This is a genomic window from Mesorhizobium sp. M0663 (assembly GCF_040320585.1).
In the GTDB taxonomy this organism is placed as follows: Bacteria; Pseudomonadota; Alphaproteobacteria; order Rhizobiales; family Rhizobiaceae; genus Mesorhizobium.
The window spans coordinates 1-55,572 of the sequence record NZ_JAMYPX010000025.1 but is presented as its reverse complement, the minus strand read 5'-3'; the positions used below and the strand labels follow the sequence as shown (position 1 = coordinate 55,572).

General features: G+C 62.8%; 55 protein-coding genes, 1 pseudogene and 1 riboswitch (1 of these 57 only partly in view). Of the genes and pseudogenes, 32 read left to right on the top strand and 24 right to left on the bottom strand.

Going from position 1 to position 55,572, the window contains the following annotated elements:
• On the top strand, positions 1–284 hold the 3' end of the coding sequence (locus NKI54_RS28740) for a trehalase family glycosidase (RefSeq protein ID WP_502898261.1). It extends 1,045 nt beyond the left edge of the window; only the last 284 of its 1,329 coding nucleotides appear in the window; the start codon falls outside the window, past its left edge; it ends in the stop codon at positions 282–284.
• A gap of 1,481 nt (positions 285–1,765) precedes the next feature.
• On the opposite strand, the gene NKI54_RS28735 is transcribed toward NKI54_RS28740, so the two are convergent.
• Positions 1,766–2,458 (bottom strand): CPBP family glutamic-type intramembrane protease, encoded by a 693-nt coding sequence (locus NKI54_RS28735; protein WP_352693006.1) that lies wholly within the window; start codon positions 2,456–2,458, stop codon positions 1,766–1,768.
• Between the two features lie 214 nt (positions 2,459–2,672).
• The gene (locus NKI54_RS28730) at positions 2,673–4,532 is read right to left on the bottom strand and encodes an ABC transporter ATP-binding protein (RefSeq protein ID WP_352634002.1); all 1,860 of its coding nucleotides are present in this window, start codon (positions 4,530–4,532) and stop codon (positions 2,673–2,675) included.
• A 373-nt stretch (positions 4,533–4,905) separates the two neighbouring features.
• On the opposite strand from NKI54_RS28730, the gene NKI54_RS28725 reads away from it, so the two are divergent.
• Both NKI54_RS28725 and NKI54_RS28720 read left to right on the top strand, forming a co-directional pair.
• A complete protein-coding gene (locus NKI54_RS28725; RefSeq protein WP_023677958.1) occupies positions 4,906–5,493 on the top strand; it encodes a YqaA family protein in 588 nt (195 codons plus the stop codon).
• Between the two features lie 29 nt (positions 5,494–5,522).
• A complete protein-coding gene (locus NKI54_RS28720; protein WP_023677957.1) occupies positions 5,523–6,041 on the top strand; it encodes a disulfide bond formation protein B in 519 nt (172 codons plus the stop codon).
• Positions 6,042–6,192: 151 nt separating this feature from the next.
• Here NKI54_RS28720 and NKI54_RS28715 read toward each other — a convergent pair whose 3' ends face one another.
• Positions 6,193–6,750: an HNH endonuclease gene (locus NKI54_RS28715; RefSeq protein ID WP_023677956.1), complete on the bottom strand. Its 558-nt coding sequence runs from the start codon at positions 6,748–6,750 to the stop codon at positions 6,193–6,195.
• Between the two features lie 129 nt (positions 6,751–6,879).
• The gene (locus NKI54_RS28710; protein WP_352634004.1) at positions 6,880–7,521 is read right to left on the bottom strand and encodes a DNA-3-methyladenine glycosylase family protein; all 642 of its coding nucleotides are present in this window, start codon (positions 7,519–7,521) and stop codon (positions 6,880–6,882) included.
• Positions 7,522–7,643: 122 nt separating this feature from the next.
• Between NKI54_RS28710 and gluQRS the strand changes: the two genes are divergently transcribed.
• Together gluQRS and NKI54_RS28700 are read left to right on the top strand one after the other, a co-directional pair.
• Entirely contained in the window at positions 7,644–8,519 is an 876-nt protein-coding gene (gene gluQRS / locus NKI54_RS28705) for a tRNA glutamyl-Q(34) synthetase GluQRS (protein ID WP_352634006.1), read from the top strand.
• Between the two features lie 149 nt (positions 8,520–8,668).
• Positions 8,669–9,559 (top strand): DMT family transporter, encoded by an 891-nt coding sequence (locus NKI54_RS28700; protein ID WP_352456675.1) that lies wholly within the window; start codon positions 8,669–8,671, stop codon positions 9,557–9,559.
• Here the strand turns inward: NKI54_RS28700 and NKI54_RS28695 are convergent.
• Complete coding sequence (locus NKI54_RS28695) at positions 9,526–10,380, bottom strand: YihY/virulence factor BrkB family protein (protein ID WP_031212039.1); 855 nt, start codon at positions 10,378–10,380, stop codon at positions 9,526–9,528. The genes NKI54_RS28700 and NKI54_RS28695 overlap by 34 nt on opposite strands.
• A 57-nt stretch (positions 10,381–10,437) precedes the next feature.
• Between NKI54_RS28695 and NKI54_RS28690 the strand changes: the two genes are divergently transcribed.
• The 7 genes from NKI54_RS28690 (at position 10,438) to NKI54_RS28660 (ending at position 15,858) form a co-directional block, all read left to right on the top strand.
• A complete protein-coding gene (locus tag NKI54_RS28690; protein WP_352634008.1) occupies positions 10,438–11,304 on the top strand; it encodes an SDR family oxidoreductase in 867 nt (288 codons plus the stop codon).
• A 23-nt stretch (positions 11,305–11,327) separates the two neighbouring features.
• Positions 11,328–11,519 carry a twin transmembrane helix small protein gene (locus tag NKI54_RS28685; protein WP_023677950.1) on the top strand — a complete coding sequence of 64 codons (192 nt, stop codon included), beginning with the start codon at positions 11,328–11,330 and terminating at the stop codon, positions 11,517–11,519.
• A 29-nt stretch (positions 11,520–11,548) separates the two neighbouring features.
• Complete coding sequence (locus tag NKI54_RS28680) at positions 11,549–12,130, top strand: cob(I)yrinic acid a,c-diamide adenosyltransferase (RefSeq protein ID WP_023677949.1); 582 nt, start codon at positions 11,549–11,551, stop codon at positions 12,128–12,130.
• 25 nt (positions 12,131–12,155) lie between these two features.
• Positions 12,156–12,959 (top strand): rhomboid family intramembrane serine protease, encoded by an 804-nt coding sequence (locus NKI54_RS28675; protein WP_352456677.1) that lies wholly within the window; start codon positions 12,156–12,158, stop codon positions 12,957–12,959.
• Positions 12,960–13,166: 207 nt separating this feature from the next.
• A complete protein-coding gene (locus NKI54_RS28670) occupies positions 13,167–13,916 on the top strand; it encodes an electron transfer flavoprotein subunit beta/FixA family protein (RefSeq protein WP_352456678.1) in 750 nt (249 codons plus the stop codon).
• Between the two features lie 19 nt (positions 13,917–13,935).
• Complete coding sequence (locus NKI54_RS28665) at positions 13,936–14,865, top strand: electron transfer flavoprotein subunit alpha/FixB family protein (protein ID WP_352634011.1); 930 nt, start codon at positions 13,936–13,938, stop codon at positions 14,863–14,865.
• Between the two features lie 114 nt (positions 14,866–14,979).
• Positions 14,980–15,858 (top strand): 3-hydroxybutyryl-CoA dehydrogenase, encoded by an 879-nt coding sequence (locus NKI54_RS28660; protein WP_352528900.1) that lies wholly within the window; start codon positions 14,980–14,982, stop codon positions 15,856–15,858.
• Between the two features lie 8 nt (positions 15,859–15,866).
• On the opposite strand, the gene NKI54_RS28655 is transcribed toward NKI54_RS28660, so the two are convergent.
• Positions 15,867–16,505: an NrsF family protein gene (locus tag NKI54_RS28655; RefSeq protein WP_352593919.1), complete on the bottom strand. Its 639-nt coding sequence runs from the start codon at positions 16,503–16,505 to the stop codon at positions 15,867–15,869.
• Position 16,506: 1 nt separating this feature from the next.
• Positions 16,507–17,049 carry a sigma-70 family RNA polymerase sigma factor gene (locus tag NKI54_RS28650; protein ID WP_352570551.1) on the bottom strand — a complete coding sequence of 181 codons (543 nt, stop codon included), beginning with the start codon at positions 17,047–17,049 and terminating at the stop codon, positions 16,507–16,509.
• 202 nt (positions 17,050–17,251) lie between these two features.
• On the opposite strand from NKI54_RS28650, the gene NKI54_RS28645 reads away from it, so the two are divergent.
• The 3 genes from NKI54_RS28645 (at position 17,252) to NKI54_RS28635 (ending at position 21,091) form a co-directional block, all read left to right on the top strand.
• Positions 17,252–18,259, top strand: a complete 1,008-nt coding sequence (locus tag NKI54_RS28645) for an iron ABC transporter substrate-binding protein (protein ID WP_352577252.1) — start codon at positions 17,252–17,254, stop codon at positions 18,257–18,259.
• A gap of 169 nt (positions 18,260–18,428) precedes the next feature.
• Positions 18,429–20,012 carry an ABC transporter permease gene (locus NKI54_RS28640; RefSeq protein WP_352577202.1) on the top strand — a complete coding sequence of 528 codons (1,584 nt, stop codon included), beginning with the start codon at positions 18,429–18,431 and terminating at the stop codon, positions 20,010–20,012.
• A complete protein-coding gene (locus NKI54_RS28635) occupies positions 20,009–21,091 on the top strand; it encodes an ABC transporter ATP-binding protein (RefSeq protein WP_023677939.1) in 1,083 nt (360 codons plus the stop codon). Before NKI54_RS28640 ends, NKI54_RS28635 begins: the two co-directional genes overlap by 4 nt.
• Before the next feature lie 22 nt (positions 21,092–21,113).
• Here NKI54_RS28635 and ugpC read toward each other — a convergent pair whose 3' ends face one another.
• From ugpC to ugpB, 4 genes are all read right to left on the bottom strand, one after another.
• A complete protein-coding gene (gene ugpC, locus NKI54_RS28630) occupies positions 21,114–22,181 on the bottom strand; it encodes a sn-glycerol-3-phosphate ABC transporter ATP-binding protein UgpC (RefSeq protein WP_352452447.1) in 1,068 nt (355 codons plus the stop codon).
• Positions 22,182–22,188: 7 nt separating this feature from the next.
• Positions 22,189–23,037, bottom strand: coding sequence for a sn-glycerol-3-phosphate ABC transporter permease UgpE (gene ugpE / locus NKI54_RS28625; RefSeq protein WP_023677937.1), 849 nt, complete (start codon positions 23,035–23,037; stop codon positions 22,189–22,191).
• An 8-nt stretch (positions 23,038–23,045) separates the two neighbouring features.
• Entirely contained in the window at positions 23,046–23,930 is an 885-nt protein-coding gene (gene ugpA / locus NKI54_RS28620) for a sn-glycerol-3-phosphate ABC transporter permease UgpA (protein WP_023677936.1), read from the bottom strand.
• An 81-nt stretch (positions 23,931–24,011) separates the two neighbouring features.
• On the bottom strand, positions 24,012–25,322 hold the full coding sequence (gene ugpB, locus NKI54_RS28615; protein ID WP_352634016.1) for a sn-glycerol-3-phosphate ABC transporter substrate-binding protein UgpB: 1,311 nt from the start codon (positions 25,320–25,322) through the stop codon (positions 24,012–24,014).
• 296 nt (positions 25,323–25,618) lie between these two features.
• Between ugpB and NKI54_RS28610 the strand changes: the two genes are divergently transcribed.
• Positions 25,619–28,051, top strand: coding sequence for a bifunctional diguanylate cyclase/phosphodiesterase (locus NKI54_RS28610; RefSeq protein WP_352634018.1), 2,433 nt, complete (start codon positions 25,619–25,621; stop codon positions 28,049–28,051).
• Between the two features lie 2 nt (positions 28,052–28,053).
• Here the strand turns inward: NKI54_RS28610 and tlpA are convergent, their stop codons facing one another.
• Positions 28,054–28,737 (bottom strand): thiol:disulfide interchange protein TlpA, encoded by a 684-nt coding sequence (gene tlpA / locus NKI54_RS28605; RefSeq protein WP_352634020.1) that lies wholly within the window; start codon positions 28,735–28,737, stop codon positions 28,054–28,056.
• Between the two features lie 35 nt (positions 28,738–28,772).
• Between tlpA and argH the strand changes: the two genes are divergently transcribed.
• From argH to lysA, 3 genes are all read left to right on the top strand, one after another.
• Positions 28,773–30,173, top strand: coding sequence for an argininosuccinate lyase (gene argH, locus NKI54_RS28600; protein ID WP_352634022.1), 1,401 nt, complete (start codon positions 28,773–28,775; stop codon positions 30,171–30,173).
• Positions 30,174–30,244: 71 nt separating this feature from the next.
• The gene (locus NKI54_RS28595; RefSeq protein ID WP_023677931.1) at positions 30,245–30,451 is read left to right on the top strand and encodes a hypothetical protein; all 207 of its coding nucleotides are present in this window, start codon (positions 30,245–30,247) and stop codon (positions 30,449–30,451) included.
• A gap of 15 nt (positions 30,452–30,466) precedes the next feature.
• Positions 30,467–31,735, top strand: a complete 1,269-nt coding sequence (lysA, locus tag NKI54_RS28590; protein ID WP_352634024.1) for a diaminopimelate decarboxylase — start codon at positions 30,467–30,469, stop codon at positions 31,733–31,735.
• A gap of 92 nt (positions 31,736–31,827) precedes the next feature.
• Here the strand turns inward: lysA and NKI54_RS28585 are convergent, their stop codons facing one another.
• A complete protein-coding gene (locus NKI54_RS28585) occupies positions 31,828–32,130 on the bottom strand; it encodes an ArsR/SmtB family transcription factor (RefSeq protein ID WP_352634027.1) in 303 nt (100 codons plus the stop codon).
• A gap of 63 nt (positions 32,131–32,193) precedes the next feature.
• Between NKI54_RS28585 and NKI54_RS28580 the strand changes: the two genes are divergently transcribed.
• Entirely contained in the window at positions 32,194–33,135 is a 942-nt protein-coding gene (locus NKI54_RS28580) for a threonine/serine dehydratase (protein ID WP_352618926.1), read from the top strand.
• A 212-nt stretch (positions 33,136–33,347) separates the two neighbouring features.
• Positions 33,348–35,963: a TIGR02302 family protein gene (locus NKI54_RS28575; protein ID WP_352634029.1), complete on the top strand. Its 2,616-nt coding sequence runs from the start codon at positions 33,348–33,350 to the stop codon at positions 35,961–35,963.
• A gap of 73 nt (positions 35,964–36,036) precedes the next feature.
• Here NKI54_RS28575 and NKI54_RS28570 read toward each other — a convergent pair whose 3' ends face one another.
• The gene (locus tag NKI54_RS28570) at positions 36,037–36,894 is read right to left on the bottom strand and encodes a LysR substrate-binding domain-containing protein (RefSeq protein ID WP_023677927.1); all 858 of its coding nucleotides are present in this window, start codon (positions 36,892–36,894) and stop codon (positions 36,037–36,039) included.
• 223 nt (positions 36,895–37,117) lie between these two features.
• Between NKI54_RS28570 and NKI54_RS28565 the strand changes: the two genes are divergently transcribed.
• Positions 37,118–38,068 carry a DMT family transporter gene (locus tag NKI54_RS28565; RefSeq protein ID WP_352634032.1) on the top strand — a complete coding sequence of 317 codons (951 nt, stop codon included), beginning with the start codon at positions 37,118–37,120 and terminating at the stop codon, positions 38,066–38,068.
• 19 nt (positions 38,069–38,087) lie between these two features.
• On the opposite strand, the gene NKI54_RS28560 is transcribed toward NKI54_RS28565, so the two are convergent.
• From NKI54_RS28560 to NKI54_RS28550, 3 genes are all read right to left on the bottom strand, one after another.
• Positions 38,088–38,459: a response regulator gene (locus NKI54_RS28560; RefSeq protein WP_023677925.1), complete on the bottom strand. Its 372-nt coding sequence runs from the start codon at positions 38,457–38,459 to the stop codon at positions 38,088–38,090.
• 179 nt (positions 38,460–38,638) lie between these two features.
• Positions 38,639–39,181: a hypoxanthine phosphoribosyltransferase gene (hpt, locus tag NKI54_RS28555; protein WP_254816654.1), complete on the bottom strand. Its 543-nt coding sequence runs from the start codon at positions 39,179–39,181 to the stop codon at positions 38,639–38,641.
• Between the two features lie 185 nt (positions 39,182–39,366).
• Positions 39,367–39,657 (bottom strand): hypothetical protein, encoded by a 291-nt coding sequence (locus tag NKI54_RS28550; RefSeq protein WP_352634034.1) that lies wholly within the window; start codon positions 39,655–39,657, stop codon positions 39,367–39,369.
• 236 nt (positions 39,658–39,893) lie between these two features.
• On the opposite strand from NKI54_RS28550, the gene ftsE reads away from it, so the two are divergent.
• The 3 genes from ftsE to NKI54_RS28535 all read left to right on the top strand — a co-directional run bounded on the left by ftsE (position 39,894) and on the right by NKI54_RS28535 (position 42,382).
• The gene (gene ftsE, locus NKI54_RS28545; protein WP_023677923.1) at positions 39,894–40,553 is read left to right on the top strand and encodes a cell division ATP-binding protein FtsE; all 660 of its coding nucleotides are present in this window, start codon (positions 39,894–39,896) and stop codon (positions 40,551–40,553) included.
• Entirely contained in the window at positions 40,546–41,529 is a 984-nt protein-coding gene (locus tag NKI54_RS28540) for a cell division protein FtsX (protein WP_352577220.1), read from the top strand. The genes ftsE and NKI54_RS28540 overlap by 8 nt, the downstream gene beginning before the upstream one ends.
• Positions 41,530–41,617: 88 nt before the next feature.
• Positions 41,618–42,382, top strand: a complete 765-nt coding sequence (locus NKI54_RS28535; RefSeq protein ID WP_352577222.1) for a YdcF family protein — start codon at positions 41,618–41,620, stop codon at positions 42,380–42,382.
• Positions 42,383–42,411: 29 nt separating this feature from the next.
• Here the strand turns inward: NKI54_RS28535 and NKI54_RS28530 are convergent, their stop codons facing one another.
• Positions 42,412–43,032 (bottom strand): pyridoxamine 5'-phosphate oxidase family protein, encoded by a 621-nt coding sequence (locus NKI54_RS28530; protein WP_352634036.1) that lies wholly within the window; start codon positions 43,030–43,032, stop codon positions 42,412–42,414.
• A gap of 131 nt (positions 43,033–43,163) precedes the next feature.
• Here NKI54_RS28530 and NKI54_RS28525 point away from each other — a divergent pair, with 131 nt between their 5' ends.
• Together NKI54_RS28525 and NKI54_RS28520 are read left to right on the top strand one after the other, a co-directional pair.
• A complete protein-coding gene (locus NKI54_RS28525; protein WP_352634038.1) occupies positions 43,164–44,072 on the top strand; it encodes a LysR family transcriptional regulator in 909 nt (302 codons plus the stop codon).
• A gap of 108 nt (positions 44,073–44,180) precedes the next feature.
• Positions 44,181–44,981 carry a lysophospholipid acyltransferase family protein gene (locus NKI54_RS28520; RefSeq protein WP_352456697.1) on the top strand — a complete coding sequence of 267 codons (801 nt, stop codon included), beginning with the start codon at positions 44,181–44,183 and terminating at the stop codon, positions 44,979–44,981.
• A gap of 27 nt (positions 44,982–45,008) precedes the next feature.
• Here the strand turns inward: NKI54_RS28520 and NKI54_RS28515 are convergent, their stop codons facing one another.
• Positions 45,009–45,629, bottom strand: a complete 621-nt coding sequence (locus NKI54_RS28515) for a LysE family transporter (RefSeq protein WP_352456698.1) — start codon at positions 45,627–45,629, stop codon at positions 45,009–45,011.
• Positions 45,630–45,707: 78 nt separating this feature from the next.
• Positions 45,708–46,654: pseudogene (locus NKI54_RS28510) on the bottom strand (aldo/keto reductase).
• A gap of 343 nt (positions 46,655–46,997) precedes the next feature.
• Here NKI54_RS28510 and NKI54_RS28505 point away from each other — a divergent pair.
• Positions 46,998–47,978 carry a quinone oxidoreductase family protein gene (locus tag NKI54_RS28505; RefSeq protein ID WP_352456700.1) on the top strand — a complete coding sequence of 327 codons (981 nt, stop codon included), beginning with the start codon at positions 46,998–47,000 and terminating at the stop codon, positions 47,976–47,978.
• Between the two features lie 19 nt (positions 47,979–47,997).
• On the opposite strand, the gene NKI54_RS28500 is transcribed toward NKI54_RS28505, so the two are convergent.
• Positions 47,998–48,531 carry a gamma-glutamylcyclotransferase gene (locus tag NKI54_RS28500; protein ID WP_023677914.1) on the bottom strand — a complete coding sequence of 178 codons (534 nt, stop codon included), beginning with the start codon at positions 48,529–48,531 and terminating at the stop codon, positions 47,998–48,000.
• Positions 48,532–48,644: 113 nt separating this feature from the next.
• Between NKI54_RS28500 and NKI54_RS28495 the strand changes: the two genes are divergently transcribed.
• Entirely contained in the window at positions 48,645–49,646 is a 1,002-nt protein-coding gene (locus NKI54_RS28495) for a DUF2125 domain-containing protein (RefSeq protein WP_023677913.1), read from the top strand.
• 134 nt (positions 49,647–49,780) lie between these two features.
• Here NKI54_RS28495 and NKI54_RS28490 read toward each other — a convergent pair whose 3' ends face one another.
• A complete protein-coding gene (locus NKI54_RS28490; RefSeq protein ID WP_352457603.1) occupies positions 49,781–50,716 on the bottom strand; it encodes a prephenate/arogenate dehydrogenase family protein in 936 nt (311 codons plus the stop codon).
• 6 nt (positions 50,717–50,722) lie between these two features.
• Positions 50,723–51,832, bottom strand: coding sequence for a histidinol-phosphate transaminase (gene hisC / locus NKI54_RS28485; protein WP_023677911.1), 1,110 nt, complete (start codon positions 51,830–51,832; stop codon positions 50,723–50,725).
• Positions 51,833–51,970: 138 nt separating this feature from the next.
• A riboswitch (SAM riboswitch) is annotated at positions 51,971–52,048 on the top strand.
• 92 nt (positions 52,049–52,140) lie between these two features.
• Here hisC and metX point away from each other — a divergent pair.
• On the top strand, positions 52,141–53,310 hold the full coding sequence (gene metX / locus NKI54_RS28480; RefSeq protein WP_023677910.1) for a homoserine O-acetyltransferase MetX: 1,170 nt from the start codon (positions 52,141–52,143) through the stop codon (positions 53,308–53,310).
• Positions 53,311–53,425: 115 nt separating this feature from the next.
• The gene (gene metW / locus NKI54_RS28475; RefSeq protein WP_023677909.1) at positions 53,426–54,040 is read left to right on the top strand and encodes a methionine biosynthesis protein MetW; all 615 of its coding nucleotides are present in this window, start codon (positions 53,426–53,428) and stop codon (positions 54,038–54,040) included.
• Between the two features lie 25 nt (positions 54,041–54,065).
• Here metW and NKI54_RS28470 read toward each other — a convergent pair whose 3' ends face one another.
• Positions 54,066–54,386 carry a DUF1330 domain-containing protein gene (locus tag NKI54_RS28470; protein WP_023677908.1) on the bottom strand — a complete coding sequence of 107 codons (321 nt, stop codon included), beginning with the start codon at positions 54,384–54,386 and terminating at the stop codon, positions 54,066–54,068.
• Between the two features lie 234 nt (positions 54,387–54,620).
• Here NKI54_RS28470 and NKI54_RS28465 point away from each other — a divergent pair, with 234 nt between their 5' ends.
• Complete coding sequence (locus NKI54_RS28465; RefSeq protein WP_352692998.1) at positions 54,621–55,367, top strand: SDR family NAD(P)-dependent oxidoreductase; 747 nt, start codon at positions 54,621–54,623, stop codon at positions 55,365–55,367.
• Positions 55,368–55,572: the final 205 nt, after the last annotated feature.

The window sequence follows — 55,572 nt, the reverse complement described above, 5'->3', positions numbered from 1 at the left end:
GGATCGTTGTAGCCGGCCTTGAACGCTACGGCTTTCGCGAGGAGGCGATGCTGATCATGCGCACCTGGTGGGACACCTGTGTCCTTAGCTTCGAGAAAACTGGGGCTATGTGGGAAAAGTACAACGTCGTTGAGGTTGGCGCCCCACCGGTCGATGATCGTTACGGTTCCGTCGGCGGATTCGGATGGACGAACGCAGTGTTCCTCGATTTTCATCGACGTCTTGGGGATGCTAAGAAGGATGTGCGCGCTCCGAAACCCCAACCGGCGATTTCTTCGGCATAAGCAACGCCCCCTCCCCGGCATTCGGACGAGGTGCACAGCACAGTTTATGTGATGATCCGTTGTCGAGATCACTGTGGCTTGATCCCGGCACTAGTGGATGCGTTTGTCTCTGCCTGTTCCAGACCGCATATTAAGCGACTTAAGAGGCCATGTTTCGTCAGCTAGCCGACAGCTGGACATGGCGGCGCCGTTCAGAGCACCCGGTGCTATGATGATATTCCAAGTGTATCTAGATAGGGTCATGAGCCCTCCCTGAAGTCTTCAAGTAAGACGGGAGGGCAGTTCGAATCCTTTCACGCCGGAGTTCGATCGGCAGTCATCGAGAGCCCACTGTAAATCAATGAAATCAACGCTATAGGCGGAGGTTTGCCAGTCATGACTTGGCTAACCAAGCCAAAAAAATACATCTAACTATAACTAGACGGCCGGCCTGAAGCTCAAATTGCAGCAGGCCGATGCTTCTAAGGCTAATGCCGTTCCCGCGAATAATGCTAATGCCGTTCCCGCGATTGGGCTCGCCTATAGCTTGGGAGTAGATGCTCATCAATTCGACCGCCAGTCTTTCTAGCTTCCGACGGGCGCTTCTCGAGCAGTTCAGGATCAGCGGCGCGTCCTTGGAGCGGAGCGACGAAAACGAAGCTGACGGGTTAGCGTTCGGCTTTCGCGCAAGTTTAGGCAGTGCTGTCGGCGCCATCTCCTCGCGCAGCAAACCGTCCCCGCTATGCTCAAACCATGCGTCACATCTCTCCACCGACTGCGGCTAGTCGGCACGTACATCATAGTCGAGACGGCGCCACTGATCGGGAGTTCAGGACGGTGTGTCTATCCGAGCAGAGCAGTGCGTCAGCTCTTGGGAAAGACAGACTGACCTCGCTGAGCGATATGCTGAATATTGCTGCCGTTCAAACACGGGCAGTGAAGGTCACTGATTGGGTCGGCATGAACGTGAAAACGAAAACTTCCAACGATCCCATCAGCGTAGCCGGGAACGTCGCAGTTGCGCCACAAATGCTCGAAGCCGTAGTCCGGGCCTTCTCCCACCGACGATCTAAAGAGCAGCGCGACAGGCTGGTGGGCGATGAAGGCCGTGTCGTGCCTTACAGCTTTGGTCGAGGACGCCATTCGTACGCCATTGGCGCCGCCAGCAGTTGTGGACGCGGCTCCTATTCTGCACCTAGACGACTTTGCGGGGCTTCAAGGGACTAAGAGCTGATTTAGTAAGGCCTTGATTTTTCTGCCGGTTCGGCATCTCGCGACACTCCGTCGCATGGTAGACAAACCACTTTTTGAGTCGAGCGCGTCTACCAATTCCGCCATAGGGGCTCAGGCCGGGCGGCCTGGATGGGCGCGGACTATACGGTTGGAGGCCTGTTCGTCAACTGGCCAATTCCCGAGATCCCATCTAGCTCGAGCCCAGCCTTTCGGTTTTCGTGATACGGCGCTTCGATCGATAGCGGGCATCTCGTCCCGTTTGAACCCTTCTACCGCAACAGCGGCCACAGAATGCCGATGAATACCGACGCCCCATCCATGAGCCAATGCGCCGTCGCCAGCGGCAGGATGCGGCGCACGCGCAGGTACACGAGGGTGATGAATGTCGAATGCGCGATGGGTGCCAAGAGCCGGTAGAGCATGAAATGCGGGTCGAACGTCAGCGGCATCACCGCATGCTGAAACGACCAGGAAAACGCTACGACGGCAACGGCAAATCCCGTGCTTCCCGACAAGACTTGGAAACGCGGCAGAAGATAGCCGTTATAGGTGGTCTGCTCCGTAATGCCCCAGACCAACGGAAAGATCAGCACCCCGTAGAGCGCAGGCAAGAGCGGCAAAGGTCCGTATATTTGCGGTGCGTCAGGGTTGCCATAGACCAACAGGCTGCTGGCGGTGATCCCAACGTAGATGAAAACGAGGCTCGGGAGGATGAGCGCAACGCCCAACAACAGATCGCGCCCCAAGCGGTTGCGATCGAAACCGACCAAATCGAGCAACGTGATGCCCTCGCGCCGCGCAAGGCACCAAAGGAGTCCAAGGCAGCCCGCGTCGATCAAGCTGCCGTATACCGGCAGCCAAGCCCCTGCGTCGCGCCAGGGCGTCGCCGAACCGTGCGCAGCGTACACGGCCGCAACCAGGCCCTGCGCGGCAACAGCGAAAGCCGACCGCGCGAACAACATCAGGGCGGGGCCGGACCATGTCAGCGCGCCGGCAGATCGCCGCTCGAGAATGGCGGCACGGGAGTTCGGGATTATGGCTTCGCTCATGATCGATGAAGTTGGGATCGGCTTCCGAACGTTATGGTGGAAACGAGTTCAGCCAAGTCCGGTTTCCGGAGTGAAAGCAGAATGTATCGAGCCGGCCATGAGCAAAAACATCATCACCGAGGGCGGCTCACATCTCCTCGAGGGCGTCGGCAATATAGCCGCCGGTCTGAAGCTTCCACAGTCGGGCATAGAGCCCGTCGCGCTCCAGCAGCGCCGATGGTTTTCCCTCCTCGACGATGCGGCCTTTGTCGAGGACGACGATCCGGTCCATCCTGGCAATCGTCGACAGGCGATGGGCGATGGCGATCACAGTTTTGCCTTCCATCAGAAGAGCGAGCTTGTCCTGGACCGCCGCCTCGGCCTCGCTGTCCAATGCGGACGTCGCCTCATCGAGAACCAGGATTGGCGCGTCCTTGAGCAACACCCGGGCGATCGCGACGCGCTGACGCTGGCCGCCGGAAAGTTTCACCCCGCGGTCGCCGACGAAAGCGTCGTAGCCGGTGCGGCCTTCGCCATCTCTGAGATCGGCGATGAAGCCGTCGGCCTCGGCCAGCATCGCGGCGCGCTCCAACGCCTCCGGCGGGGCATCGGGCCGGCCATAACGGATGTTGTCGCCGACGGAGCGATGCAGCAGTGAGACGTCCTGGGTGACGACGCCGATGCTCTCCCGAAGGCTGGCCTGGGTCACGCTGCGGAGATCCTGCCCATCGATCAGGATCGCGCCGCCCTTCAGCTCGAAGAACCTCAGGAGCAGGCTGACAAGGGTCGACTTGCCGGCCCCGGAGAGGCCGACGAGCCCGACCTTCTCGCCGGCGCGCACGGTGAGAGACAGGTCTTCGATCACCCGTTGCCCCTCGCGGTATTCGAACTGGATGTTCTTGAACTCGACTTCGCCGGCCGTGACGTCGAGCGGCTTGGCGTTCGGCGCGTCTTTTATGGTCGGCGGCGTCGTCACGACCGGCATTGCGTCGCGGATCGTGCCCACCGCCTGGAAAATCTGCTGGCCCATCTGCAGGAAGGCACGGGAGTTGGCATTGAGCCGCTGCACGATGGCGATCGAAGCGGCGAACTGACCAACCGTGACGAAGCCGGCGACAAATCCCCAGAGCCCTATGGCAACGTTGGTGAGAAAGAGGGCAACGTTGAGCAGGACGACGCCCATATCGGTCGTCAGATAGATGCGCCTTTCGCGCTGCTGGGTCTCGATGGCGTTTTCCATCACGGTCCGCATCGCGCCCGCCTCGCTGTCTTCCGCCGCAAACAGCTTGACCATCTGAATGTTGCTGTAGAGGTCGGTCATGGCGCCGACCACGAGGCTTCGCCCCCGCGCCGAGCGGCGCGACCGCTCGGAATATTGGGGTACCGCCACCACCGCAATGGCGATGTTGGCGGAGATCCAGAGGAAAACCGGAAGCGCCAGCGGCCAGGACAACGCGCCAAGCAGAACGAGCGACCCGACGAGTTGCACCAGAAACAGCGGTATTCTGTAGAAGGCCACGACGATCTGCTGCTGCACGGCGGATGCGACTTGCGAAATGCGCGACGCCACCTGACCTGCGAAGAGGTCGTGGAAGAAGGCAAGATCCTGACGTTCCACCGCCTTGTGGCCCTGCCACTGCATCGCCGCCGGCATGCATACGGCCACCGTCTGCGAGTTCAGCGCATTGCCCACGAAGATGAGCAACGGCAGCACGGGGAAAACCAGCACGCCGAGCACGACCAGCGTCGGCCAGTCCTCCTGCAGGAAAACCGCCGCGCCCTTCGCGCTCACCCCATCGACGACGAACGAGGCCCCCCAAATCGTCGCAAGGTTGATCCCCTCGACCGCCATCATCAGGACGGTAATGGCCGCAAGGGTGCCGCGGAACATCCGCGCAAAATGCAGGAGCAGTGCAAACGGCCCGCTCGCAGGCAGCGGCGCGGGTGGAATATCCAGCGGACGGATGAGCTTCTCAAAGGGGCGATAAATGAAATCAGACAACGACATGGCGGCGCAAAGGGCGAAGCAGGGAGAGAGGATGCGACAGGAATCGCCGGTATTTAAACACGGATCGTGTTCGACCGGAAAACCCACGATGTAATTGGAAACTGCCTTGACGCACTTCAGCGGGCAAGTGTTCGACGCCATGGCTTGCTCGTCAACTGGCCAAATCCCGACATCTGGGCTCGCTCAAGCCTCAGCCTTTCGATTTCGTGAAGCAGCTGCCATTGTGCAGCGCGGAAAATCTTTCTAGACAGGCGGCGCATGTCATTGAAGCGCACCTTGTCCGACGAGGTTGATGCGGGGCGCTTCCAAGTCTTGTTTGTACATGTCGTGATCCCAAGACCGCTTCTGGTTTGGGCGTGCATTAGGAGTGCCGATGCTTCGCGGACTTTACGACTGGACCTTGTCGCTGGCGGCGAGCAAATCCGCCGAATGGTGGCTGGCCTTCATCGCCTTCGTCGAGAGCTCGGTGTTCCTGGTGCCGGCCGACGTCCTCTATCTGCCGATGGCGCTGTCACGGCCGGATCGCGCCTATCGTTACGCGCTGGTCGCCACCGTCGCCTCGGTGCTGGGCGGCATCGCCGGCTGGTTCATCGGCCATTATGCCTATGATGCGGTGGCGCGGCCGATCCTCGAATTTTATGGCAAATATGACGAGTTCGAAGCGATGCGCGTCTCATCGGGTGTCGGCTTCATCATCCTGATGCTGGTCACCTCCGGCCTCGCCCATCTGCCGCCGATCAAGGTTGTGACGATCCTGTCGGGCGTCATCGGTGTTCCTTTGCTGCTGTTCATCGTGCTGGCAATCGTGGCGCGCGGTGCTCGCTTCCTGTTTCTCGCCTGGCTCTTGCGCCGCTATGGCGAGCCGATCCGCCACTTCATCGAAAAGCGCCTTGGCCAGATTGCAGGCGCCGCCGCCGCTGCCCTGATTTTGCTCTATATCGTCGTCAAATACGCCGTCTGAACGACATCGAACCGAATGGACTGAGTCCGATGACAGCGACCGTGAATGCCGATACCGGACGCCAGCGGCTGCGCACCGCCCTGTTTCTCGCTGTCGCCATGGCCGCCACGGTCGGCTCGGCGCTGGCCTTCCAGTATCTCGGCGGCTATATCCCCTGCAAGCTCTGCCTCGAGCAGCGCACGCCTTACTACGTCGGCGTGCCCTTGATGCTGCTGGCGGTGCTTGCGTCGGCTCTTCACGCGCCAGCCTGGGTAAGCCGTGGCCTGCTGGCTGTTGGCGGCCTGCTGATGCTCTACGGCGTCTATCTCGGCGTTTATCACTCCGGCGTCGAATGGGCGTGGTGGCCAGGCCCGACCGATTGCACCGCAGCCGCCGGGCCGGTGGACACCGGCGGCAAGGGCGTGCTCGATGCGCTCGACAAATTCGTCCCGCCCTCCTGCGACAAGGCGGCGCTCCGCATCCTCGGCCTGTCGCTGGCCGGCTGGAACGCCATCGCCAGCTTTGTCCTGGCAGTCGTCGCCTTCCGCGGCGCCTTTGCCCGCGACTGATTTAGCGCGACACGAGATCATCCAAGAATTCGGCAGGCTGAGTCGGGTGGAGTGATTGTCGAGAACCGAAGCGGAGCGGACATTGGTCCGTGAGCATCGGAAGCGCAGACAATCGCTTCAGACGGCCAGCCTCCCGAATTATCGGATGATCTCACGGCTCGAGTTCGACATCCCAGTACAGATAATCCATCCAGCTTTCGTGTAGATGGTTGGGCGGGAACAGCCGGCCGTTATTATGCAAATCATGCACCGTCGGCTGGTAGGGCTTCTGCAGCGGCCACATCTTGGCGTGGGCCGGCATCATGCCGCCCTTCCTCAGATTGCAGGGCGAGCAGGCAGCGACGACATTCTCCCAGGTCGTGGCGCCGCCGCGATGGCGAGGAATGACATGGTCGAACGTCAGATCGTCCGGCGTGCCGCAATATTGGCATTGGAAACGGTCACGCAGGAAGACGTTGAAACGGGTAAACGCCGGATGCCTCGACGGCTTCACGTAAGCCTTCAGGCTGACGACGCTCGGCAGCTTCATCGAAAAGGTCGGTGAAGAGACGGCGTGTTCGTATTCGGCGACGATGTTCACCCTCTCGAGGAACACCGCCTTGATGGCATCCTGCCAGGACCAGAGCGACAGGGGGTAATAGCTGAGCGGACGGTAATCCGCATTCAGCACCAGCGCTGGAAGCCCATCCGGAGATACGGCAACCGTCACGTCGTTGACCTCCTTCACCCTAGAACCGGTCGACGCGGATACTGTAAGCCCGACATGACAGGGATGTGAAGCGGATTGTCGATCATGCCGGGTCTCAAAAACGCATGATTTCAATGCTTTTTTGCGGATTCAGGCCGGAGGCGCGGCATCCCTGCCCTTCAATTCGCGATAATAAGCCCAGAAAAGCCGCGATGCGACACCGCGCCACGGGCTCCATGATTCGGCAAGCCGGATCAGCATTTTCTCCGGCGGACGCGGGTCGATGCCGAGCGCATGGCCGACCGCGCTCTGCAATGCTACGTCGCGCGCCGGAAAGATATCTGGATGTCCGGCGGCAAACAAAAGGTAGACTTCAGCCGTCCACGAGCCGATCCCCGGCACCTTGGTCATGGCCGCGATCGCCTCGCTTGCATCGAGCCGGCACAGGTGATCGAGGTCGAGTCCCTCGGCCAGCGCCCGGGCGACGGCAACCAGGCCCCGCTGCTTGGGCCGCGACAGCCCGGCCTCGCGAAAGATCGCCTCGTCGGCGGCAAGTATCGCCTGCGGCGTCAGCGGATCGAGCAGTCTCGTCAGCCGGCCGAAGATGGCATCGGCGCTCGCGCGGGACACTTGTTGTGAAACGACGATCGAGGCAAGGCTCCTGAATCCCGGCTCCGACAGCCGGAGCGGCACCTCGCCGGCCATGCCGCGCACTTTTTCCAGGCGTGGGTCGAGTAAGCATAGCCTATCCAGCCCTTGCGCAATGTCGTCGAGACTGGCGATGCGTTGCATGTCTGCTTGTTCCAAAATCAAAAGTGCCGCACGCTTCGTCACGTGTCCCTCTGGACGCACGACGCCACCGGCGCAAAGTAGCAATTGGCGAAAGCGCCGCACAACCCGATTGCCGCCGGACAATGACACTGCTGACATTCCGCTTCGCGCCGAGCCCGAACGGCGAACTGCATCTCGGCCATGCCTATTCGGCGCTGCTCAATCAGAAATTGGCAAAGGCGGCGGGCGGACGCCTGCTGCTGCGCGTCGAGGATATCGACACGACGCGCTGCACGCCGGAATTCGAGGCAGGCATTTTTCGCGACCTGAAATGGCTGGGGCTTGGCTGGGAGGAACCGGTGCGCCGCCAGTCCGAGCATTTTGCCGAATATCGGGCGATGCTCGAGCGGCTGATCAAGGAAGAACTTGTCTACCCGGCCTTCATGAGCAGAAGTGAGATCCGCGCCTTTATCGCCGACAGCGAGAAGGGTGGCCGCGACTGGCCGCGCGACCCGGACGGCGTGCCACTCTATCCCGCCGCCGACAAGGCGTTGACGGCGAGCGAACGCAAGCGGCGCGTCGCCGAAAATGTGCCATTTGCCTGGCGGCTGGACGTCGATGCGGCAATAGCGCGCGCCGGCAAGGACCTGTCATGGGCCGAACACACGGACGAGACGCTCTCCGCGACGCGTCGTATCGAAGCCCATCCGCAGGATTGGGGCGACGTGGTCGTGGCGCGCCGCGAAATCCCGACCAGTTATCACCTCGCCGTCACCATGGACGACGCGCTGCAGGGCGTCAGCCATGTCGTGCGCGGCCAGGACCTTTATTCCGCGACCAGCGTGCAGCGGCTGCTTCAGCAACTGCTTGGCCTGCCGCAGCCGGCCTATTTTCACCATCGCCTGATCCTCGGCCCGGACGGACGAAAACTGTCGAAGAGCCTTGGCGATACCGGCCTTGCCGCCCAGCGTAAGGCGGGCGCATCGCCCGCCGATCTCAAGCGGCTGGTCGGTCTCTAGACTAGACCGGTGAGCTCGCGGCCATCAACGGCGCTCCTTCAATTCAAATGACTCTATGGATCAACCGTTTGGTTTTGCTTGCCGGCCCGAACGGCATTAAGCAGTCGCCGCAGTCGATCCCTCACCCGAATTCATCGCGGCCTCCGGAAATGCACAGCCTCAAGCGGTTCATCCCCGCCTCTTTCGTCGTCCTGTGGGCGACCGGCTTCATCGGCGCGCGCTATGCCATGCCGTGGGCGGAGCCCTTTACGTTCCTGGCCGCGCGCTTTGTCCTGGCCGCAATCCTGCTTGTCGCTTTGATGGCCGCACTTGGTTCGAGCCGCGCCACCCGCGATGAGGCGCTGCACGCGACCGGTGCCGGCATCCTGATGCATGGCATCTATCTCGGCGGCGTGTTCTGGGCAATCCACCGGGGCATGCCCGCCGGACTTTCAGCCCTGATCGTCGGCCTGCAGCCGCTGATCACGGCAGTGCTCGCCGGCCGGCTTCTCGGCGAGGCCATCCTGCCGCGCCACTGGGCCGGTCTCGGCCTCGGGTTGATCGGCGTGGTGATCGTGCTTTGGCCGAAGCTCGGTGCGCTCGGCGGCGGCGTGACGGCCGAGACACTGGGCGCCTCGCTGGTCTCGGTACTCGGCATGAGCGCCGGCACCATCTGGCAGAAGCGCTTTGCTTCCGGCGGCGATCTGGTGGCTGCCACGTTCTGGCAATATGTCGGCGGCGCATCGGTGATGGCTCTGGCCTCGCTCGCCTTCGAGACCCGAACGGTCATCGTCAACGGCGAGCTGATCTTCGCCATGACCTGGCTCGTGCTGGTGCTGTCGATCGGCGCCATCTTCCTGTTGATGGTGATGATCCGCGACGGCGAAATGTCGAAGGTCGCCTCGCTGTTTTACCTCGTGCCGGCTGTCACCGCGGTCATCGCCTGGGCATTGTTCGGTGAGCACTTGAGCCCGCTCCAGATCGCCGGCATGGCGATCGCGACGCTCGGCGTCGGGCTGGCGACGGCTCAGCCGCCGACGCGGGCACGCGCCTCTAAATAGCGGCTGATCGCGGCGTTGAGCTCGCCACCGAGGATGAAGATCGCTGAGACGATATAGAGGAACACGACGGCGATCATGATCGAGGCGAGGCCGGCATAGGTCGTCACATAGGACGAGAAATGATCGAGATAGGCGGCGAAGATGGTCGACCCGATGAGCCAGCCGACCAGCGTGAAGATGATGCCAGGCACGATCGAAACGAGGCGGCGCTTGCCGGCCGGCAACCAGAAATGCACGGCGAACAGGCCGCCGATGATGACTACAGAGGCGATGACGTAACGCCACAGCGTGATCGTGCCCATATAGGGTTTTATCCATTCGAAATGCGACTCGGCCAGCCGTGCCAGCAATGGCGCGAAGACCAGCAGCACGCTGATGGCCAAAAACCCGGCCGTCGCGATCAGCACGAAGATGATGCTCTGCACCCGCCGATAGATGATGCCGCGCGTTTCCGAGACACGATAGGCCCGGTTGAGCGAGGTGCGCAGCGCCTCGATGCCGTTCGAGGCGAAATATCCGGCAAGCACGATACCGTAGGTCAACAGGTCACTGCGCCGGACGGTAAGCACGTTGAGCACCTCGCGCGCGATCGGTTTGGCGATCTGCTCGGGCCATGTGTCGAACACAAGGTGCACGGCGGTGTCGGCGAAAGCCTGCGCGCCGAAAAAACTCGCCAGCGTCGTGGCGAAGATCAGGAAAGGAAAAAGCGCCATCAGCGCGGTGATCGCCAGATGGCTGGCCATTGCCCAGCCGTCGTCGGTGTTGAAATGGCCGAGCGCGTCGTAGAGGACGCGTTTGAGGGCTACGATCTTCCGCAACAAGAACCGCGTTCCCTTCGATTGTCCCGACGCCGCGAATATGGGAAGGGTTTGCGGTAAATGACAACCCTAGGTCAAACCACCATTCCTCCCGGAGAAGAGTTGCGCACCATCATTGTCACAGGTGCCTCTTCCGGTATAGGCGACTATTGCGCCCATGCTCTTAAGAAGGAAGGCTGGCGGGTGTTCGCAACGGCCCGAAAGCCCGAAGATATCGCTGCGCTCGAGGCCGACGGCATCGAGGCCTTTTATCTGGACTACACCGAGTCCGGATCGATCGAGGCGCTGGTGGCGTCGGTGCTGGAACGGACCGACGGCCGGCTCGATGCGCTCTTCAACAATGGCGCCTACGGACAGCCCGGCGCCGTCGAGGACCTGCCGGTCGAGGCTTTACGGCAGCAGTTCGAGGCCAATGTCTTTGGCTGGCATGACCTCACTCGCCGTGTCGTACCGGTGATGCGCCGCCAAGGCCATGGTCGTCTCGTTCATTGCTCGTCGATCCTCGGCCTGGCGCCGGTGCCTTTCCGCGGCGCCTACTCGGCATCGAAGCACGCTATCGAAGGGCTGATGCTGTCCCTCTACCAAGAACTCCTCGGCAGCGGAATCCATGTTTCGCTGATCGAGCCGGGGCCGGTGAAATCGAAGATCGCCAGCAACAGCCTTGCGTGGTTCCTGGCAAATATCGATCACGAGAAGTCCGTTCATCGCCTCGCCTATGCGGCGCAACTCAAACGGCTGCGGGCCGGCGGCAGCACATCGCGGCTGAAGCCCGGGCCGGAGGTGGTTTATTCCGCCTTGCATCATGCGCTTCTGTCGCGGCGCCCGCGCCCGCATTATGTGGTAACTGTGCCGGCCAGGATCGGCGCGATCCTTAAACGCATCCTGCCGTCATCGGCACTCTACCGTCTGCTCGCCAAACGCGCCTGAACGCAATCCAACTGGAACACACCATGGCAACCGTCTTCAACATCCTCGCCGTTCTCGTTATGGTCGCCGTGGTGATCGTACTGATCCGCGGCCTCATCAACATGATGCGCGGCGGCTCCAGCATGACCTCCAACAAACTGATGCAGACGCGCGTGCTCTTGCAGTTCGTGGCCTTGGTGCTGATCATGCTGGCGGTGTATTTCACCCGTAAGTGACGCAGCAGCCACCAGCCGGGAGGTAACCCGTGGTCAAGCTCAACAAGATCTACACCCGCACTGGCGACGATGGCACCACAGGCCTCGGCTCTGGCGAGCGGCGGCTGAAATCCGACCTTCGCATCGACGCCTACGGCACCGTCGACGAGGCCAATGCCTGCATCGGCATGGCCCGCATTCATACCGCGGCAGTAAATCCGGCGATCGATGCGATGCTCGGCCGCATCCAGAACGACCTTTTCGACCTCGGCGCCGATCTGGCAGTCCCCGATAATGGCAAGCCGCTCGACTACGAGCCGTTGCGCATCATCGCCTCGCAGACCGACCGCATCGAACAGGATATCGATCTCCTCAACAAGGACCTTGAGCCGCTCAAATCCTTCGTGCTCAACGGCGGTACGCCGGCAGCGGCTGCCCTTCACCTCGCCCGCACGGTGGCCCGCCGCGCCGAGCGCATCATGGTGGCGCTGTCGCAAGACCCGGACGAGCACGTCAACCGCGAGGCGATAAGATACATCAACCGTGTCTCGGACTTTCTGTTCGTCGCCGCACGCGCGGTCAATGACAATGGAAATGCCGACGTGCTATGGGTTCCCGGCAAGAACCGCTGAATCCGCCGGAAGCGGGAGAGGCCCGATGTTCATCCCGCTTTACGACACCAACCGGCTGCGGCACATCAAGCTGCAATATGTGACGATCAGCCTGATCGCGCTCAACGTGCTGATCTACTTTGTCACCACACTGGGCGGCGAGGATTTCGCCAACGCCGCGGTGCTGGGCCTCGGTTTCATCCCGTCGGTTGTGCATGACAGCGTCGAGCTCGCTCCGCAATTTGTCGTCATTCCGGAGAGCCTGAGCTATCTGACCTATTCCTTCCTGCACGCGGATATCTTCCACCTCGGCGGCAACATGCTGTTCCTGTGGGTGTTCGGCGACAATGTCGAGGATGCACTCGGCCATGTCCGCTACCTCGTCTTCTACCTGCTTTGCGCCATCGCCGGCGCTTTCTTCCAGGGTCTGGTTGCCTGGGATTCGCAGGTGCCGCTGATTGGCGCGTCGGGCGCCATCGCCGGTGTGGTCGCCGCCTATCTGATCCTTTATCCGCGGGTGAAGGTATGGGTGCTGGTCTTCGCGCGCATCCCGTTGCGCATCCCGGCCTTCATCCCGCTGATCCTGTGGATCCTGTTCCAGATCTTCATGTTCGCCCAGGGGGGCGAGGATCAGGTTTCCTGGGCCTGCCATATTGGCGGCATCATCGCTGGAGCCGTGCTGGTGCTTGTCTTGCGCAGCCGCGGCGTACCGCTACTCGCCGGCGCAGACGAGGAGCCGGCCGTGGTTGCCGGTCCGGTGCCCGTAGCCGTGGAGCCGGCGCCAAGCGACCCACAACCTGCGCAGCCGGCGCCGCGCTGGGGCCGGGGGACCGTTTCCGGTCCGGACTGAACCGATTTGAGTGCTTCGCCGAGGATCCGAGTGCGCCCCGATATTGACGCGCGGGGTCGCCGCAACTACGGAAGCGCCACCCTACTGGCGTGGCGAAGACCAGAATTCCGTCCGGAATGTCGGCTTTCGACAACTCTGAAGAGGTGCACGCTGCTATAGCGCGCCCGACGAGCGTGAAGAGACTATCGTGAAAGAGGTGACAGGCAAATGAAGATCCTTGTGCCCGTGAAGCGGGTTGTGGATGCGAACGTCAAGGTCCGGGTTAAGGCGGACGGTTCGGCGGTGGAACTCGCCAACGTCAAGATGGCGATGAACCCGTTCGACGAGATCGCGGTCGAAGAGGCGATCCGGCTGAAGGAAGCTGGCAAGGCCGAAGAGATCATCGTCGTGTCGATCGGGCCGCAGCAGGCACAGGAGACCTTGCGCACGGCGCTCGCCATGGGCGCCGACCGCGCCATCCTGGTCAAGACCGACGAGCAGACTGAGCCGCTGGGCGTCGCCAAGGTGCTGAAGGGCGTCGTCGAGGCAGAACAGCCCGGCCTTGTCATTCTCGGCAAGCAGGCGATCGACGACGATTCCAACCAGACCGGCCAGATGCTGGCCGCACTTCTCGGCTGGGCGCAGGGCACCTTCGCCTCCAAGATCGTGCTCGACGGTGACAAAGCCACGGTGACGCGCGAGGTCGATGGCGGCCTGCAGACGCTGGAACTGAAGATGCCGGCGATCGTCACGGCCGATTTGCGGCTGAACCAGCCACGCTACGCGTCTCTGCCCAACATCATGAAGGCCAAGAAGAAGCCGCTCGACGAGAAGAGCCCTGCCGATTACGGCGCCGACGTCAAGCCGCGGCTTAAAGTGATCAAGACCGAGGAGCCGGGCGGCCGCAAGGCGGGCGTCAAGGTCAAGAGCGTCGCCGAACTGTTAGACAAGCTGAAAAACGAAGCCGGCGTGCTGTAAGGCCAGGAAGGGATAAAAAATGACAATTCTTCTGATTGCCGAACACGACAACGCTGCGCTTTCCGACCAGACCGCCAAGGCGCTTTCGGCGGCGCTGCAGATCGGTTCGGACGTGCATGTGCTGGTTGCCGGCAAAGGTGCCAAGCCGACAGCGGACGCCGCCGCCAAGCTCAAGGGCGTCACCAAGGTGCTGCTCGCCGACGCCGACGAACTGACCGAGCGTCTCGCCGAACCGCTGGCGGCACTCGTCGTTTCGCTTGCTGAGCCATACGAGACGATCATCGCGCCGGCGACCTCGTCGGGCAAGAACGTCGCGCCCCGCGTGGCAGCGCTGCTCGATGTCGCCCAAATATCTGAAATCATCGAAGTCGTGTCGCCCGACACCTTCAAGCGGCCGATCTATGCCGGCAACGCCATCCAGACGGTGCAGTCCAGTGACGCTAAGAAGGTCATCACGGTGCGTACCGCTTCCTTCCAGGCAGCACCCGAGGGCGGTTCCGCGCCGGTCGAGACGGTCCAGGCGGCGGCCAATCCCGGCCTGTCGAGCTTTGTCGAGAACAAGCTCTCCGAGACCGACCGTCCAGAGCTGACCTCGGCCAAGATCATCATCTCGGGCGGCCGTGCGCTGGGCTCCTCCGAGAAGTTCCAGGAGGTCATCCTGCCGGTCGCCGACAAGCTCGGTGCGGCGGTTGGCGCATCTCGCGCCGCCGTCGATGCCGGCTATGCGCCGAACGACTGGCAGGTCGGCCAGACCGGCAAGGTGGTAGCGCCCGACCTTTATATTGCCGTCGGCATCTCCGGTGCCATCCAGCACCTTGCCGGCATGAAGGATTCGAAGGTGATCGTTGCCATCAACAAGGACGAGGAAGCGCCGATCTTCCAGGTCGCCGACTACGGTCTCGTCGGCGATCTCTTCGTCATTCTGCCGGAACTGCAAAAGGCGCTTTGACGCCTTCTGCCAAAGCGTATTAAATTCTGAGGGGTGGGGTAGACGAAGTCGCCCCGCCCTTTTAGTTTGCACTGCACAAAAAACGGGCCGCAAAGGCCTCGACGGGATCGGGTAATGAGCAAGATCGAGACGATCGGCATCATCGGCGCGGGCCAGATGGGTGGCGGCATCGCCCATGTGTCGGCGCTGGCGGGCTACAAGGTGCTGGTTTACGATATTTCGCCCGACCGCATCGAAAAGGGCATCGCTACGATCAGCGGCAACATGGCCCGTCAGGTCGGCTCCGGCAAACTCGAGGAAAAGCTGCGCAATGAGGCGATGGCGCGCATTTCGTCGGCACCGGCCATGGCCGACCTTGCGGGCGCCGATCTGGTGATCGAAGCAGCGACCGAGGACGAGACGGTCAAGCGCAAGATCTATGCCCAGCTCTGCCCGCAGCTCAACCCCGAGGCCATCCTGGCGACGAACACGTCATCGATCTCGATCACACGGCTGGCTTCACAAACCGACCGGCCGGAACGCTTCATCGGCATACATTTCATGAATCCGGTTCCGGTGATGAAGCTGGTCGAACTGGTGCGCGGCATCGCCACCGAGGACCAGACCTTCGAGGCGGCAAAAACCTATGTGAAGCAGCTCGACAAGACGATAACCGTCTCGGAGGATTTCCCGGCCTTCATCGTCAACCGCATCCTGCTGCCGATGATCAACGAGGCGATCTACACGCTCTATGAAGGTGTCGGCTCGGTCGACGCCATCGATACCGCCATGAAGCTCGGCGCCAACCATCCGATGGGGCCGCTGCAGCTTGCCGATTTCATCGGGCTCGATACCTGCCTGTCGATCATGCAGGTGCTGCATGACGGGCTGTCGGATTCGAAATACCGCCCCTGCCCGCTGCTGGTCAAATATGTCGAGGCTGGCTGGCTCGGCCGCAAGACCGGCCGCGGCTTCTACGACTATCGCGGCGAGCATCCCGTTCCGACACGCTGATCGCCTCGCTACCAGCGCACAAAAAGTCGTCCGCCGAGCGCCCCGAGCACGGCAAGGATGGCGACCGCGATCGTATACCAGGTGCCGACGAAAAGCGGCGAATCGTCGAAGCAATGCGCCGCATAGAAGGTCGCCGCCAGCCCGCCGGCAAGCAGGCCCGCGGCCGCACCGGCAAGCACCGGCCTTGTCGGCGCGCCATGGCGCAGCACCGCGAGAAAGACGGCAAGCGGGCCGATCCCGATCAACGGAATGAAGGTCAGGCAGATGACCATGTTCGTGCCGACCAGGCGCGTGCCCCAGTCGGACGCAGGCACGGCGAAGAGTTCGAGAATCACAGCCACAATCACCAGCAGCGGCGCGGCGACCATCCAGCTCACCGCCCGGCCGGTCGATGCACCGGGCGTCGACAGCCCACGCACCAGGACAAAGGCGCTGGCGGCAAGAGCAATCGTGAAGACGAATTTGGACAGGAACCGCATCGTGTGCATGGCGATCGCGATGTCGGGGCGCGGGCCGATCGTCAGCCAGAAAACCGCGGCCGCGATCACGATGGCCGCGCCGGTGGCAAGCCACCAGGTGGTGCCTAGCGGCAGCGCCTTGCTGCGGGCATCGGCGTCGAGCGCCTTGATGAGATCTTCGGTCCTCATGTTATTCCCGCCCCGCCCTGAACCGTTTGGCAATGGCGGCAAGCCCGCGGTGCAGTGACACCCGCACAGCCGTCTCGCTGATGCCGAATTTGGCCGCGGTCTCACCGATTGACCGGCCTTCGACCGATACGGCCGAGACGACGGAACGCTGTGCCGGCGACAGGCTGTCGAGCGCCCGGTTGATGTCGCGCTCGCTCACCGTCTCCGATTCCGGCTCGGCAAAGGTCTCGGCGATTTCGTCGATCTCGATCTCGATCCGCCGACCGCGCCGCCGGAACGCATCGATCAGCTTGAAGCGGGCTATTGCATAGACCCAAGGCAGCACCGGCGCATCATGGCGCCAGGTGTGTCGTTTCACATGAATGGCCAGCAAGGTTTCCTGCACGACATCCTCGGGATCCACCCCGCCCTGCACGATCTTGCGCCGGGCAAAGCCACGAACGAGCGCGGCGATCCGGTGCAGAAAGTCGGCATAGGCCCTTTCGTCTCCGGCGATCGCGGCCCGCAGCAGGCGTGAAAGCTCGGCTTCGTCCTTGCCGCTCACAAGAGTTCACTCCCCGATATTCGCGTCTCGGCGCTGATTTGTTACGGGGCCGGCGAAATAATGTCCAAGGCAAATTAGCTGAGCATCACGAAAGTTTGCTCCTTTTGAGCGATTGAGTGGGCCAGCAATGTTGACTGCACCAGTCAGGTATTGGTAGGTGCAGCGTGCCAAGCCAAAGACCATCGAAATCGAGGACGACGCCATGAAATATGCTCTTTCCGCCCTTGCCGGTGCGACAGCACTTGCAATCAGCCTGATCGCCGGCCCGGCAATAGCAGAGGACGAGGGCATCGTCGTCTACAACGCCCAGCACGAAAACCTGACCAAGGCCTGGGCGGAGGGATTCACCAAGGAAACCGGCATCAAGGTTACCGTCCGCAATGGCGGCGACAGCGATTTCTCCAATCAGATCGTTGCGGAAGGCACCGCTTCGCCCGCCGATGTATTCCTGACGGAGAATTCGCCGGCCATGGCATTAGTCGAGGCGGCCGGCCTGTTCGCACCGGTCGGCACCGAGACGCTGGCCCAGGTTCCGCAGGAGTACCAGCCGGCGAGCGGCAAATGGGTCGGCGTCGCCGCGCGCAGCACCGTCTTTGCCTACAACAAGACCAAGCTGAGCGCCGACCAGCTGCCCAAATCGCTGCTCGATCTCGCCGATCCGAGCTGGAAGGGCCGCTGGGCCGCTTCGCCCTCCGGCGCCGATTTCCAGGCGATCGTCAGCGCGCTTCTGCAGCTCAAGGGTGAGGCGGCGACGGCCGAATGGCTGAAGGCGATGAAGGAGAATTTTACCGCCTATAAGGGCAACAGCACGGTGATGAAGGCGGTCAATGCCGGCGAGGTCGAAGGCGGCGTGATCTATCACTATTACTACTACGGCGATCAGGCCAAGACCGGCGAGAACAGCAAGAACGTCGAGTTGCACTATTTCAAGCATCAGGATCCCGGTGCTTTCGTCTCGATTTCCGGCGGCGGCGTGCTGGCCTCGAGCAAGCACCCGAAGGAAGCGCAGGCTTTCCTGAAATGGGTCACCGGCAATGGCGGCCAGGACGTGCTGAAAACAGGCGATTCGTTCGAATACGCAGTCGGCAAGGGCGCCGAGTCCAATCCGAAGCTGGTGCCGCTGGCCGATCTGCAGGCGCCGAAAGTCGACCCGACGACGCTGAACTCGAAAAAGGTGACCGACCTGATGACGGCGGCCGGCTTGCTTTAGCCGGCGTTCGTCCTAAAAGGGCAACCGACTGCGCTCCTGTGGGAATTCGCTTTCCACAGGAGCGCTCTGTTTTCAAGATGGCATTTGCCTATGACCACAAGCTACCCGCGAGATTATCCGCCGCCGATCGTTTCCGCCTCCGGGCGGAGCTGGCGCAACGTCTGATCTGATGCAATCCGCGATCGATCTCGCACGCCCAGGCTTGCCGGCCGACGCCACGGCCGTGCGGGCACGTCGTTGGTCGGTCTCATGGATTGCGTTGGCTGCCGTCTTTGTCTCGCTTTTCGCGCTGCTGCCGCTTGCCTTCATCGTCTGGGTGGCGGTGCAGACCGGCTGGGAAACGGTGGCGGCGCTGGTGTTCAGGCCGCGCGTCGGCGAACTTCTGGTCAACACCAGCCTGCTGGTGGTGTTGGCGGTGCCGATCTCGATCGTGCTGTCGGTCATGCTGGCCTGGCTGACCGAGCGCAGCGATCTGCCGGGTGCCCGCCTATGGGCCTGGCTGTCGGTGGCGCCGCTCGCCATTCCGGCCTTCGTCCACAGTTACGCCTGGGTCACCATGGTGCCCAGACTGCACGGCCTGTGGGCCGGCGTGCTTGTGTCGGTCATCGCCTATTTCCCCTTCCTTTATCTGCCGGTGGCGGCGGCATTGCGCCGGCTCGATCCCGCTCTCGAGGATGCAGCGGCAGCCCTTGGTCTCGGCCCGTGGCGTGTGTTCAGGCGTGTCGTGCTGCCGCAGCTCCGGCTCGCCATTTGCGGCGGCTCCCTGCTGGTCGGCCTGCATCTCCTGGCCGAATACGGGCTCTATGTCTTCATCCGCTTCGACACCTTCACCACCGCGATCGTCGACCAGTTCCAGTCGACCTTCAACGGTCCCGCCGCCAACATGCTGGCCGGCGTGCTGGTGACCTGCTGCCTTGTGCTGCTCGGGCTGGAGGTGCTGGTGCGCGGCGAGGAGCGCTATGCCCGCGTCGGTTCGGGTGCTGCGCGCCAGCAGCAGCGCACGGGCCTTGGGCGCGCCACCATTCCTTGCCTGCTGCTGCCTGCCATTACCACGCTGCTGGCGCTCGGCGTGCCGTTCGCCACTATCGGCCGCTGGCTCATGGCCGGCGGCGCCGATGTCTGGCGGCTCGACGAGATCGGCCTGGCGCTTGGCCAAACGCTGTTCCTAGCAATTGCCGGCGCGCTGCTCGCCACCGTCGCGGCAATGCCGATGGCGTGGATTTCGATCCGCGCGCCGGGGCGGCTGCAACGCGTCCTGGAGGGCTGCAACTATATCGTCGGCGCGTTGCCCGGCGTTGTCATCGCCCTGGCGCTGGTCACCATCGCCGTGCGTATCGCCATGCCGCTCTACCAGACCCTGTTCACCATCCTGGTCGCCTATGCGCTGATGTTCCTGCCGCGCGCTCTGATTAGCCTCAGGGCGTCGATCGCACAGGCGCCGGTCGAGCTCGAACGCGCCGCCTCCAGCCTCGGCCGGTCGCCGCTCAAGGCGCTGTGGTCGACGACCATCCGCCTGTCGGCGCCGGGTGCCGCAGCCGGCATGGCGTTGGTCGCGCTGGGTATCATGAACGAATTGACCGCAACCCAGATGCTGGCGCCCAACGGCACCCGCACGCTGGCCATGGCGTTCTGGTCCTATAGCGGCGAGATCGACTATGCGTCGGCGGCGCCTTATGCCCTGATCATGGTGGCGATGTCGCTGCCTTTGACCTGGTTGCTCTACGTCCAGTCGAAGCGGATGGCCGGGCGATGAGCTTTCTCGAGCTGAGCGGCATCCACAAGCACTACGGGCCCGTCGCAGCACTTGCCGGCGTCGACCTCAGCGTGGCCAGCGGCAGCCGTACGGCAATCGTCGGGCCGTCCGGTTGCGGCAAGACCACCTTGCTGCGGCTGATCGCCGGCTTCGAGGCGCCGGACCAGGGCCGCATCGTGCTTGATGGCGAGGTGCTGGCCGATGGCGACACGGCCGTGCCGGCGCATCGCCGCGGCATCGGGCTGGTGGCGCAGGACGGCGCTCTATTCCCGCATCTGAGCATCGCCGCCAATATCGGCTTCGGCATGGGGCGTCACGAGGAAAAGCGCAGTGAGCGCATCGCCGAGCTCGCCTATGTCGTCGGGCTGGACAAAGGTATCCTGAAGCGCCGTCCGCACGAACTCTCCGGTGGCCAGCAGCAGCGCGTCGCGCTCGCCCGCGCCATGGCCATGAAGCCGCGGCTGATGCTGCTCGACGAGCCGTTCTCGGCGCTCGACACCGGCCTGCGCGCCTCGATGCGCAAGGCCGTGGCCGAGCTCCTTGAAACCGCCGGCATCACCACCATCCTGGTCACCCACGACCAGGCCGAGGCGCTGTCATTCGCCAGCCAGGTCGCGGTGATGCGCGACGGCAAATTCTCGCAGGTCGGCACGCCGCGCGAGCTCTATTTCAAGCCGAAGGACAGGATGGTCGCCGAGTTCCTTGGCGACGCCATCGTCCTGCCGGCAAGGATCGCCGATGGCTTCGCCATCTCGCCGCTCGGCCGCATCGCTGTCGACAGCTCGGAGCGGCGCGACGTCGCCCGCATCATGCTGCGGCCGGAGCAGGTGTTGCTGAAACGCACATCGCGTGAAGGCATGTCCGGCACGCCGGACATGCTGTTCGGCGAGGTGACGGAATCGGAGTTCGCCGGCTCGATGTGCACCATCGCGGTGCGTCTGTTGAACAGCCCCGATCCGCCCGACGCCGCCGCCATCGGCAATACGCCGTTGATCCTGCGCAAGCCGGGCATGGACGCGCCGGCGATCGGCGAGATCGTCCGGCTGACCGTGTCGGGCAAGGCGCATGTGTTTGCCTGAACGGTTCTGCGCAAGGCCGACTTCAATCGACCCGTTTGCCTGCCTGATCGAACCAATGCAGCTTTTCGGACCTAGCCACGACGCGCAATTGGTCGCCTGGCTTGGCGCTGGCGCGGCCTGAGACGCGCACCACGATGCGGCTGCCGGCTGCCACGCAATGGAGAAAGCTTTCGGCACCGACCGGTTCGACCGCTTCCACTGTTGCCGGCAGCGCGAGCGCGCCGGCCGGCGCCTCTGCCGCGAAGGTGATGTCGGCGTCCTCCGGACGAAAGCCTAGTGTCACTGCCTTGCCCTGTCGAGGCGCCAAGCCAATCACAGTACCGTCCGCCAATACCGAGCTTGGGGAGGCCCCTGTGAGCGCCAGCAGATTCATCGGCGGTGCGCCTATGAACGAAGCGACGAAGGTCGAGGCCGGTTTCTCGTACACATCAAGCGGCGCGCCGGTCTGCTCGACCAGGCCGGCGTTCATGACGACGAGGATGTCGGCCAGCGTCATCGCCTCAAGCTGGTCGTGCGTGACATAAACCGAGGTGACGCCAAGCGAGCGCTGCAGATTCTTGATCTCGATGCGCATCTGCCCGCGCAATTTCGCATCGAGGTTGGACAGCGGTTCGTCGAACAGGAAGACCTTCGGGTTGCGCACGATGGCGCGACCCATGGCGACGCGCTGGCGCTGACCGCCGGAAAGCTCGCGCGGGCGCCGGTCGAGCAGCGCCGAAAGCTCCAGCACCTTGGCAGTCGAGCGTACCCTGCTGTCGATCTCGTCATTCGGCGTGCCGCGGTTGCGCAGGCCATAGGCCATGTTGTCATAGACCTTCATATGTGGGTAGAGCGCGTAGTTCTGGAACACCATGGCGATGTCGCGCTCGGTCGGGCCAATGGCGTTGACCACCTTGCCGTCGATGGCGACTGTACCGGCAGAAATCGTCTCCAGCCCGGCGATCATCCTCAGCAGCGTAGACTTGCCGCAGCCGGAGGGGCCGACCAGCACGCAAAGCTCCTTGTCGGGAATGGCGATGGAAACGCCCTTCACGGCCTCGACGCCGCTGGGATAGATTTTCCTGACATCCTTCAGATCCACGGTCGCCATCGGCTTCTCACTTTTCGGATTCGACCAGACCGCGCACGAACCAGCGTTGCATCAGCACGACCACCAGGATCGGCGGCACGATGGCCAGCATTGCCGTGACCATCACCAGGTGCCATTGGGTGTCGGCATCGGCGAAGGAAACCATCTTTCTCAGCGCGATGACGATGGTGTTCATGTCGTTGCTGTTGGTGACGAGCAGCGGCCAAAGATACTGCGTCCAGCCATAGATGAAGAGGATCACGAACAGCGCGGCGATGTTTGTCCGCGACAGCGGCACCAGAATATCGAAAAAGAAGCGCCATGGCCCGGCACCGTCGACACGCGCCGCCTCGACCAATTCGCCCGGTATGGTCATGAAGAACTGGCGAAACAGCAGCGTTGCGGTGGCCGAGGCGATCAGCGGGACGATCAGGCCGGCATAGGTGTCGATCATGCCGAGATCGACCATCACCTTGTAGGTCGGCAGGATGCGCACCTCGACTGGAAGCATCAAGGTGATGAAGATCAGCCAGAAGAAGGTCATGCGCAGCGGAAAGCGAAAGAACACAATCGCGTAGGCCGACAGGATCGAGATGAAGATCTTTCCCACCGCAACGCCGAGCGCCATGATCGTGGTGTTGAGGAGCAGCCTGCCGACGCTGACCCCGCCGATACGACCGATGCCGCCGAACAGCGCCTCGCTGTAATTGTTCCATAGCTGGTCGCCGGGCAAGAGCGGCAGGGGCGGCCTGAGGATCGTTTGCAGCGTGTGCGTCGAGGCAACGAAGGTGTAGTAGATCGGAAAAGCCACGATCAATATGCCGAGGATGAGCACGGCATGGGCGATGAAGGTGCGGAGCGGGGACTGGCCGATCATCGCTGCCCTCAGCCGTAATGGACTTTGCGTTCCACATAGCGGAACTGGATCGCTGTGAGCGCAATGACGATGGCCATCAGGATGACCGACTGCGCCGCCGAATCGCCCAGGATCAGATTGACGAAGCCGTCATTGTAGACCTTGTAGACCAGCGTCTCGGTCGTCTTGCCCGGCCCGCCGCCGGTGACGGCATGAACGATGCCGAACGTGTCGAACAGGGCATAGACGGTGTTGACGACCAGCAGGAAAAAGGTTGTCGGCGCAAGCAGCGGGAAGACGATGGTCCAGAAGCGCTTGGTTTCGCCGGCGCCGTCCATGGCCGCCGCTTCGATCAGCGTTTTCGGCACCGCCTGCAGGCCGGCGACGAAGAACAGGAAGTTGTAGCTGATCTGCTTCCAGGCAGCAGCCGACACCAGCAGGATCATGGCGTGGGTGCCGTTGAGCAGCGGGTCCCATACGATGCCGAGGCTTCTCAGCAAATAGGCCAACGAGCCGATCGAGGGATTGAACAGGAAAAGCCAAAGCATGCCGGCAATCGCCGGCGCCACGGCGTAAGGCCATATCAACAGTGTGCGGTAGAGGCCTTTGCCGCGCACGGCCTTCTCGGCCATGACCGCGAGCAGCAGGGCCACAACCATGGCAACGATCGCGGTCGCAAGAGAGAACACTACGGTGACCTTGATCGAGTTGAGGTAGGCCGGATCGGCCAGCACCTTCCGGAAATTGGCAAACCAGACGAACCTGCTCTTCAGCCCGAACGGGTCTTGCCTGAGCATCGACTGGTAAAGCGCCTGACCGGCCGGCCAGTAGAAGAAAACCAGGGTGATGGCGAGTTGTGGCGCCACCAGCAGGTAGGGCAGGATCTTGTTGGGAAAGACGACGCGTGGAGACAGGCTGATTTCCCTCGCTATCCAGGTGTCGCCCACGCGAGCCCGCGTGGGCGATATTCCAACCGACTAACCGAGATAATCCCGTCAGTTCTCCAGCGCTTCCTTGATCGCCGCGTTGCCGCGCGCAACCGCATTGTCGAGCGCCTGCTGAGCGGTTTGCTGGCCAGCCAGCATCTTCTCCAACTCCTCATTCTGGATATCACGCACCTGCGGCAGATTCGGCAGGCGCACGCCCTTCGAGTTGTCGGTCGGCGCCTTGCCTGTCATCTGCAGGATGGGTGTCTCGCGGCCGGGGTTTTTGTCATAGAAGCCTGATTTCTTAGTCGCCTCGTATGCCGCAAGCGTCACTGGCAAATATCCCGACTTCTGGTGCAGATATTCCTGCACATCGGTCTTGGACAGATAGGCAAAGAAAGCCGCGACGCCCTTGTATTCCTCGTCCGACTTGTTGCCGAACACCCACAGGCTGGCACCACCCGGCGTCGTGTTCTGTGGTGCGCCCTTGGCGTCGGTATCATAGGGAAGCTGGCCGATGCCATAGTTCATGCCGGACTTGACGATATCGCCGAGGCCGCCCGACGATTCGGTGAAGATGCCGCATTCGCCGGCGAGGAATATCTGCTTGGCTTCGGAGGTGCGTCCGCCATATTTGAACGTGCCGTCCTTGGCCAGGTCAGCTAGCGCCTGGAAGTGGTTGACGAAAATCGGCGCATTGATCTTGAGTTCGACATCACCTCCAGCCAGGCCATTCTGCTGGGTGGCCCAAGGCACGTCATTCCACGCCGCGAAATTCTCCAGGTGGATCCAGGTCAGCCAGGTCGAGGTATAGCCGCAAGGGGCGGCGCCGCTCGTCTTGATCTTCTTGGCAGCTTCCCACACCTCGTTCCACGTCTTGGGCGGATTGTTCACGTCGAGGCCTGCCTTCTGGAAGATGTCCTTGTTGTAGTAGAGGATCGGCGAGGAAGAGTTGTAGGGGAACGATAGCATGGTGCCGTCCGGCTTCGAATAATAGCCGACGATGCCGGGCAGATACTGGCTCTTGTCGAAAGTCATCCCGGCGCCGGTCATCACATCGGCCACCGGCTTTATCGCACCCTCGGCCGCCATCATCACGCCGGTGCCGACGTCGAACACCTGGAGGATATCGGGCGCTTGCCCGGCACGAAAGGCAGCGATGCCGGCATTCAGCGTCTCCGGATAGGTGCCCTTGAACACCGGAACGAGCTCATAGTCGCTCTGGCTGGCGTTGAAATCCTTGGAGATCTTGGCGACGACCTCGGCGTTGGCGCCGGTCATGGCGTGCCACCAGCTGATCTGCGTGACGGCGAAGGCGGAGGTGGTGGAAAGCAGGGTCACGGTGGCGGCGATACCGGCCGCAAAGCCGAAGAACTTCATGTTTCATCTCCCGTTTGTCATTGGCGAAAGGGGCACTTCCGCAAAGCCAATATGTGGCGCTGATGACAATCGGACAACGGTTTTATTGCGGATCAATGAACATCATTCCTTCCTAAAGTGCACTCGCTACCGAAACCGGGCGCCAGAAATCACATCACCGTCTTTTCGGCGCAGCGGCGTCGGGTTTCCCCCGAAAAGACCCGCCTCGTGGCCCGCGGGTTAACCATTCGTTAAAATCTCCAAGAGCTAATCAGTCACACCTCCCCTGTTAGTTTTGGCAGACCGAGTGAACCAGGATGCTGAGGGTCTATAATTGTATTGTAAGTCAGCACGATCCGAGACTGGTTGCGCTTGCCGCACTCGTCTGTGGAATTTCTTGCTTCTCAGCGGTTAATCTCCTTAAGCATGTCGGCCGATCGACCGAGCGAAACCGGCTTGTCTGGCTGATGATCGCCGCAGCCTCGACCGGGTTCGGCATATGGGCGACGCATTTCATCGCCATGACCGCGTTTACGCCGCGAATACCGAACGCATACAATCCGGGATTATCCGCCTTTTCGCTTGCCGCCGCCGTTATCATGACCGCGCTTGGGATGTGGGTCGCCACCTTGCGCCGCGGCATCGACCATTTCCTCGTCGGTGGCGCCATTCTGGGCGGCGCCATCGCGACGATGCACTACATCGGCATGGCAGCTTTCGAGGTCGAAGGCCGGGTCGTATGGAACCTGCTCCTTGTCGCGATATCGCTTCTGGCCGGCGTGACCCTCGCGGCACTGGCGCTCCTTGTCGTCTTGCGCCGTCCGTCAGCGCTCGCGACTTTCGGCGGCGCCGCGCTTTTGACGCTGGCGATTTGCAGCTTGCATTTCATCGCGATGGCTGCGGTGTCGATCATTCCGGATTCCTCGATTGAAATATCCGAACATTCCATCGAGCCCATTTCCCAGGCCTTTGCCGCAGCGGTCGCCAGCCTGATAATCCTTGTACTATCGGGTGCCGCGCTGTGGATCGACCTGCGCTTTCGCCGCCAGAAGCTCGAGGCCGATCGCATGCACGATCTCGCCAATGCGGCGGTGGAAGGTCTGATCGTTTGCGATGGCACCCGCATTGTCAGCGCCAATGACAGTATGGCGAAGCTGACCGGAACAGCGACAGCCACCCTGAACACGATGCAATTCGGCGAGCTTTTCGACGGACAGAGCGCAGCCGATATGTCCGGCTTCGGCGAACAGGCGCAGGAAGCGAAGTTAAGGGGCAGCGACGGGGCGAGAATTCCTGTCGAGCTGATCGCCAGGAAAATCACCTACTGCGGCAGGCCTCATACGGTGCTTGCCGTTCGCGACATCCGTGAGCGCAAGAAGGCAGAACAAGAGATCCTCCGCCTCGCGCATTTCGATCCGCTTACCGGGCTTGCCAATCGGCGGAGCTTTTCTTCCCGGCTGGAAGCAGAATTCGCCTCGATGGATCGTGGCGGCAAGGATGGACATCTGGCGCTCCTGCTGCTTGACCTTGACCGGTTCAAGCAAGTCAACGACCTCTATGGCCACGGGGCCGGCGATGCTATGCTGCAGAAGCTGGCGCACTGCATTTCCGGCATCCCGCGCCACGGACAGATGCTCGCGCGTCTCGGCGGCGATGAATTTGCCATCATAGCTCCGAACCTCCCCGACCCCCTGGCCGCAGGCCGGATAGCCGAGGACTTGCTGGCGGCGATCCGGGAGGAAAACAGGGTTTCGGTCGGCTCCGGCCTCGTCTCGGCCAGCATCGGCATCGCCTTCTTTCCGCTGGATGCCGAAGACCAGGCCGGCCTGATCAGCCATGCCGACACGGCACTCCATCGCGCCAAAACCGAAGGCAGGGACACTTATCGGTTTTTCGAGACAGCCATGGGCACCGCGGCCCGCGACAAGCGCGTGATGGAGCATGAATTGCGCCAGGCGATCGCCCGCAAGGAGTTCCACCTCGTCTATCAGCCGCAGAAGGAGATCCGCGGCGGCAGGATGATCGGCTTCGAAGCCCTGGTCCGTTGGCAGCACCCTGAGCGGGGTGACATTTCTCCGGCCGTTTTCATCCCCGTGGCCGAGGACAGTGGCGCTATCGCGCAGATCGGCGACTGGGTGCTGACGACGGCTTGTAACGATGCTGTTCGCTGGACAAACCCGCTGATGGTCGCCGTCAACGTCTCCGCCGTGCAACTTCACAATCCGAACTTCAGCCGCAAGGTGCACGACGCATTGACGAGATCCGGCCTGGCCCCCGGCAGGCTCGAACTGGAGATCACCGAAACGGCCCTGGTGAAGGACATGCCGCGCGCGCTGGCAACCTTGAGGCAGGTCAAGGCGCTTGGCGTGCATGTGGCGATGGACGATTTTGGCACCGGCTATTCTTCGCTGTCCAACCTCAGCGCCTTTCCCTTCGACAAGATCAAGATCGACGGGTCGTTCATCAAATCGGTCGACAAGAACGCCCAGTTCGCGGCGATCGTTCGCGCCGTGCTGGGGCTTGGACGCGGTCTCGGCCTACCGGTTCTGGCAGAAGGCATCGAGACGCCGGGTGAATTGCAGTTCCTGGACGCCGAGGCTTGCGAGATCGGGCAAGGCTACTACCTCGGCAAACCGGCTCCGATCGAGACATTCGGGGAACTGACGGGCGTGGCCGCTCCGGCAATCCGCACCGCCAGCCGACGCGGCGCAAGCATTGCCGTGCTCAAGCCGCGCCTGCGCACGGTCTGAGCCTATCCCGGCTGAAGCGCCGCCTCGACCAGACGCTTGGCATCCGGCCCCGACCATTCGGCCGGGCCATTCATATGGGCGATCAGGCAGCCTTGCCCATCGATCAGCATGGTGACCGGCAGACCGAGCGCTAGGCCGCGCGTCTTGACGTCGTTGAACAGCGCCATCGTGGCATCGCGATAGTAGCCGAGCGACTTGACGCCGGTGTCCTCCAGGAACTTCTTCGGTTTGGCATCGTCGCCGGCATCGACGTTGACGGCAACAACCTGAAACGCATCGCTGCCCATCTCCTTCTGCAGCGCATCGAGCGCCGGCATTTCGGCGCGGCAAGGTGCGCACCATGTCGCCCACAGATTGAGCAGCACCGTCTTGCCGGCATGATCGGCGATCGTCGTCGGCTTGCCGTCGGGGCCGTTGAAGGCAAGGCTTTTCAGCGATTGCGGCGGATCCGCCGGCAAAAGCGCGGCAACCTGGCCGGTGGCAGCGGCGGCGATCTTCTTGGCACGGTCGGTCTTGGCGGCGCAGGCGACGTCGTCCTTGCCGCCGCCGGCGGCCACTTGCGCGGGCGCCTTGTTGCCAGAACTGCTTTCCCTGACATATACCGCGAACGCGCCGGCCAGCACGCCCGCAACCAAAGCGGCGAGGATGAGACGCAAAGCCGGGAAAAATCTATTGCCGTCTGCCATTTTTGAAAAACTGCTCCGGAGCACGGGTTATAGCGATGAACGACAAGAAGGCCAGCAACCAGATGTGGGGCGGACGTTTTGCCTCGGGTCCGGCCGCAATCATGGAAGCGATCAACGCGTCGATCTCGTTCGACCGCAAACTCTATGCGCAGGATATTCGCGGCTCGATCGCCCATAGCCAGATGCTGGCGCAAACGGGCATTATTTCGGCGGCCGATCAAGAAAAAATCGCTCACGGGCTGAACACGATCCTCGCAGAGATCGAGGCCGGCACATTCGAGTTCTCGACCAGGCTGGAAGACATCCACATGAATGTCGAGGCCCGTCTGGCCGATTTGATCGGCCCCGCCGCCGGCCGCCTGCATACCGCCCGCTCGCGCAATGACCAGGTGGCGGTCGACCTCAGGCTGTGGGTCAAGGACGAGTGCTTTCGCGTCGCCGAGGCGCTGAAGGGCCTGATCACGGCGTTCCTGGATCGGGCCGAGGAGCATGCGGCAACGGTGATGCCGGGCTTCACCCACATGCAGGCGGCGCAGCCGGTGACCTTCGGCCACCACTGCATGGCTTATATCGAGATGTTTGCACGCGACCTGTCTCGCGTCCGCGATGCGATTGAGCGGATGGATGAAAGCCCGCTCGGCGCCGCCGCCCTTGCCGGCACCAGCTTTTCCATCGACCGGCACCAGACGGCGAAGGCGCTTGGCTTCCGCGAGCCGATGCGCAATTCGCTCGACAGTGTTTCGGACCGCGATTTCGCGCTCGAGTTCCTGGGCTTGGCGGCGATCTGCGCGACGCATCTGTCGCGGCTGGCCGAAGAGATCATCATCTGGTCGACGCCGCAATTCGGCTTCGTCAGGCTATCGGATAGTTTCTCGACGGGTTCGTCGATCATGCCGCAGAAGAAGAACCCGGACGCTGCCGAACTGGTGCGCGGCAAGACCGGCCGCGTCACCGGCCATCTCGTCGGCCTGCTGACGGTAATGAAAGGCATGCCGCTGACCTATGGCAAGGACATGCAGGAAGACAAGGAATCCGTCTTCGACGCGGCCGAGACGCTCGACCTGATGCTGGCGGCAATGACCGGCATGGTGCGCGACATGACGGTGAACACTGCCGCGATGAAAAAGGCGGCCGGCGCCGGCTATTCGACTGCGACCGACCTCGCCGACTGGCTAGTGCGCACGCTTGGGCTGCCGTTCCGCGAGGCGCACCATATTACTGGCCGGGCGGTGGCGCTGGCCGACGACAGGAAGATCGGGCTCGACAGGCTTTCGCTGGAGGATCTGCAGTCCATTCACCCCGGTATCAGCGCCGACGTGTTTTCGGTTCTTGCCGTGCAGAATTCTGTAAAGAGCCGCACGAGCTTCGGCGGCACCGCGCCGTCCGAGGTGCGCAAGCAGATCCGCTACTGGAAAAAGCGGCTCGCCAAGGCGTAAGACGCGGGGTGCAATGGCCGCAAAACTCGGCTAGAAGCGGCTGCGGGCAACAGTTTCGGACGGATGGCACGATGACCGGAAGCAGGATTTTGGTGACGCTGACGCTGCTGGCGGCAATGGCCACCGTTGCGGCCTGCGGCAGGAAGGCTGCGCTCGACACGCCGTACGCGGCAGCCGTGCAGGCCCGCAAGGACGCCGAGAAGGCCAAGCAACCTTTGCCGCCGGAGCCGGAAAAACCTGTCGAGGACAAGAAATTCATCCTCGACCCGCTGCTCTGATTTCGGACCAATCTCGTGAACCATTTCGACTACCGCGACGGCGCGCTGCATGCCGAGGACGTGGCGATATCAGACATCGCCGCCAGCGTCGGCACGCCGTTCTACTGTTATTCGACGGCGACGCTGACCAGGCATTTTCGCGTCTTCACCGAGGCCTTTGCCGGGCTCGATGCTCTCGTCTGCTATGCCATGAAGGCGAATTCCAACCAGGCCGTGCTGAGGGTGCTGGCAAGGCTCGGCGCCGGCGCCGACGTGGTCTCGGAGGGCGAATTGCGCCGCGCTTTGACGGCCGGCATCCCGGCAAGCAAGATCCTGTTTTCGGGCGTCGGCAAGACCGCTCGCGAAATGGATTTTGCGCTCTCGGCCGGCATTCTCTGTTTCAACGTCGAATCCGAACCGGAGCTGGAGCTGCTGTCGGCCCGCGCCACCGCGCTGGGCAAGATCGCGCCGATCTCGCTGCGCATCAATCCGGATGTCGACGCCAGGACGCACAAGAAGATTTCGACTGGGAAGGCCGAGAACAAGTTCGGCATTCCGTGGCAGCATGCGCGGAAGGTCTATGCGCGCGCGGCTGAGCTGCCGGGCATCAAGGTCACCGGCATAGACACCCATATCGGCAGCCAGATCACCGAATTGCAGCCCTTCGACGACGCCTTTGCGCTGCTGGTGGAGCTGGTCGGCGCCTTGCGCTCCGACGGTCATGCCATCGAGCACATCGATGTCGGCGGCGGCCTTGGCATTCCCTACCGCGTCGACAACAACCCGCCGCCTTTGCCCGATGCCTATGCCCAGATCGTCAGGAAGCATGTTGCCAAACTTGGGCTGAAGGTAATGTTCGAGCCAGGCCGGCTGATCGTCGGCAATGCCGGCATCCTGGTCTCGCAGGTGATCTTCGTGAAGGAGGGCGACGCCAAGAACTTCCTCGTCGTCGACGCCGCGATGAACGATCTGATCCGGCCGACGCTTTACGACGCTTTCCACGACATCAAGCCGGTGGCGCAGCAGCCGGCCGCAGCACCACGCATGAAGGTCGACGTCGTCGGCCCGGTTTGCGAGACCGGCGACTATCTCGGGCTCGACCGTGACCTGCCCCGGCTGAAATCCGGCGACCTGATCGCTGTCTCCACCGCCGGCGCCTATGGCGCCGTTCAGGCCGGCACCTACAATACCAGGCTGCTGGTACCGGAAGTGCTGGTCGACGGCGACCGCTTCCACGTTGTGCGCCCGCGCCAGACCTATGACCAGCTGATCGGACTGGACTCGGTGCCGGACTGGTTGGAGTAGACCATGATCCCGAACCGAAGGTCCGCGTCAGCGAAAAGTGGAAACCGGTTTTCGGAACCGATCATGGTCAAACAAAAATAGATACCTGAGCGCTACAGCCGGTGCTGAATGAGCGCCCTGGTTTCGGCGATCCTGTCTTCGTTCCGGCGATAGAATGTCCACTGCTTGATGCGCTTGCTACGCAAAAGCCCTGTCTGGGTGAGCACGCGCATGTGTTCGCTGAGCGTCGCCTGGGTGATCCCCAGCTTTTCCGCGATCAGCAGCGCGCAGACGCCGTCCTCGACCAGATCGCCGTCCGCCTGCGGCGGAAAATGCGCGCGCGGGTCCTTCAGCCAATCGAGGATCTGCAGCCTGCGCTGGTTGGCAATTGCTTTGAAGACATCGAGCTCTTGCATTTAGGCACTTTGCCAAGTTACTAAGTAATGTCAACTCTGAATGTCAACTCTGGGAGTGAAATCATGCTGCACGGCCACACGATCACACGCGAGCGCATTGCGGCGATAGAACCCCGCATCCGGCCCTTCGTGCGCCACACGCCGGTGCTGCGCGTCGACATGGCCGATTTCGGCCGCCCGCCTCTGCCTGTCGACCTGAAGCTTGAGTGCTTGCAGCATTCCGGCTCGTTCAAGGCACGTGGTGCGTTCACCAATCTCCTCGAACGGCCGGTTCCTGCGGCCGGCGTCGTCGCCGCGTCGGGCGGCAATCACGGCGCCGCGGTCGCCTATGCCGCCATGCGACTCGGCCACAAGGCGACCATCTTTGTTCCCGAAGTGAGCCCGCAGGCCAAGCTGGACCGCATCCGCGGCTACGGCGCCGAGCTGATCGTCGGCGGCGCCCGTTATGCCGAGGCGCTGGCCGCCAGCGAGAGCTTCGCCGAAAAATCCGGCGCGCTGCAGATCCACGCCTTCAACCAGGAGGAGACGCTGGTCGGGCAAGGCACGCTCGGCCTCGAGATCGAGGCCGACCTGCCGAAGCTCGACACCCTGCTGGTCGCCGTCGGCGGCGGCGGGCTGATCGGCGGCATCGCTGCCTGGTTTTCCGGCCGCATCAGGATAATCGCGGTCGAGCCGGAGGGTGCGCCGACGCTTCATCGCGCCTTCGAGGCGGGCCGACCCGTCGACGCGCCGGCTGAGGGCATCGCCGCCGATTCGCTCGCGCCAAAGCGTGTCGGCGAAATGATGTTTCCTATCGCCGAGGCATTCGTCGAGCGCTCGATCCTGGTCGGCGACGACGACATTATCGCCGCCCAGGCGGCGCTGTGGGACCGCGTGCGAATCATCTCCGAGCCGGGCGGTGCGGCCGCCTTCGCGGCGCTCCTGTCCGGCCGCTACGCACCGGCTGCAGGCGAGCGCGTTGCCGTACTGGTCTGCGGCGCAAACGCCAATCCGGCGAAATTCTGACAATATCCGGGGCATTATTGTTCACGTTTTGGGGAACCGCCTCGCCTTCGCCGTGTTTGTTGGTATCCTTAGGGCGATGTACATCCGCTTGGACGCACGAAGTACGCGCTAAGATTTTAGGTCTTCGCATCGTGCTTCCCGAAAATCGACTTTTCGGGCCCATGCGATAGACTCGTGAGGCCTGGGCTATCCCGCCCGGCCAGGAAGGGCCGATGACACAACGACCCATTTTCACCAGCGATCGCAGTCTGGCCAGGCGCCTTGCCTTGAGCCGGCTGGGGACGCAGGTCTCGATAATCGTCGAACGCGGCTGGCCATTGCTGCTGCCACTGATCATCGTCGCCAGCCTGTTCCTCAGCATTTCGTGGCTCGGCCTGTTCCCATTTTTGCCCGATCTGGCGCGGATCGGTCTTATCACGGCATTCGGCGTCGCAGCGCTTGCCGCACTCTATCCACTGCGTTTCTTCCGCACGCCATCCAGTGCCGAGGTCGACCGCCGCATCGAGGCGGCCAACCGATTGCTGCACAGCCCGGTGCAGGTCCAGACCGATCGCCCGAGCGGCAAGGAAAGCATTTTTTCGCAAGCCCTGTGGCGCGAGCATCAGCGGCGCATGGCGGACCGGCTGGGCGAGCTTGGCGGCGACGTGCCGCGCACACGCGTGCCGGAACGCGACCCGTGGGCGCTGCGCGCCGTTGCCGCGCTTTTGTTGGTCACTGCCTTTGCCTTCTCCTTCGGGCCATCGGGCGGCAGGCTGAGCGACGGTTTTGTTGCCCGTGCCGCCCGCGACGTCGTGCCGCCGCGCATTGATGCCTGGGTGACGCCGCCGGCCTATACCGGCAGGCCGCCGGTATTCCTGAACGCCCCGGTCCTGGCCAACAACGCCACTCAAGCGCTGCCGACCTTCACGGTTCCGGAGGGCAGCGATGTGTCGCTGCGCGTCACCGGCGGTTCGGGCGAGGAAACGCTGAGCTACGCCGACACCGGCGGCAACACCCGCGCCATCGATCCGACAGGGCCGCAAGCCGCCAAGACTGAGGCAAGTCCGGCAACGCCTTCCACCGTGCGCCAGTTCAGCGGCAAGTTAACGGCCGACGGCACGCTGACGCTGCAGTCCAGCGACGGCGAGCTCGGCCGCTGGGCCTTCGCCATAATTCCCGACAAGCCGCCGCAGATCCGCTTTGTCGGCGAGCCGAAGCGCGCCGTCAACGGCGCCTTCGAACTCAACTACCAGATCGACGACGACTATGGCGCGGCCTCCGCCAATGCGGTTTTCGCATTGGCCGATCCGCAAGTGCCCAACGCGCATCCGCTCTATGGCCCGCCGGAAATGCCGCTGACGTTGCCGCGCCGCGGCGGCAAGGCCAATGCCGCTAAGACGACGAAGGATCTGACCGACCATGTCTGGGCAGGTGGCAACGTCAAGCTGTCGCTTGTCGCCACCGACGGTGCCGGACACACGGCGACCAGCGAAACCAAGACGCTGGTGATGCCGGAGCGGCCATTCTCCAATCCGTTGGCGCGGGCTGTGGTCGAGCAGCGCCGCATACTGGCGCTCGACGCCTATGCCAAGGACCGCGTGCTCGACCTGATGGATGCAATCACGCTCAGGCCGGAAGACACGTTCGACAACATGGCGCACTACCTCGCCATCATGAGCGCCCGCACCCGGCTGAAGATGGCCGACAGCGACGACCAGTTGCGCGACGAGGTCGCTTACCTCTGGGAGATCGCGCTCGGCATCGAGGAAGGCAATCTGTCGGCGGCCGAGAAGCGGCTGCGCCAGGCGCAGCAGGCGCTGCAGGATGCGATCAAGAACGGCGCCAGCGACCAAGAGATCGAGAAGGCGATGAAGGAACTGCGCGAGGCGATGAACCAGTTCCTGCAGGAATTCGCGGCGCGGGCGCAGCAGAATCCGAATGCGCCACAGATGCAGCAGAACGGTCAGGAACTGCGCCAGAGCGACATCGACCGCATGATGGACCAGATCGAGAACCTGGCGAAATCCGGCAATCGCGACCAGGCGCAGCAATTGCTGTCCGAGTTGCAGGACATGATGAACAATCTGCAGGCAGGCCGCCAGCAGCAAGGCGGCCAGCAAGACAGCGAGATGCGCCAGCAGATGGACAAGCTGGGCGAGATCATGCGGCGCCAGCAGGAGATGATGAACGACACTTTCCGTATGGACCAGATGCAGCGCGGCCAGCAACAGCGCGGGCAGAACCGCGACGAGCAGCTCGGCGAGAACGGTGAGCCAGGCCCGATGGGCGAAGAGGGCAAACCCGGCCCGGGTGACGACCGCGATCCGCTCGGCCGGCCGAAGCCGATGACGCCGCAGGAATTTGCTGATGCGCTGAAGCAATTGCAGGAAGGCCAGGGCAAGCTGCAGGGCGAGCTCGATCAATTGAGGAAGAGCCTCGAAGGCATGGGCCTCGACCCCAATGAGGGGTTTGGCGAGGCCGGCAAATCCATGGGCAATGCCGAACAGGCGCTCGGCGAGGGCGAAGGCGATCAGGCCGTCGGTCACCAGGGCCGCGCATTGGAAGCCTTGCGCAGGGGCGCCAAGGACATGATGAAGCAACTGCAGGCGATGCAAGGCGATCAAGGCGGCAACGGGCAGGGCGGACGCCAGCAGAATGCCGACCGTGACCCGCTCGGGCGGCCCCGCACCAGCGAGGGTCCCGATGACGGAAGTTCGGTGAGAGTGCCCGACGAGATCGATGTGCAGCGTGCCCGCCAGATCCTCGAAGCGATCCGCAAGCGGCTCGGCAACGCACTCAGCCCCGATATCGAGCGCAGCTATCTGGAGCGGTTGCTGGAGCTGAAGTAAGGCTGCCCCCCAATATTCGGAAGATCGCCGTGCGGTCCGTGGAGGCCGCCACCGCCGGACTGAGCGGCACGTTTTAACGGTTGGTGAACGCCTCTCGGATCGCCTCTTCCATGCCGTCGATGGCCTCGCCGGAAGCGTTCGGATTGCGCCGCAGCACCACGTTCGAGGAATCGATGTCGCCGAACCCGTCGGCGGCCGTAAGCTCGCGGCAGCCGGCCGGGATGTTGCTGCGCGAGATCGGCGCAATCGCCAACCCGGAGGTGACGGCGAGCCGCAGGCCGCCATTGGTATCGCTGGTGTAGGCGACACGATAGGCGAGACCGCGCTGTTCCAGCGACTTTATGGCGAAATCCTTGCACCAACCGGCACGGTTGTAGAGCGCGATCGGCACCGGCCGCTCCTCATGCATGTGATGCAGCTCCGACGTCACCCATACGGTCGGGTCATGCATCAGCACCTCACCGCCTGACAGATCCTGCCATTCGAACACCACCGCCAGATCGAGCTCGCCGGCGGCGAGCGCCGCGATCTGCGCACCGGAATGCGCGTAGCGGACGGTGATGTCGACCTGCGGATGGCGCTTGGCAAAGGCGCCGAGTGCCCGCGACAGGATCGCGTGACCATATTCCTCCGGGATACCGATGCGCACCGGCCCGCCAAGCGGCGCCGCGACCATCGATGCCGCCGTCTCGTCGAGCAGTGAAACGATGCGCCTGGCGTTGGCGATGAGTTCGCCGCCGCGCTGCGTCAACGCTACACCGCGCGACCCGCGCTCGAACAGGCTGTCGCCGATCATGCCTTCGAGCCTCTTCATCTGCATCGAGACCGCCGACTGGGTGCGGCCGGCCCGCTCCGCCGCTTTGGTGAAATTGCCGGTGTCGGCGACCGCCACGAAGGTGCGCAACAGGTCGCTGTCGAGATTGGGTCGCATGTGCCCGCCATAAGAAAATCTGATTGCTGGCATCATTCCAATTCGTTTGCAACATGTCAAACGGCGGACGATAGTCGCCTTACCCATTGGATATGCGGCCGCGAAATCGGCTGCGGACCAATCAAAAGTCCTCACTCGTACCCGCTGCCCGAAACGGTGGCGGGTTCTTTTTACCCGGATGCAGGTCTGCTTTCGGCCGCGCACGCGGGAGACAGGAGCGCCTATGCAGAATCGGCTTGTGCTCGGCATCCTCAGCCTCTGTCTCGGCGTGCTGGTCTTTTCGCTGCAGGACCCGCTGGTCAAGGCGGTGTCGAGCCACTATCCGGTCACCGAGGTGATGGCGATCCGCTCGATCGTCGCCCTGCCGATCCTGGTTTTCCTTGTCCACGCCGATGTCGGATTGCAGGCGATCCTGTCGAAGCGGTTCGGCATGCTGACGATGCGCGCCTTCATCCAGTTCACCTCCTATACGGCCTACTACCTGGCAATCGCCGCCCTGCCGCTGGCTGACGCGGTGGCGCTCTATTTCATGGCGCCGCTGTTCATCATGGCGTTGGCCGGACCCTATCTCGGCGAACGCGTGTCCTGGCAGGCGCTCGCCACCGTCCTGGTCGGCATGCTCGGCGTGCTGGTGATGGTGCGCCCGGGCGCCGGCTTGTTCGACTGGGCAGCGCTGCTGTCGCTAGGTTCGGCTCTGCTCTACGGTTTCTCGCAGCTCATGGCACGCAAGATCGGCGACACCGAATCCTCGACTGTCATGGCTTTCTATCAGAACGGCGCTTATCTGGTCGGCGCCGCATTTGTGGCGGCATTGTTTTGGCTGGCAGGCATTGACAACGCCGTGCATCCGAGTCTCGAATTCCTCGTCCGGCCATGGGTCTGGCCGGCGACGCCGGATCTCCTCAAGATGGGGGCATGCGGCTTCGTTGCCTCGGCCGGCATGATCCTGTTGTCGCAGGCCTACCGGCTGGCGCCCGCCAACAGCGTCGCCACCTTCGAATACACCGGTATCATCTGGTCGCCGCTATGGGGTTTTGTGTTCTTTGCCGAAGTGCCGCGACCAGCGACGGCGGCAGGCGCAGCCCTCATCATCGGCGCCGGCCTGTTTGCGCTCAATGCCAGCCGGCGCCGGAGCGGCGCGCCAGCCATTACGGCGACCTGCGACCCCGCCTGAAGGCGGTCGGCCTTGGGCTTTAGGCGAAGCAGGCGAGCGCCTGTTCGACGCGGGCGCGGATTTCAGCCAGCGTGAACGGCTTTTGCACGACGTCGAGAATAATGCCGTCCAATTCCTCGGCGCGCTCGCGCTGGTCGGCATAGCCGGTCATCAGCATGATCTTCATCGCCGGGAACAGCGCCGCTGCCGCCTTGGCCATCTCGATGCCGTCTATTTCCGGCATGCGGATGTCGGACAGCACAAGGTCATAGCTCCCTTGCGCCGCCCGGATCAGAGAAAGGCCATGTGCGCCGTCGGCGGCAACAGTGACATTATGCCCGGCGCGTTCGAGCGCGCGAGCGGCGAGAGTGCGGACGGATTCATCGTCCTCGACGATCAGGAGCTTTGCCATGGGCAGGATATTTGGCGGGGAAAAGTTGATGTTTCCTGAAGGCGCCAAGGGTCGATGAGGCCTTTTCAGAATTCGCTCCGGCGAGTCAGATGGCGTGGTTTTCGAGAACCGGAGCGGAGCGGACGTTCGAGTCGGAGAGCACCGGCAGGTGGCCGCCGGAGTAGAATTATCAAAAGGCCTCAAGCGTCGCCCTTGACGATGCCGACGAAGGGCAATTCCCGAAACGCGTGGGCGACGTCCATGCCATAACCGACGACGAAATAATCGGGGCAGTCAAAGCCGACATAGTCGGCGTTGAGCGTGGTCTGGCGGCGCATGCGCTTGTCGAGCAGCACGGCGATGGCACAGCTCCTCGCGCCGCGCGACAGCATGAGGTCGCGGGTGAAACTCAGCGTCTTGCCGGATTCCAGAATGTCATCGATCAAAAGCACATCGCGGCCGGCGACCTCGTTGTCGATGTCGCGCAGCACCCTCACCTCACCGCTGGTCGTGCCGGCGCCATAGCTGGAGATGAAGATGAACTCGACCTCCGGCGACAGGCCGACATCGTGCATGGCACGGATAAGATCGGCGGCGAAGATGAACGATCCCTTCAGCACCGAGATTACCAGAAGGTCGTGGTAGTCGTGCCCGGCGATCTCCTTGGCAAGTTCCAGGTTCCGCCGCGCGATGGCGGACGCCGAAAACAGGACTTCGATGTCCTTGCCGCGCACAACTGGCATTGGCTGCCCTTCCAGAAATGATCGCCCTGTAGGCGAAGCCGACCGAAACGGTCTTCAATCTGTTTCTAGGCATGTCGAGCCGGCTGGCAAGGCCAAATCTTTCGCAGGACGCCCGCGAACGGTCGGGTGTCCGCAGCGCGTCGCGGATCGTTTATCTGGTGACCTGTTGATTTTCTGGCGCCGCTCTAACGAACCAGCGCATGGCCGCCCGAAATCCAAAAGGCGGCAAAGGCGGCACCGACGCCGACAATCCAGAAGATCGGCCCACCATGCACCCACAACGGCCGTTCGACGGCGGTTTCGGGCTTGCGCAACATGTCCATGCCTTCGATCGAAGGCATGGAAATCATGCGCGCAGGCGGCTGCGCAAAGTCTGGACGTGTAAAATGGCGGGGCAGCACCTCATAGTCGGCATCGATGACCTCGGCGGTCACGTCGCGCATGATGCGTTCCGGCTCGGCGGCCGGATCGGTCATGATTTCGCCGGAAACCGGGCGCGCGGTTCGATCCTCAGCCATCATGGCCCAACACTACCGCACCTGTTCGCTGTTCGTTTCTTTTGGGTAAACGGAAATGGTTAACGCTTCCCCACCGGAACCCCTGTGACTCGCTCGAAAAGCCCCCAAATTAACCGTCGGTTAACCATGCCGGCCGATGGTCTTTCCACAGAAAGGGCTGGCATCTTGCCGCCGAGAATTTCAGGTCGTCGAAAGTGATCCGCTTCGAAAATGTCGGCCTCCGGTATGGCATGGGTCCGGAGATTCTCCGCGACATCTCCTTGCACATTCCGGAGCGCTCCTTTCAGTTCCTGAGCGGACCTTCAGGCGCCGGCAAGACGACGTTGCTGCGGCTTTTGTTCATGTCGCTGAAGCCGACGCGCGGCCTGATCACCATTTTCGGCAAGGACCGCTCGCGCATCTCGCGTACCGAATTGCCGCATCTGAGACGACGCATCGGCGTGGTGTTCCAGGATTTTCGCCTGCTCGACCATATGACCACCTACGAGAACGTGGCATTGCCGCTGCGCGTGCGCGGCCGCGAGGAGGCGACCTATCGCACCGACGTCACCGAGCTGCTGAAATGGGTCGGCCTCGGCGAGCGCATGCATGTGCTGCCGCCGGTGCTGTCTGGCGGCGAGAAGCAGCGCGCCGCCATCGCCCGGGCGTTGATCGAGCAGCCCGAGATCCTGCTCGCCGACGAGCCGACCGGCAATGTCGACCCGCCGCTGGCACGACGCTTGCTGCGGTTGTTCATCGAGCTCAACCGGCTGGGCACCGCCGTGGTGATCGCCACACACGACCTCGGCCTGATGGAACAGGTCGACGCACGGCGAATGATCCTGGCCGGCGGAAGGCTGGACATCTATGACTGAGCTCTCCGTCGAACATTTCGAGGGTCACGACGCCGCGGCGGCAAAGCCCCGCGTCCAGCGCAAAATGGCGCCGATCGTGCCGGCGCAGAACATCGCCGGCCGGGCGCTGGTGCTGGTCATCGCCATCATGACGTTTCTGTCCTGCCTGACGTTTGGCGCCGTCACGCTGGTGCGTGACACCGCCTCCGTCTGGGAGAACCAGATCTCGCGCGAGGCGACCATCCAGATCAAGCCGGTCGACGGCCTCGACATGGAGGCCGCACTTGCGCTGGCCTCGCAGATCGCCGGCGAATTCCCTGGGGTGAAAAGCGCCAGGATCGTCGACCGCGAAGCAACGGCCCGGCTGCTCGAGCCTTGGCTGGGCTCGGGCCTGAACATCGATGAGCTGCCGGTGCCGCGCTTGATCATCATCACCATCGATGAGAACAACCCGCCCGATTTCGCCGCACTGCGTGCGGCAATCACGCCGAAGCTGCCGAGTGCCTCGCTCGACGATCATCGCACCTGGGTCGACCGGCTGGTTGCCATGGCCCGCACCACGGTAACGATCGGTATTGCAGTGCTGGCGCTGATGCTGTCGGCGACGGTGCTGACCGTTGTGTTCGCAACGCGCGGCGCCATGGCCGGCAATGGTCACATCATCGAGGTGCTGCATTTTGTCGGCGCCGAGGCGCGCTTCATCGCGCGCGAATTCCGCCGGCATTTTCTGGTCACCGGCATGAAGGGCGCCGCGGCAGGCGGCGCCGCGGCGATCCTGGTCTTCATCGTCTTCTCCTGGTGGTCGTCACGCAACATGGCAACGCCGCAGGCCGACCAGGCGACCGCCCTGTTCGGCAATTTCGCCATCGGCTCGGCGGGTTATCTCGGGGTCGCTGTCATGGTGCTGGTGATCGGCGCGCTGACGGCGGCAACCTCCCATTTCACCGTGGTTACCTATCTCAGCGACATCGACATTCGCCAGCCGGACGCCGGCTAAAGGAAAGATCGATCACGGATGAAAACGCATCGTCACGAAAATTGCATTTTTTTCCTACCAAAGGCCGTATTTCGGGATTAACCATTTCATGATGGACGTTCGGGACTCGACCGATACCGCTGGATGCATGCCAGTGCTGGTTGCGCGCCCGCCTGTATTCGCCGAGCCTGATGAATTTGCCAAGCCGGATCAGTTCGCCAAACATGGGCGGCTGCTGGCAGCCCGCTCCTTGCGCATCTCGGCTCTCCTTCTGCTCGCCTTTATGGCGCTGTTTGTCGCCGGCTTCGGCTGGTTCGCCAATACCGTCAGCCGCCTGACTACGCCCGCCGATCCGGCAAGGGCCGACGCTATCATCGTGCTGACCGGCGGCCAGTCGCGCCTCGACGCTGCGATGGGCCTGCTTGCGTTAGGCAAGGGCGAGCGGCTGCTGATCAGCGGCGTCCATCCCTCCGCCAGCCGCCGCCAGCTTCAGGCCGCGACCGGCGGCGACAAGAGGCTGTTTTCCTGCTGCGTCGACATCGACCGCGCCGCGCTCGACACGATCGGCAATGCCGAGGAAAGTGCCAAATGGGTCGAGGACCATGCCTACGGCACGGTCATTCTCGTCACCAACAATTATCATATGCCGCGTAGCTTGCTGGAAATGGGCCGGCTGCTGCACGGCGCCAGGCTCGAGCCCTATCCGGTGGTCAACACCAACCTCGAGAATGGCGGCTGGCTGACCAAGCCAGAAGCGCTGCGCGTGCTGTTCACCGAATACAACAAATACCTGCTGGCGCTGGCGCGCGGCATCATGCCGGTGAAGCAATCGCCCAACGGCGTCACGCTGGCCGACGCCGCGGGCGGAAACTGAACGGCACCGGCACTTTTATTCCCTAGCTCTTATTCCCTGGCTGCTGCATCTGATCGCAAGCGTGCGATCTCCTGTTCGAGCCGTTCGATGCGCTTGTCGCGTTCGCCCAGCGCCGCCGCCACGTCGGCCGCTTCGAAACGCTGCGGGATGTGCTGCGAGCAATTTGAATCCCAAGCCGAAACCGTAAACAGGATGACCTGCTCGGGTCGCGCCTTATAGTCTTGCGGCATCAGCTTTGCCGTCAGCTCGGCATCGCCCTCGACGACGCGCGCCCTGCCCCAGATCTTGATGCGCTGCCGGTGCGCATAATCGATCAGGAATAGGAAAGCCTGTGGGTTGTCGCTGAGGTTGCCCTGGGTGATGAACTGCCTGTTGCCGGAAAAATCGGCAAAGCCGATCGTCCGTTCGTCGAGCACCGTGAGGAAACCGGCAGGCCCGCCGCGATGCTGGATGTAAGGCTGCCCGTCCGCATTGGCGGTCGACAGAAAGACGCTGGTCTGCGCCTCGATGAAGGCGGCGAGATCGGACGTGATTGCCGCCTGCCAGCCGCCACGCTCCTCGACACGGGCATAGGCCTGGCGCGAGCCCTTGCGCGCCTGAATCGCCTTCACCGTCGGAGTGAAAGCAACATCGCTGGTGTGAGCGTTCATGGAAGCCTCCTCAAGCGCCAAGCTGCGCTGCATTGCTAGTCAGGAAATAGGTCCTTCCATCTTCGAGATGCAGATGCCATATCTGCAATCTATCCTTCCGTTTTTCGGGAGGGCAGATTTTCGGGAGAGCTATGGATCGCCTCCAGTCCATGTCGCTTTTCGTTGCCGCGGCGGAGACAGGCAGCCTCTCGGCTGCCGGGCGCCGCTTCGGCATTCCGCTGACGACGGTCAGCCGCAAGGTTTCGGACCTGGAAAAGCACCTGAAGACACGGCTGTTGAACCGCCCGGCGCGGCAGCTGTCGCTGACCGATGCAGGCCATGCCTATCTCGCCGCCTGTCGTCGTATTCTCGACGAGGTCGGCGAGGCCGAGCGAATAGCCGCCGGCGAATACAATGCCCCGACCGGCGAACTCATCGTCACTGCGCCGATCGTCTTCGGCCGCCTGCATGTGCTGCCGGTCGTCACCAGCTTCCTCTCCGTCTATCCTGAGGTAGGTGTGCGGCTGACACTCGCCGACCGGATAACCCAGTTGGTCGAAGAGCACATCGACCTCGCCATCCGCATCGGCGAGCTTGCCGATTCGAGCCTGATCGCCACCCGCCTGGGTTCAATCCGCCGCGTCGTTTGCGCGAGCCCGGCCTATCTCGCCGAGCACGGCACGCCGAAAACGCCGCAAGAGCTTGCGGCGCACAGTGCCATCACCTTTGAAGGGCTCACCGCTGCCAGTTGGACCTTCGCCACCGGCAAGGCCGAATTCGCCGTGCCGGTCCGCTCCAGGCTACGGGTCAACACCGCTGAGGCAGCAATCGATGCAGCGATTGCCGGCGTCGGCGTGACGAGGCTGCTTTCCTACCAGATCGCCGCCGCGGTTCGGTCGGGTACGCTGCGCCCGGTGCTGCAAGAGTTTGAGCCAGACCCATGGCCGGTGAGCCTCGTCCATGCCGGCCAGGGGCTACTGCCGGTGAAGCTGCGCGCATTCCTCGACTTCGCCGCCCCGCGCCTGAGACAGCGCCTGCTGCAGGCGGCGTGGCAAACGTGACGAAGACGGCCCATCGCAAAACCGGAACCGATCGCCCGCCTCGCAGCGTTTCCTTTTTGCCGGCGCTTGGTGTAACCAACGCACACCTCCTCACCGGGCACATGCTGTATGCTGTATTTCCGCTCGCTGGCGTTCAATCTCGCCTTCTACCTCAATTTGATCGTCCAGATGATCCTCTGGACCCCGTATTATTTCCTGTCGCCACGCCATCGCGCCTGGTTCGTGCCGAAATTCTGGTCGCGCACCAGCATGTGGCTCTACGACAAGATCGCCGGCACCAGAAGTGAGATCACCGGCCAGGAAAACCTGCCTGAAGGCTCCTTCATCCTGGCGCCGAAGCACCAGTCCTTCTGGGACACGATCGCTTTCCTGCCGTATCTCGACGATCCCGTTTACATATTGAAACGGGAGCTGACCTGGATCCCGTTCTTCGGCTGGTACATTTTGAAGATGCGGATGATTCCTGTCGACCGCGGCAGCCGCTCGAAGGCATTGAAGACGGTGATCGCCGCGACCAAACAGGAATTGGCGCGCAATCCGCGCCAGCTGATCATCTATCCCGAGGGCACCCGCCGGGCGCCGGGCGACGAACCGGTCTACAAATACGGCATCGTCGAACTCTACGCGCAACTTGGCATTCCGGTGGTGCCGGTCGCTCACGTCGCCGGCCTCTATTGGCCGCGCCGCAAGTTCCTGCGCTATCCCGGCACGATCAAGGCGCGCTTCCTGCCACCGATCCCGCCCGGCCTCGGCAAGGACGAATTTATGCAACGGCTGATCGGCGAGACGGAGGCCGCCTGCGACCAGCTTCTCGTCGAGGCGGCGCAGACGCCGAACCCGCCGCCGATGCCGCCGACGGCAATGAAACGGCTTGGTGAGCTGGATGCGAAACCTGAATTGAAAGGCTGAAACAACGGCCTCAGATGCCACAAAGACTTATGGCAGGGCAGCCAGCGCGGCCGTCGCAACCAGCGTCACGGCAAACACCAGATTGATGATCCGCGACGCCAAGGGTTTGCGCAACAAACGTGCAAAAGCCGCGCCGGCGAGAAGCCACAAGAGATGAATGGCAACAATCATCAACGCGAGGACCGCCAGCTTGGCTGAAATAGCAAGACCGCCGGTGCCGGAAGACGCGCCGGCAAACACGGCGGCAATCGCCACATAGGCTTTCGGATTGGCAACGGCCAGAAGGAACCCGCCCAGGAAAGTGGGAAGCGCCGCCCCACCAATGCGTGCCGCCAGTGGCGGCGCCGTCGCTATCTTGAACGCCAGATAGAGGATGTAGGCTGCTGACGCGACCGCCAACAGCGCTGCGAGCTTCGGCAGCGCGGTGAGAACGGCCATGATGCCCGTCGCCACCACCAAAAGCACGAGGACCGTCCCGACAACGATTCCCGAGGCATAACGGAGCGAATCGCGCAGGCCGAATGCGGCGCCGATCGCGGTGACGCTTATCGTCGCCGGCCCCGGGCTGCCCATAACGATGGCCGATGCCAGCACAAGCGCCAGCAATTGCTGCCATAGCTGCTGATCGAGAAGACCCTGTCCGGCCATGCGGCGTCCCTGCATCCTGCGACGATGCAGGGACGGTAGGGCAAGGCAGCGGCGCCGGTCTTGAACGATCGTGCGCGGCTATGCGCTGGCCTTGTCGAGCTCGGCGATATCGTCCGGGCTGAGCTGCAACGACGCGGCACGCACCAGGCTGTCGAGCTGGTCGAGCGTCGTCGCGCTGGCGATCGGAGCGGTGACGCCGGGCCGTGCCATGACCCAGGCAAGCGCCACTTCCGCTGGCTTGGCCGAATGTCTGGCTGAAACGGCATCGAGCGCTGAGAGAATGCGCATGCCGCGGGTGTTGAGATAGCCTTTCACACCGCCACCGCGCGGGCTTTTGCCGAGGTCGGCCTCGCTGCGGTACTTGCCGCTCAGAAACCCCTTGGCGAGGCTGAAATAGGTGATGACGCCGATGTCCTCGGCCGCGCACAGATCGCGCAGCGGACCATCGAAGGACGAGCGGTCGTAAAGGTTGTATTCCGGCTGCAGCACCTCGTAGCGCGGCAGGCCGCGCAGGCTTGCTACGTCGAGTGCGGCCCGCAACTGGCGGCGTCGAGGTTGGAAGCGCCGGCATAACGGATTTTGCCCTTGTCGAGCAGTTTCTGGTAGGCGCCGAGCGTTTCCTCATAGGGAGTGGCCGGATCAGGCCAGTGCGACAGATAGAGATCGATTGTATCGACCTGCAGCCGCTTCAGCGTGGCGTCGATGGCCTTTTCGATGTAGGCGGCGGACAGATCCCTCTTGCCCTGCCCCATATCCGAACCGACCTTGGTGATAACGACAACCTTGTCGCGGTTGCCGCGGCTTTTCATCCATTTGCCGATAATGGTTTCGGATTCGCCGCCCTCGTGGCCGGGAATCCAGCGCGAATAGGAATCGGCCGTGTCGATGGCGTTGAGGCCAGCGTCGACAAAGCGGTCGAGCAGGTCGAACGAGGTTTTCTCATCGGCGGTCCAGCCGAACACATTGCCGCCCAGAACCAATGGCGCGATGGATAGGTCGGTGCGACCGAGACGACGTTTCTGCAAGGCTGATCTCCATGGTGATTCATGCTGGGCGGGTGGGAGCCGCCGACCGAGCTAACCTATGTCGCACCGTGGCAACGTCAAACGCATAGCCTCTTTTCCAGCCCGCCGGCGCTTCACAAAACCGCGACCCGCCGCGCCGTGTCGGGCTTCAAGACGCTGTCCCCAATTTCCAAACCAGTACCCTCTGAGGAAACAATCTGGCAAGTTTAGCAAATAGATTGTCAAATCTGCCAATTCAGACCTTTGCCGGCCGGCCATAGGTTCCGCGGCGCCGACGCAAATCTCGGCACGGTCTGGCCAAGCCCGGACTGTTTGCCCCGGATCGTTTGTTGTGGAGACCGGAATGAAAGCAATTGTATTTGACGCCATCGGCTCGCCGCGCGACGTGCTCTATGTGGACGACCTGCCGATGCCGCGGATCGGCGACGGCGAAGTGCTGGTCAGGATGGTCTCGGCCTCGATCAATCCGGGCGACTTCCTGTTTATCCAGAACCTCTATCCCGAACCGAAAAAGCCGCATTTTCCCCGGCAGATCGCCGGAAACCATGGCGCCGGCATCGTCGAAGCCGTTGGCGCGGACGTTTTGCTGGAACCGGGGACGCTTGTCGCATTCAGCTATTATGGCAGTTGGGCCGAGTACGCGGCGATTCCCGCCGAATGGCTGATCCCGTTGCCTGCCGGCTATCCGGTCGAACGCGCCGGGCAGATGGTGAACCCCATTACCGCGTGGGATCTGCTGGTGGATTCCCGTGTGCGGCCTGGCCAGTGGCTGGCTGTCACGGCCGGCTATTCGTCGATTTCGACAATGGTGATGCAGTTCGCCCAACGACGCGGCATCAACGTCATCGCGCTTGTGCGGCGCTCGCACCAAAGCTTCGACCTGAAGACGCTTGGCGTCGGCGCCATTCTTGACCTTTCGGACTTGAAGACAAGTATCCGGGAAGCGGTGATGGATATCACCGGTGGCGCCGGATTGAACGGGATTATCGACAATGTCGGCGGACCTGTCAGCGGCGAATTGATCCGCACCCTGGCGCTCGGCGGGCAGATGGTGATCAATGGCGGCATGAGTGCCGAGCGCTTCGAGCTGCACAATTTCGATGTCTTGCTGAGCGGCGTCGAGATCAGGGCGAATATCTATCGCTATTTCTTTTCGCCGCTGGCCGAAGCCGACCGGCCTGTGCTACGCGAGATTATCGACACCTTCGGCCAGCCCGGCTTCCACGTTCCTGTCGGCGGTCTCCACCCGCTGACCGAGTTCAAGCTTGCCGTGGCAAACAGCCTGGATCGCGCCGATCTTGGAAAACAGATTTTCAGGATGTAGCCCGCTCACGACACCGAAGCTACGTCGCGACCCGTCTTGTCACGTCTTCCAGCCAGTGGTCGCTTATACCCAGTGCTTCGAGGTGCTCCAGCGTGCTGAGCACGTAATCCTCATTCCTCCCCGACTGGCCGACGGCGCCGCGGACGACGGCCGCCGCCTCGGCTGCGTCGAGCGCACCGGCATATTGCTCATGGCTGCGGTCCACGACATAGGCGACGGCGTCGACCGTCTCGCCCCCATCCGTTTTACCCTTGTCGAGGCGAACGCTGAGCACACGTTCGAGATAGACGTTGGTGACCAGCTCGCGTTCGCGCAGATAGGTAATGACCTCGTTGCGCAGCTCGCCTGGAACCCGGAACGCGAGCCCGATGCAGGAGCCGCCGCGGTCGAGGCCGAGCACCAGGCCCGGCCGTTCGCGCGTGCCGCGATGCACGAAAGAATAGACGCACAGCGAACGGCGGTAGCCATGCAGGCGGGCGCGCCGCGTCTCGACATGCGCGAATCCCGGTCGCCAGATCAGTGAGCCGTAGCCAAAAACCCAAAAATCGCCCATATCGCCAAGCCTGATTGTGACGAACCACCCACCGGTGGTGTTTCAGTCCGTCTACCTGTTGTTGCCGCAAGCGACAGCCCGCCCGTGCCACCCGCGTTAACGAAAGCCGCAGCATGACGTCAAGTGACGAGCGCCCGCCGCCCAGCCAACGTCGCCGCCTGTTGTGGCTTGCCGCTTTCATTCTCGTGCTGTTCGGCATCTACAGCGCGGGCTGGTTCTACCTGGCGGACCTGGTCGAGAGCGCGACCGACAAGGCGGTCGCCGATCTCGACGACAAAGGCATCAGGGCCGACTGCGCCAATCTCGCGATCAGCGGCTATCCCTTCAGCTTCACCCTTTCCTGCGATAGCCTGGCTTACGAGGACGACAGCCGCAACGTCGCGGCATCGACAGGCAAGATCAACGCCGCCACGCAGATCACCCGGCTTTTGTCGCCTGCCGCCGAGCTCAGGGGGCCGCTCAGGACCTCTGTTCCCGGCATGACCCCGCTCTGGATCGACTGGGATGATCTGCGGGCCGACATGAAGCTGTCCTGGCCGCTGCCGAGACGCCTCTCGCTGCAGGCAGAAGGCCTGTCCGGCCAGACCGATCCGGCAGACGACACCGATCCCGTCTCGCTGTTCAGCGCCGGAACCGCCACCGGACAATTGCGCCCAAACGGCCCGGACATCGACTATACCGGCAATTTCACCGATCTCGAAATCGACGCGGCGGCCATCGACGGGCGCGTCTTGCCGCCGCTCGACGGCAGCGGCGACGTGACGCTGAAGAACGGCGTGACGCTGATCAAGGCAAATCCGAAGAGCCTGCGCGGCCAGGCGGCCGAAATCCACGAGCTCGATCTGTCGTCCGGAACTGCGCGCATCACCGTTTCCGGACCGCTGTCGGTCGATGACGACGGTCTCATAAATGCCGACCTGACGATCAGGCTCAATGATCCGAAGGCCGTGGCGGCAATCCTCGCCACCGCCATCCCCGAGCAGAAGAAAGAGATCCAAACCGGCTTTGCCGGACTGGCGCTGCTCGGCAACCAGCCGTCGATGCCGCTGAAGATCGTCAGGGGCAAGGCCTCGCTCGGCTTCATCCCGCTCGGCAAGATCAAGCCGCTCGACTAGAGCAATTCCAGGAAAAGTGTGAAACGGTTTTCCGTCCGGAATTGCGCAAAAACAAAGAGATAGAGCGGTTCGGCGTTTCTGTGAAACGATGAACCGCTCTAAGCCGAGCCGGCCTGCGATCGGCCTGCCGCGGCTTATCCCTTCGGCGGGTGTTCGACTGCCTGGCGGCCGAAATCCGGTACGTCGATATCCTGGCCGGCCTCGATGATCGAGCGGCGGACGGCGCGGGTGCGGGTGAACAGGTCGAACAGTTTTTCGCCGTCGCCCCAGCGGATCGCCCGCTGCAGCGAGGACAGATCCTCGGAAAACCGCGCCAGCATTTCGAGAATGGCGTCCTTGTTGTGCAGGCAGACGTCGCGCCACATGGTCGGGTCCGACGCCGCGAGACGGGTGAAGTCGCGAAAGCCGGAAGCCGAGTATTTGATGACCTCGGACTTGGTCACCGACTCCAGATCGTCGGCGGTACCGACGATGTTGTAAGCGATGATATGCGGCAGGTGCGAAACGATGGCCAGCGTCATGTCGTGATGCTGCGGGTCCATGGTGTCGATGTTGGAGCCGCAGCGGCGCCAGAATTCCGAGAGCTTTTCCAGTGCTGCGGGATCGGTGCCGGGCAGCGGCGTGAAAATGCACCAGCGGTTCTCGAACAGTTCGGCAAAACCGGCGTCCGGTCCCGATTTTTCGGTGCCGGCCAAAGGATGGCCGGGGATGAAGAGCACGCCATCAGGCACGTGCGGCTGCATCTGCGCGATCACCGACGCCTTGGTCGAGCCGACATCGGTGAGGATGGCGCCCTTCTTCAGCGCCGGCGCGATCTCTGCGGCGACCGTGCCTGAAGAGCCGACCGGCACCGAAACGATAACCAGATCAGCATCGCGAACCGCCTCTTTCGCATCCGTCGTATAGGTGTCGCCAAGGCCGAGTTGGCTCGCGCGTGCCAGCGTCGCGTCGCTGCGCGTCGAAATCGCGACTTGGCCGGCGAGTCCCTCGCGGCGGATGACGCGGGCCAGCGACGAGCCGATCAGGCCGATGCCGACCAGCGCGATCTTTTCGAACATCGGTGAGGTCATGGTGTTCTAGCTTTTCAGGAATGTCGCGAGTGCTGCGACAACGCCGCGATTGGCCTCTTCGGTGCCGATGCTCATGCGCAGCGCGTTCGGAAAACCGTAGCCGGAAACGCGCCGCAATATGTAGCCGCGCGCACTGAGGTAGTCGTCGGCGGCCGCCGCCGAATGCTTTTTGTCCTCGGGAAAGTGGATGAGGATGAAATTGCCGACGCTCGGCGTCACCCGCAGCCCGAGCCCGCTTAGTTGCTCGCTCAGCCAGGCTAGCCAGGTCTCGTTGTGCGCGACGCTGCGTTGGATATGGGCGCGGTCGTGGATCGCCGCGATGCCGGCCTCGATCGCCGTCGCATTGACGTTGAAAGGCCCGCGCACGCGGTTGATCGCGTCGATGACGTGCATTGGCGCATACATCCAGCCGATCCGCGCCCCGCCCAGGCCCAATTTGGAGAAAGTGCGGGTCATGACCACGTTTTCCGCGCTGCCCACCAACTCGACGCCGGCTTCATAATCGTTTCGCCGGACATATTCGGCGTAAGCTGCATCCAGCACCAGAAGCACGTTTCGCGGCAGGCCGGCATGCAGGCGGCGCACCTCCTGGAACGGCACGTAGGTGCCGGTTGGATTGTTTGGATTGGCAAGGAAGATGATCCGGGTAGCCGGCGTCACCGCGGCGAGGATCGCATCGATGTCGGCGCGTTCATCGGTCTCCTTGACCGTTACCGGGACGGCACCGGCCGACTGTATGTAGATCTTGTAGACCATGAAGCCGTGTTCGGTGATGATGGCTTCGTCGCCGGGTGCGAGATAGGTCTGCGCCAGCAGGCCCAGAATCTCGTCGGAGCCGTTGGAGCAGACGATGTTCGCCGGGTTGAGCCCGTGCACCTCGGCGATCGCTTCCCTCAGGCGCCTGGCGCTGCCGTCGGGATAGACCGCGAGCTTGTCGGCGACCGCGCGCGCGGCCTCTATCGCCTTTGGCGAAGGACCGAGCGGGTTCTCGTTCGCCGACAATTTATGGACCTTGGCGACACCTTCAGGCGCCGCGCTCTTGCCGGGCACATAGGCTTCGATGTCCATGATGCCGGCGCGGGGCCTTGGACGTGTCTGATCCGGTGTCTGGCTCATTTCATGAAATCCGTCGAGAGTGCCTCCATCCGGAGGCCGCAGCGGAAATACAAGCCGTGGCTCGGAATGTCGAGGGGCGGCAATTCGGGATCAAGAACTTGCCGTTGACGAAGCCATGCGTCGGTCCTAGAAGAGCAGCAACAGTTCCGTGGTGATTTGGCCGGTCGGCTTGCAGCCACGTTAAACAACTTGCTAAAGGGCCGTTTGCATCTTGTAACCGGCTTTGCGAAGGCATGGCCGGTTTTTTGTTGCCCTGACTGGCTGTTGCCCAGACCGGCGGACAACGGAAGGCCGGGCAAGGAGATGTAATGGTCGCTTTGCGCGCTCGAAAAACCAACAACGAGGCCGACCAGCCGTCGAGCCCGGTGTTGCGTTTCGGCGCCGACAAGCCGCTCAAGCTCGACGCCGGCACGCTGCTGTCGCCGTTCCAGATCGCCTACCAGACCTATGGCACGCTCAACGACGCGCGCTCCAACGCCATCCTCGTCTGCCATGCGCTGACCGGCGACCAGCACGTCGCCAACACCAATCCCGTGACCGGCAAGCCGGGCTGGTGGGAAGTGCTGATCGGCCCCGGCAAGATCATCGATACCGACCGTTTCTTCGTCATCTCGTCAAACGTCATCGGCGGCTGCCTCGGCTCCACCGGCCCCGCCTCGACAAATCCCGCCACAGCCAAGCCTTACGGGCTCGACCTGCCGATCATCACCATCCGCGACATGGTGCGGGCGCAGTTGATGCTGGTCGAGCATTTCGGCATCGAACAGTTGTTCAGCGTGCTTGGCGGCTCGATGGGCGGCATGCAGGTGCTGCAATGGGCCTCCAGCTATCCCGAGCGCGTCTTCTCGGCGCTGCCGATCGCGACCGGCGCCCGCCATTCTTCGCAGAACATCGCCTTCCACGAGGTCGGCAGGCAGGCGGTGATGGCCGACCCCGATTGGCACGGCGGCAAATATTTCGAGCATGGCAAGCGGCCGGAAAAGGGGCTGGCGGTGGCGCGCATGGCCGCCCACATCACCTATCTGTCGGAAGCAGCGCTGCATCGCAAGTTCGGCCGCAACCTGCAGGACCGCGAAGCGCTGACCTTCGGTTTCGATGCCGACTTCCAGATCGAGAGCTATCTGCGCCATCAGGGCATGACCTTCGTCGATCGCTTCGATGCCAACTCCTATCTCTACATGACCCGGGCGATGGACTATTTCGATCTCGCCGCCGACCATGGCGGCCGGCTGGCCGATGCCTTCGCCAGCACCAAGACGCGCTTCTGCCTGGTTTCGTTCACCAGCGACTGGCTGTTCCCGACCGAAGAGAGCCGCTCGGTCGTGCACGCGCTGAACGCGGCCGGCGCCTCGGTATCGTTCGTCGAAATCGAGACCGACCGCGGCCACGACGCCTTTCTGCTCGACGAGCCCGAACTGTTCGCCGCCATCAAAGGCTTCATCGCCTCGGCCGCTCGGGCGAGAGGGCTCGGCGCATGACCCCGAAAAGTTGCCGGCTTTTCGGATCAGGACCATGCGCCAGGCATCAGCGCATGACCCCGAAAAGTTGCAGACTTTTCGGATCAGGACCATGCGCCAGGCAGGAGCCGAACGCATGAGCGTCAACCGCGCCCAGCGCGTCGACCTCGAAGTCGTCGCCGATCTCATCCCGCCGCAGTCGCGGGTGCTGGATGTCGGTTCCGGCGACGGCCTGCTGCTCGAATTGCTGCAGGCGACCAAGAAGGTCGATGGCCGCGGCCTGGAGCTGTCGCAGCGCGGCGTCAACGAATGCGTGGCGCGTGGCCTGTCGGTCATCCAGGGCGATGCCGACAAGGATCTCCAATTCTATCCCGACAAGGGCTTCGACTTCGTCGTCTTGTCGCAGACCTTGCAGGCGACACGCAATCCGAAGCTGGTGCTCGACGAACTGCTCCGGATCGGCAACCGCGCCATCGTCTCATTCCCGAATTTCGGCCACTGGCGGGTGCGCTTTTCGTTGCTCTTCAACGGCCGCATGCCGGTGACCAGGGACCTGCCCTATTCCTGGTATGACACCCCCAACATCCATTTCTGCACCATTCGCGATTTCGTCAATCTGTGCGACGAGCTTGGCGCGACGGTGGAAAAGGCGACCGCGCTCGACGCCAATGGCCAGCGGATCGGCTTCTCGATGCCGTGGTGGTTCTGGAATTTTTTCGGCCAGCAGGCGGTGTTTCTGCTGAAACGATAAGAGCCAATCGTCGCAGATCGTCCCCTTATTCGAGAACGTCGGTGGCCTTGTGCGGATGCGCAACGCCATCGACCAGGACCACGTCGGACTGAGAATTCTCGGTGCGCAGCGGCAAGATCTCCTGATAGGCGCGCGAGCGGTACCATGCGCGCGCCTGCTGCATGTCTGGAAATTCGATCATGACGAGGTGGCCCGGCCAGGTGTTTTCAACGACTTCCACCTCGCCTCCGTGCACCACGAAGCGGCCGCCAAACGGTTCCAGCGTTTCATCGATCTTGTGCAGGTACTCGACGATCTGCGGCCCCGGCGTGACCTGGCGCATATGGGCGACGGCGTAGGCGGTCATGGCGTATCTCCTTGTGGTCGAAGGCCGGACAACCGGCTTGATGGGAGCAGTTTGCCGAGACGTAATGCGCTCGTCGATTACCCCAGAGGTAATGACACTGAATACAAAAACGAAGCGCGGCTGCCGTCACCTGAAAGATATTTCCACCTGGCACCGATGATTTTGGCACACCTGCGCTGTCCTTATCGATGAGCGCGCCTGGATGGTCCGGCGGCCGGGAACGAGAGGTGATCCATGGGATCGTTGCAAAATCAGAATGTCGTCGTCGTCGGAGGCAGCCGTGGTGTCGGCCGCTCGATCGCGGAGGCCGCTCTCAAGGAGAAAGCGGCGGTGCTGGCCGTTGCCCGCGGAAAACAGGCCCTGGCGCAATTTGCCTGGGAGGTCTCGGGCGTGAAGACGCTCGCGGTCGATGCTACGGTGGACTCCGCCCCGGATAAGGTCTTCGCCGCGCTTGAGCCGGACGTGCTGGTGATCTGTGCAGGCGCGCTGGCGCCTTCTGCGCCGGTGCATGAACAGAACTGGAAGGCGTTCTCGGCAAATTGGGACACGGACGTCAAGGCATCGTTCCTGTTTTGCCGGGCCGCTCTGCGGCGTCCGCTCAAGCCGGGGACCCGGATCGTTCTGATCTCCAGCGGCGCGGCCTTGACCGGCGGACCACCGAACGCCGGCGGCTATGCCGGCGCAAAACGCATGCAGATGTTCCTGGCCGGTCATAGCCAGAAGGAGGCCCACCGGCTTGGCCTCGGCCTGCGCTTCATGGCGCTCGCGCCGATGCGCATCATGCCGGAAACCGGCGTGGGCAAGGCCGGCGTCGACAGCATAGCGGCCTATATGGGCATCCAGCCGGCGGACTTCATCGCCGCCATGACCGACATGCAAACGCCGGCCGATGTCGGACGGGCGGTGGTCGCACTCGCCACCGGCCAGCCGCAAGGCAGTTCCTTCATGGTGAGCGGTAGCGGGCTTGCCCCGGCCGCCTGAGGGGCGCGTAATGCAACGCTCGCTCGTAACCGCACAAGCCACATGACAGACGCTCAACCACCTCTGGAACCAGCAGGCCCGCCCGGGCGCGCTAGGGGGGGCCTCGGGGAGGGCCCGGCCCCGCCACCCCCCCGGCGGCAGCGGGCTTGTTTTAGGATGTTGGGTTGTCTGGCCCCGGCCCGCCCCCCCGGGCCCGGCCCGGTTG

Excerpts from the sequence above, each read along its gene's own strand:
- NKI54_RS28735 (WP_352693006.1), bottom strand. The coding sequence starts at position 2,458 with ATGTTGTTCGCGCGGTCGGCTTTCGCTGTTGCCGCGCAGGGCCTGGTT.
- NKI54_RS28730 (WP_352634002.1), bottom strand. The coding sequence starts at position 4,532 with ATGTCGTTGTCTGATTTCATTTATCGCCCCTTTGAGAAGCTCATCCGT.
- NKI54_RS28725 (WP_023677958.1), top strand. The coding sequence starts at position 4,906 with ATGCTTCGCGGACTTTACGACTGGACCTTGTCGCTGGCGGCGAGCAAA.
- NKI54_RS28720 (WP_023677957.1), top strand. The coding sequence starts at position 5,523 with ATGACAGCGACCGTGAATGCCGATACCGGACGCCAGCGGCTGCGCACC.
- NKI54_RS28710 (WP_352634004.1), bottom strand. The coding sequence starts at position 7,521 with ATGCAACGCATCGCCAGTCTCGACGACATTGCGCAAGGGCTGGATAGG.
- gluQRS (WP_352634006.1), top strand. The coding sequence starts at position 7,644 with ATGACACTGCTGACATTCCGCTTCGCGCCGAGCCCGAACGGCGAACTG.
- NKI54_RS28700 (WP_352456675.1), top strand. The coding sequence starts at position 8,669 with ATGCACAGCCTCAAGCGGTTCATCCCCGCCTCTTTCGTCGTCCTGTGG.
- NKI54_RS28690 (WP_352634008.1), top strand. The coding sequence starts at position 10,438 with ATGACAACCCTAGGTCAAACCACCATTCCTCCCGGAGAAGAGTTGCGC.
- NKI54_RS28685 (WP_023677950.1), top strand. The coding sequence starts at position 11,328 with ATGGCAACCGTCTTCAACATCCTCGCCGTTCTCGTTATGGTCGCCGTG.
- NKI54_RS28675 (WP_352456677.1), top strand. The coding sequence starts at position 12,156 with ATGTTCATCCCGCTTTACGACACCAACCGGCTGCGGCACATCAAGCTG.
- NKI54_RS28670 (WP_352456678.1), top strand. The coding sequence starts at position 13,167 with ATGAAGATCCTTGTGCCCGTGAAGCGGGTTGTGGATGCGAACGTCAAG.
- NKI54_RS28665 (WP_352634011.1), top strand. The coding sequence starts at position 13,936 with ATGACAATTCTTCTGATTGCCGAACACGACAACGCTGCGCTTTCCGAC.
- NKI54_RS28660 (WP_352528900.1), top strand. The coding sequence starts at position 14,980 with ATGAGCAAGATCGAGACGATCGGCATCATCGGCGCGGGCCAGATGGGT.
- NKI54_RS28655 (WP_352593919.1), bottom strand. The coding sequence starts at position 16,505 with ATGAGGACCGAAGATCTCATCAAGGCGCTCGACGCCGATGCCCGCAGC.
- NKI54_RS28645 (WP_352577252.1), top strand. The coding sequence starts at position 17,252 with ATGAAATATGCTCTTTCCGCCCTTGCCGGTGCGACAGCACTTGCAATC.
- NKI54_RS28640 (WP_352577202.1), top strand. The coding sequence starts at position 18,429 with ATGCAATCCGCGATCGATCTCGCACGCCCAGGCTTGCCGGCCGACGCC.
- NKI54_RS28635 (WP_023677939.1), top strand. The coding sequence starts at position 20,009 with ATGAGCTTTCTCGAGCTGAGCGGCATCCACAAGCACTACGGGCCCGTC.
- ugpC (WP_352452447.1), bottom strand. The coding sequence starts at position 22,181 with ATGGCGACCGTGGATCTGAAGGATGTCAGGAAAATCTATCCCAGCGGC.
- ugpE (WP_023677937.1), bottom strand. The coding sequence starts at position 23,037 with ATGATCGGCCAGTCCCCGCTCCGCACCTTCATCGCCCATGCCGTGCTC.
- ugpB (WP_352634016.1), bottom strand. The coding sequence starts at position 25,322 with ATGAAGTTCTTCGGCTTTGCGGCCGGTATCGCCGCCACCGTGACCCTG.
- NKI54_RS28610 (WP_352634018.1), top strand. The coding sequence starts at position 25,619 with ATGCTGAGGGTCTATAATTGTATTGTAAGTCAGCACGATCCGAGACTG.
- tlpA (WP_352634020.1), bottom strand. The coding sequence starts at position 28,737 with ATGGCAGACGGCAATAGATTTTTCCCGGCTTTGCGTCTCATCCTCGCC.
- argH (WP_352634022.1), top strand. The coding sequence starts at position 28,773 with ATGAACGACAAGAAGGCCAGCAACCAGATGTGGGGCGGACGTTTTGCC.
- NKI54_RS28595 (WP_023677931.1), top strand. The coding sequence starts at position 30,245 with ATGACCGGAAGCAGGATTTTGGTGACGCTGACGCTGCTGGCGGCAATG.
- NKI54_RS28585 (WP_352634027.1), bottom strand. The coding sequence starts at position 32,130 with ATGCAAGAGCTCGATGTCTTCAAAGCAATTGCCAACCAGCGCAGGCTG.
- NKI54_RS28580 (WP_352618926.1), top strand. The coding sequence starts at position 32,194 with ATGCTGCACGGCCACACGATCACACGCGAGCGCATTGCGGCGATAGAA.
- NKI54_RS28575 (WP_352634029.1), top strand. The coding sequence starts at position 33,348 with ATGACACAACGACCCATTTTCACCAGCGATCGCAGTCTGGCCAGGCGC.
- NKI54_RS28570 (WP_023677927.1), bottom strand. The coding sequence starts at position 36,894 with ATGCGACCCAATCTCGACAGCGACCTGTTGCGCACCTTCGTGGCGGTC.
- NKI54_RS28565 (WP_352634032.1), top strand. The coding sequence starts at position 37,118 with ATGCAGAATCGGCTTGTGCTCGGCATCCTCAGCCTCTGTCTCGGCGTG.
- NKI54_RS28560 (WP_023677925.1), bottom strand. The coding sequence starts at position 38,459 with ATGGCAAAGCTCCTGATCGTCGAGGACGATGAATCCGTCCGCACTCTC.
- hpt (WP_254816654.1), bottom strand. The coding sequence starts at position 39,181 with ATGCCAGTTGTGCGCGGCAAGGACATCGAAGTCCTGTTTTCGGCGTCC.
- NKI54_RS28550 (WP_352634034.1), bottom strand. The coding sequence starts at position 39,657 with ATGACCGATCCGGCCGCCGAGCCGGAACGCATCATGCGCGACGTGACC.
- NKI54_RS28540 (WP_352577220.1), top strand. The coding sequence starts at position 40,546 with ATGACTGAGCTCTCCGTCGAACATTTCGAGGGTCACGACGCCGCGGCG.
- NKI54_RS28535 (WP_352577222.1), top strand. The coding sequence starts at position 41,618 with ATGATGGACGTTCGGGACTCGACCGATACCGCTGGATGCATGCCAGTG.
- NKI54_RS28530 (WP_352634036.1), bottom strand. The coding sequence starts at position 43,032 with ATGAACGCTCACACCAGCGATGTTGCTTTCACTCCGACGGTGAAGGCG.
- NKI54_RS28525 (WP_352634038.1), top strand. The coding sequence starts at position 43,164 with ATGGATCGCCTCCAGTCCATGTCGCTTTTCGTTGCCGCGGCGGAGACA.
- NKI54_RS28520 (WP_352456697.1), top strand. The coding sequence starts at position 44,181 with ATGCTGTATTTCCGCTCGCTGGCGTTCAATCTCGCCTTCTACCTCAAT.
- NKI54_RS28515 (WP_352456698.1), bottom strand. The coding sequence starts at position 45,629 with ATGGCCGGACAGGGTCTTCTCGATCAGCAGCTATGGCAGCAATTGCTG.
- NKI54_RS28505 (WP_352456700.1), top strand. The coding sequence starts at position 46,998 with ATGAAAGCAATTGTATTTGACGCCATCGGCTCGCCGCGCGACGTGCTC.
- NKI54_RS28500 (WP_023677914.1), bottom strand. The coding sequence starts at position 48,531 with ATGGGCGATTTTTGGGTTTTTGGCTACGGCTCACTGATCTGGCGACCG.
- NKI54_RS28495 (WP_023677913.1), top strand. The coding sequence starts at position 48,645 with ATGACGTCAAGTGACGAGCGCCCGCCGCCCAGCCAACGTCGCCGCCTG.
- NKI54_RS28490 (WP_352457603.1), bottom strand. The coding sequence starts at position 50,716 with ATGACCTCACCGATGTTCGAAAAGATCGCGCTGGTCGGCATCGGCCTG.
- hisC (WP_023677911.1), bottom strand. The coding sequence starts at position 51,832 with ATGAGCCAGACACCGGATCAGACACGTCCAAGGCCCCGCGCCGGCATC.
- metX (WP_023677910.1), top strand. The coding sequence starts at position 52,141 with ATGGTCGCTTTGCGCGCTCGAAAAACCAACAACGAGGCCGACCAGCCG.
- metW (WP_023677909.1), top strand. The coding sequence starts at position 53,426 with ATGAGCGTCAACCGCGCCCAGCGCGTCGACCTCGAAGTCGTCGCCGAT.
- NKI54_RS28470 (WP_023677908.1), bottom strand. The coding sequence starts at position 54,386 with ATGACCGCCTACGCCGTCGCCCATATGCGCCAGGTCACGCCGGGGCCG.
- NKI54_RS28465 (WP_352692998.1), top strand. The coding sequence starts at position 54,621 with ATGGGATCGTTGCAAAATCAGAATGTCGTCGTCGTCGGAGGCAGCCGT.